Below are 54,649 nucleotides of genomic sequence, written 5' to 3'. Positions count from 1 at the left end.
GCGTTCACCACGACGGCGGCCCCGACGGGCGGCTGCACGGCCACGTACACGGTCGTCAGAGACTGGCAGGGCGCCTTCCAGGGCGAGGTCACCGTCAAGAACGAGGGCACCTCGACGATCACCGGCTGGACGGTGACCTGGAGGTTCCCCAACGGCCAGACGATCAGCCAGCTCTGGAGCGGCGCGCACACCCAGACGGGAGCGGACGTGTCGGTCAGGAACCTGGCCTGGAACGGCACGCTCGCCCCGAACGCCTCGACGTCCTTCGGCTTCACCGGGACCCAGAACGGCACCAACGGCGTCCCCACCCCGGTGGCCTGCACCACCGGCTGACCTCCCGGTCCCGCCGGCCCGCGCCACGGGCCGGCGGGGCGCTCCGACCCCCTCACCCCGCCGGTCCGCACCGCGAACCGGCACCTCGTTCCACGTTGTCCAGGCGTCCGCTCCTCCCCCGGATCCTCTGGATCCCCGGACGCCTCATCGCCCCGGCCGGGCGCGACGACCCCTCCGCCCGGCCGGGCACTCCCCCACCGAGGCAGGTCATGCGCATCAGACTCGCGCTGCTCGCGGCGCTCCTTTTCCCGTTCCTCCTCTCCATGCCGCCCGCCCACGCCGCCACCGGCCTCCACGTGAGCGGTACGCGGATCCTCGAGGCGAACGGCAACGCGTTCGTCATGCGGGGCACCAGCCACGCGCACACCTGGTACGCGACCCAGACCGGCTCGTTCGCGGACATCAAGTCGCTGGGCGCGAACACCGTCAGGGTGGTGCTCAGCGGCGGCCGGTGGACCGCCAACGGCGCGGCCGACGTGGCGAACGTCGTCTCGCTCTGCAAGCAGAACAAGCTCATCTGTGTCCTGGAAAATCATGACACCACCGGGTACGGCGAGCAGAGCGGCGCGTACACCCTCGACCAGGCCGTGGACTACTGGATCGGCGTCAAGAGCGCGATCGTCGGCCAGGAGGACTACGTCGTCCTCAACATCGGCAACGAGCCCTTCGGCAACAACGCGACCACCCCCGGCTGGACCCAGGCCACCTCGGCCGCGATCACCCGGCTGCGGAGCAACGGGTTCCAGCATCTGATCATGGTGGACGCGCCCAACTGGGGCCAGGACTGGAACTTCACCATGCGCGACAACGCGGCCACGGTCGCCGCCGCCGACCCGCAGCGCAACACGGTCTTCTCCGTCCACATGTACGGGGTGTTCGACACGGCCGCCGAGGTCACCTCCTACCTGCAGGCGTTCCAGACGGCGGGGCTGCCGCTGGTGATCGGCGAGTTCGGTTTCGACCACTCCGACGGCAACCCCGACGAGGACACGATCATGGCCCAGGCGCAGGCCAGGGGGGTCGGCTACCTCGGCTGGTCGTGGAGCGGCAACGGCGGCGGCGTCGAGTATCTCGACCAGGTGACCAACTTCGACGTCGCGAGCCTCACCACCTGGGGACAGCGCCTGTTCAACGGGGCGAACGGCATCGCGCAGACCTCCGTCGAGGCCACGATCTACGGCGGCACCGGCACCCCCGACACCGAGGCGCCGACCCGCCCCGGCACCCCCGCCGCCTCGGACATCACCTCGACCGGCGCCCGGCTGTCCTGGACCGCTTCCACCGACGACCGCGCGGTCACCGGCTACGACGTCTTCCGGGGGACCACCAAGCTCGGTTCGTCCGCGACCAACTCGATCACCCTGACCGGCCTCACCGCGCAGACCGCCTACACCGTCACCGTCGTCGCCCGCGACGCCGCGGGGAACACCTCGGCCGCCTCCGCGGCGACGACCTTCACGACCACCTCGACCCCGCCGAGCGGCTGCACCTCGACGTACCGCACGGCCAACCACTGGCAGGGCGGCTTCCAGGGCGAGGTCACCGTCAGCTGCACCGCGGCCGTCACCAACTGGAGAACGGTCCTCACCTATCCCTCGGGCGTGAACATCAGCCAGGCGTGGAGCTCCACCCTCTCCGCGACCCCTCCGGTCTTCACCTTCACCAACGCCGCCTGGAACGGATCCGTCCCCGCCGGGGGATCCATCACCTTCGGCTTCATCGGCACCTGGCCGGGTACCGGCGCCCCGCCCGCTCCCACCGTCTCCTAGACGTGACCCGGCGGCTCCCAGGACCCGCCCGACGTTCGAACCCTCAGAACCTCGGGGTTCGGAGCACCGTCGTGGCGGCCGGGCGGCCGGCGAACGCGGATGCCCGTCCCGGCAGGGGGCCGGGGAAGTTCAACCGAGCAGTTCGCGGGCGATCGCGGTCGCGGCCCGCACCACCGACGCTCGGTGGCGCTTCAGCCGCGCGGCGCTCTCCGGCCCCTTCGGCGTGCGGATGGGCATCGGAGTCGCGTTCCAGGCCTGTGCCAGCGCGAGGGTAAGCATCATCACGTCCGTGGCGACCTCGAGCCCGGCATCGTGACTCGTCGCGAGCTCCTGGGCCTTGAGGCCGCCGTCACCGGTGGTCTCGCCGCGGCCCCCGTGGCCGGTTCACACCGGCCACGGGGCTCCCCGCGCCGCGCCCGGATCAGGTCGCGAGCGTGCTCCGGCGATAGGGAGATCCGGTCAGTCGTCGAACCCGAAGCCGCCGCTGCGGTTTCTGTTCGACAGATAGTTGTTGTTGTGGTTGTGGTTGTTGATCCGCACCTTGACGCGGTGGCGGCCGCCTCCGCCGTGCCGTCCCCAGCCGCCCCAGCCGCCGCCGCAGCCGCGGCGGCAGCCGCCCCCGCCCCAGGTCGGGAAGGCCGCGGCGGTGACGGCGGTGGTCGTCGCGGCGGCGCTCGCGACGGTGGTCGCCGCGCCCACTCCGACAACCCCGCCGGTCAGCGCCACACTGAACGCGAGCCCTGCGATAACACTCTTGAACTTGGGCATTGCTTTTCCCCTCGAAAGGTTCAATTACCCCGATTGCCGACATTTCTGGATCAGTCGGAAATCATTAGCGATGGAGAGATATGACCCATCCCCGCTTGTCATACTTTCCTGCCGTCTGTACCCATAAACGATAATTCGATCCTTTTACACTACGATTGTCGGCTTATGAGGATCACAGAACACTTAAGGGTAGTTTTATGACGAAATGTCCCTTATGTGCTATCGAGGGGCGCGGTCCACGAAGAACGGGCCCGCGCCCTCAGGAGGGACGCGCCTCAATGCCGTGCCTCTGCAGCGTGGAGACCATCCAGCGCGAGAGGCGTACGTGGCCGGTGAGGGTCGGGTGGACGCCGTCGGGCAGGACCGCTCCGCGGCCCCAGCCCCGGCCGTGCGGGCCGAGGGGCTCGAACGGGTCGAGGAAGGGCACCTCCTGCCGGTCGGCGGCGAGCAGGACGGCCTCCCGCACGTCGTAGGCCCACCGGGGAGCCTTGGTCATCCAGATCGGGCCGACCAGCACGATCCTGGTGTGCGGCCATCGCCGCCTGACCAGTTCCAGCAGGCGGACGGCCGCGTTCTCGATCCTCGCGGCTTCGATCCGGCGGTCGTTGCGCCCGCCGGAGATGATCAGCATGTTGGGCTCGGGGCGCCAGGAGAGCTCCTTGACGAAGGAGTCCTGGAAGGTCCGGCCCACCCGGCCGGGATTGACGAAGCCCGTTCCCGCCGCGCCCGCGGTGATCAGCTGCCAGCCCAGCTCCCGCGCGACCTTGGCCGCGTAGCCGTCCCAGGCCCGTACGGGACCCGATCCGACTGTGAAGCTGTCGCCGACGATCATGACGAGCGGGGCCGGGAGCGATGAGGTGGGTGGAAGACCCGTGCCTGCGGCCGGCGGCGTGGTCGCGCCACCACCGAGGCTGCATCCCGAAATAAGGCAGGAAATCGCCACAAGAAACGCGACCGCGAGCGTCCACGGTCGTCTACGTACGGGCGCGCGCATGCCACCTCGGGAAACGTCGGACTCCCGACATGATTGCAGATGTCCGCCGCCGATCGCGGCGACTCGGCCCCATGAAAACGATCGGACCCATGGTTCCGGCCCGGCCGCCCCGGATCAGGGCGGCTCATCGAGCGCGACGGCATCGCCCGGGCCGCGGCGGCGTCGGAGTGGCGTCGGAGTGGCACCGCCGGGCCGTGACGGTCCGGGCTCCGTCCCACCGGGCCGAGGCGAGGCATGGGGTGAGGTGAGGAGGATGGTGGAGACGAGGGTGGGTCAGCTCACCTCGGAGGGGCCGACGGCCCAGGTGTTGCAGTAGGCGATCCTGGCGTACTTCCATCCCTGATGGAGCCAGGCGGCGTAGTGCTCGCCGCTGCCGTGGTCGCGCCGGGGGTTGCCGCTCTGGTCGTCGCCGCGCCCGAACTCCGTCTGCAGGACCTCCTGCCAGCGGGCGGCGGTGACGCCCATCGGCTCCCGTACGGTGCGGATGAAAGCCCCTGAGAGGCACTGCGCCTGGAGCTCGTGACGGCGGGAGTGGGAGTCCTGGGCGGCGCGGGACTTGTTGGAGACCTCCCACCACCAGGCTCCACCGATACCGGCCATGCTCTGCACGTGGTGGGCGTACTCATGGGCGAGGACGGCCATGTAGGGCACGTGGTTCCTGGCGGGGTCGCGGTCACCGCTCTGCTCGATCACATGGCTCAGGCCGATGTACATGCCCCGGTTGGACGGGCAGTAGTAGGCGGAGGCGGAGTCGTCGGGGTAGGTCCCGCAGGGGCCCCGGCCCGGACGGGACCAGTAGACCTTGCGCGCCGGAAGGAAGACCGCGCCGGCCTGGGAGAACTTCGCCGACCACGCCCGTTCCAGGCAGCCGGTGACGGCGTTGAGATAGGACAGCATGTCGCGGGGCTGGGTCGAGGGCCTCGGGGCGCGGCAGGTGGTCGGGCGCATCAGGCCCGTGCCGTACAGCGGGTTGCGCTTGAGCCGGGCCGTGGTGTCCGAGCGCCGCATGTAGCGGAGGTCGACGGCCATGCTCCGCGCCGCGGCGACCGGCGTGATCTCGGTGCCGCCCATCGAGCCGAGGTCCAGCTTCTCCGGCGGGGTGAAGTCCGGCGTGGTGATCTCGGTGTTCCCCGTCTGCCGAGGGGGTGCGTTTCCCGTCGCCACCGGTGCGGTCCCGGGACCGGCGGGAACCTCCGCCTTCTCCTCACCGGCCAGACCGGCGATCACCACGACCGTGGCGAACGCCAGGGCGAGAACACCGAGTACGCCGAAGGCCAGCGGGTTCGACCCCCGTGGGCGCATGCGACCGCCTCTCCAAAGAGTGGATCTCCGGGCGGCAATCTAGCGGATATATACACATATGGGTTTATGAGCGAGAAAAAATGGATACGCGGTGGGTCATCACGGGCCGGTGGATCTCGCTAAGCTCCCGACACATGGCGGCATCTTTCTCGCACCGAGCGGCTTCCTCGCGCCGAGCGACTGCCTTGCGCAGGACGGCTTCCTCGCGCAGGACGGCTTTCCCGCGCAGGACGGTTTTCTCCCGCCGAGCAGCCGGGAGCCTGGCCGCGACGGCCATCCTCGCGCTGACCCTCAGCGCGTCCCCTGCCCTCGCGTCCCCTGCTCTCGCATCCCCTGCCCTCGCGTCCCCGGCACCGGCGAACGGCCCGGGCGCGGAATCCTCCCGGCTCGCGCAGGCCGCACAGCAAGCGCAGGCCGGGCAGGCCGGGCAGGCCGCGCGGCACGCGCAGGCCGGCAAGGTGACGAGCACGACGGTCCAGCTGCAGCTCCGGCAGGACGGCGTGCTCCACGTCAAGGAGGAGGTCGCCTTCGAGGGTGACGCGCCGTCGCGCGACCTCGTCGACCGGACCCGCTACGACGACGGCAGCGACCGGCTCTACCGGGTCACCGGTCTCAAGGGTGACGCCACGCTGACCGGCGAGACCATCACCCTGAAGGGCACCGGAAGCGCCACCCTGGAGTACGACGTCCAGGGCACGGTCACGCCACTGGCCGACGCCCAGGAGCTGCGGTGGTACGCGGTGGGCGCCTGGTCCGTCCCCGTCGAGCAGGCCAAGGTCAGCGTGAGCGGGCCGGCCACGATGCAGAACCTGTCGTGCTTCGCCGGCCCCCTGAGCTCGGCGATCGCCTGCACCGAGGCCTCCATGGACCACACGGGCGTCACCGCCGAGTTCGGGCAGCAGGACCTCGGCGCCGGCGAGGTCCTCACCGTGGTCGTCGGCTACCCCACCGGTGCGACCAAGGGCGCGCCGATCCTGGAGCGCCGCTTCGAGCTGTCCAACGCCTTCACCCTGAACGCCGTCACCGGCGGCGCGCTGGCCGGTCTGCTGCTCCTGCTGCTCGGCGGCCTCGGCCTCCTCTACTGGACCCGGGGCCGCGACGCCCGCGTGGTCGGCCACGAGTCGGGCTCGCTCAGCGGCGTCGAGAACGGTCACTTCGCCCCGCCGGACGGCGTCCGCCCCGGCCAGATCGGCACCCTCATGGACGAGCAGGCCGACGTGATCGACGTGACCGCCACGATCGTCGACCTGGCCGTCCGGGGCTACCTCAGGATCGACGAGCAGCCCCGGCAGACGTACGAGACCCCCGACTGGAGGCTGGTACGGATACCCGCCGCCCAGGTCGCCTCGCTGATGCCCTACGAGCGGGAGCTCTACAACGCCATCTTCGACGGCCACGACGCGGTGCTGCTGTCAGAGCTCAAGGGATCGTTCGGGACCAAGCTGGGCAAGGTCCGCGAGGCGCTCTACCGCGACGTGGTCACGCAGGGCTGGTTCGCCCGCCGCCCCGACACCGTCCGCACCCGCTGGACGACCATCGGCGTGGTCCTCACCGGGCTCGGCGTCCTCGCCACCGTCGCGCTGGCCTGGTTCACCACGTACGGGGTGCTCGGCCTGGCTCTGATCATCGCCGGTGCCGCCCTGGCCGTGGGCGGCCAGTACATGCCCGCCAAGACCGCGAAGGGCGCGGGTGCCCTCGCCCACACCCTGGGCTTCAGGGAGTATCTGGCCGGTGCCGACATCGGCGGGGACGTCCCGGTGGCCCAGCGGGTGGAGCTGTTCTCCCGCTACCTGCCCTACGCCGTGATCTTCGACAGCGTCGACCGCTGGGCCCGCGTGGTCTCCTCGGTCACCGGCAACGGCCAGCAGGCCGACCACCTGTACTGGTATCACGGCCCGGCCGAGTGGGACCTGTCCAGGTTCGCCGACTCGATGCGGACCTTCACCATGACCACCTCGGGGGCGATCTCCACCACCCGCCAGTTCCGCTCCCTGTGAGAACCGCCGTACGCGAATCCGCGGCGGCTACCGAACGCGGATCTCGCCCACCGGGCGCCCCCCGCCGAGCAGGACCCCTGCGGCGAGTTCGTCGAGCCCGGGGGCCTCGAAGCCGAGAGCGGTCAGTGCCGCGACGGTGACCGGGACCCGGGCGCGCTGGCCGCCGTCCTCGATCTTGACGGTTCCCGAGCGGCCGTCGGTGAAGACGAAGGCGTCGAACGCCTCGGCTCCGGCCTTGACCAGCAACCCGGGGACCGCCCGCATCAGCCGGGCCTCGGGGCGGGCGGTCCCCGACGTCCACTCGGGGTGGGCGCGGAAGGCGTCGGCGACGCGGCGCTCCGGAGTGTCCGGGTCGGCCCGGACGAGGGCGCGGAACGCCCGCGTCACGCCCAGCATCGAGACGAAGAACAGCGGGGCGCCGCAACCGTCCACCCCGCCGGCGGCGACGCGCTCGCCGGTCAGCTCCTCGACCGTGGAGCGTACGGCCCGCTGCAGCGGATGCGCCGGATCGAGGTAGGTCTCCAGCGGCCAGCCGTTGACCACGCAGGTGGCGAGCATCGCCGCGTGCTTGCCCGAGCAGTTCATGTAGACCCTGGCCCGGCTCCCTCCGGAGCGCAGCACCTCGTCGCGGGAGGCGACGTCCTCCGGCAGGTCCTCCGGGCAGCCGAGCGCGCTCTCGTCCAGCCCGGCCCCGGCCAGGATCCTCCGTACCCCGTCCACGTGGAACGGCTCCCCCGCGTGACTCGCGCACGCCAGCGCGAGCAGTTCCCCCTCCAGGGGGAGGCCGGCGCGGACCATGGTGAGCGCCTGCAGGGGCTTCATGGACGAGCGCGGCGAGACCAGCGCGTCCACCTCCCCGTGGACCCGCACCAGCGACCCGTCGGCGGCCACCGCGAGCATCCGCGCCCGATGGGTGGACTCCACGAACCCCGAGCGGACGACCTCGACCAACAATGACTCAGCAGACACCTTTGTCTCCTTTCGCCCGAAGTCTAGAGATGCCCGGGAGCACGGGATGATGGGGGCATGCGTGCGGTCGTACAGCGGGTGAGTTCCGCGTCGGTGGTGGTGGACGGCGTGACGGTCGGGGCGATCGACGAGCCGGGGCTGCTGGTCCTGGTCGGCGTGACCCACACCGACACGCGCGCCGAGGCGGCCAGGCTCGCCGCCAAGCTCTGGGGCCTGCGGATCCTCTCCGGCGAGAAGTCCTGCTCCGACATCGGCGCGCCCCTGCTGGTGGTCAGCCAGTTCACCCTGTACGGCGACACCCGCAAGGGACGCCGTCCCACCTGGCAGGCCGCCGCCCCGGGTCCGGTCGCCGAACCGCTGGTGGAGGCGGTCTGCGCCGAGCTGCGCGGGCTGGGCGCCCGCGTGGAGACAGGGGTGTTCGGTGCCGACATGAAGGTCGGGCTGACCAACGACGGCCCGATCACCCTGGTCGTGGACATCTGACCGCCCCGGACCGCACGCGCGCGCCCTGGGCGGGCTGAGCGGCCCGGGAACGATGACGGCGGCATCCGGGAAGACCGGACAGCCGGGAACGATGACGGCGGCACCCGGGCAGGCCGGAAGCGGCCCGCCCGGGACGCGACGCCGTCAGGTGCGAGCCGTCAGCGGATGCGGCGGCGCAGACTCGGGTCGATCTGGACGTTGCGCCCGGCGTCCGGCGGCACGATGACCTCCTGGGACGCGGCCACTCCCGCGGCCTCCAGCGTGGTGTCCACCGGCACGGTCCGCTTGACCACGGCCAGCGCGACCGGACCGAGCTCGTGATGGCGCGCCGAGCTTCCCACGAAACCGATCTCCGCGCCGTCGAGGGTCACCGGGGCGCCGTGCTTGGGCAGTGTGTCGACGCTGCCGTCCAGGTGCAGGAAGACCAGCCGGCGGGGCGGGTGACCCAGGTTGTGCACGCGGGCCACGGTCTCCTGGCCCTTGTAGCAGCCCTTGTTGAGGTGGAGGGCCGTGCCGATCCAGCCCACCTCGTGCGGAATCGTCTTGTGGTCGGTCTCGAAGCCCAGGCGGGGGCGGTGCTCCTCGATCCGCAGCGCCTCGTACGCCCAGAGCCCGGCGAGCCTCAGCCCGAGATGCCCGGCCAGCAGGTCACGCGGGAGCAGGATGTCCCGCCCGACGGCGACGGCGCCCTCGGGCAGGTCGGGGCGCGCCTCCCCCGCCACGGAGACCACGGCGTAGCGATCCGTCACGTCGGCGACCTCGACCCTCAGCATGAACCGCATCTTGTCGAGGAACGCGGCCACCTCCGCTCCGGTGCCCGGCTCGACGTGGGCCCACACCGCCTCGCCGTCGTCGACGAGGACGAGGTGGTGCTCCACCCTGCCCTGGGCGTCCAGCAGCAGCGTCTCGGTGGGCCGGCCGGGTTGCAGGTCGTCGAGTTTCTGCGAGCTGAGGCTGTTGAGCCAGCTCAGACGGTCGGGGCCGGAGATCCGGACGACCTCGCGGTTGCTCCGGTCGACCATCGCCTCCCCGGCGAGCAGCGCGCGCTGCTCGGCGAACGGATCGCCGTAGTGTCCGGCGACGTCGGCGTCGGGGGTCTCAGCCGCGACCGCGCCGGGAGTGTCCAGCAGAGGGCTTCGCATGCACACAGCCTACGAGGCCTCGCCGAAGAGAGCGGCGGCGACTCTTCCCCCGGCGGGTCCGGGCCGTACGACGCACCTTGGCGGCTCGGCGGGACAGAGGCCGGAGCGCGTCCCCCGGCGGCTCGCTGACGTACCCCGGCACCGGTTCCCCGACGGCCCTGCGGCCCGCTTCCCCGGCAGCCCGGCGAACGCACTCCGGCGACGGCTTCCCCGGCGGCTCAGCGGCAGTTGCGGCAGCGGCCGAAGACCGTCAGGTGGTGCACGTCGGTGAGGAACCCGAGCTTCTGGTCGAGGTTGGCGACGAAGTTCTCCACCAGGTCGGGGCTGACCTCGCTGATCTCCCCGCAGCCGCGGCAGACCAGATGCACATGATCGGCCTCGGCCGTCAGGTGGTAGGTGGGGGCGCCGTGCCCGAGATGGGAGTGGGTGACCATGCCGAGCTCCTCAAGGAGCTCAAGGGTCCGGTAGACGGTCGATATGTTCACCCCGCGCGCGGTCTCCCGCACCCGGGTGCAGATCTCCTCGGGGGTGGCGTGCTCGCAGGCCTTGACCGCCTCAAGCACCAGCTGGCGTTGCGGAGTGACCCGGTAACCGCGCGCCCGCAGTTCCTCATGCCACGACGTCTCGGTCATACCGAGAGTCTATGAGCACCGGGGCTCTCTCCGTCGTCCTACGACCCGAGAGACCGGAGAACGACTCCGGCCTGAACCGGGGGGTGTTCACGTTCCCGGCATGGTGCCTCATCGGTGCCTCGTCGGTGCCTCGTCGGCTCCTCACCGGACCGCGTCGAAGCTGGTCAGAGGGCGGGCTCCGGGGGATGGTGGCGGGCGGGAAAATTCATTTGCCCTGGGGCCGCGGAGTTTCATAACGTACAGGCACGCCGAAAGGAGGTGGTCCGAACGATGGTTGATCATAGTTGGGCTAGCGAGGTGGCTGTCCGCTAGGACGCCGCGACCGGACTCTGTCCGGGCGTCTGGCGACGTTCGGCGAATCCACGACAATCACCGGAACCCCGGGCCGCCGGAGGCGGGCGATCCCGCCTGTAGTCCACCGGCCCTCCTGCCGAGCAGGGGGAAGTGGCCCGGGGTTCTTCCCTTTCCAGCGCTTTCCTTGTCGATCACCCTGCTTCCGCGAAGCCCCTTCCGGAGGCCGCCCCGCCGCTTCCGGAGGCCGCCCCGCCGCGCGACCGCCTCCCCCCTCACAGGACCGCGCCGCTTCACAGGCCTCACGGGGCACCACCTCCCCGTCGCGAGACCGGTCTCCCCCTCGCGGGACCGCTCGCCTCCGCGCGGCCGCCCCTCATCGCCGGGTCGCTCCGGCCCTCACTCCTGGAATCCGGGGTTGGCGCAGTGCAGCGGGCGCTCACCGCCGAGGACCCTGACGATGTCCTCGCAGATCATCCGGGTGTGGTTGATCTCGGTGTCGTAGGTTCCCGAGCCCAGATGCGGGGTCAGCACCACGTTGTCCATGTCGGCGAGCGGGTGGGCCGGGTCGAGCCACTCCCCGGTGAACCGATCGAGGGCCGCTCCGCCGAGATGGCCCGTCTTCAGAGCTCCGACGAGCGCGTCCATGTCATGCAGGGCCGCCTCCGCGGTGTTGACGAAGATCGATCCTGGCTTCATCGCGGCGAACTCCGCCGCCCCGACCAACGGGCCCGCGGACGCGGAGGCGTGCACGGAGACGACGTCGGCCTGGGCCAGCAGGACGTCGAGCCCGTACCGGTTCTCCGTCGCGTCGGGGTCGTGGATCATGACGCGCATGCCCAGCCCCTTCATCCGCCAGGCCAGCGCGCGGCCGACCACCCCGTAGCCGACCAGGCCGATGGTCCGGCCCGCGAGCTCCCACGCGCGGTACCGCCGGTAGGAGGCCAGACCTCGCCGGATCTCCCTGTCGCCGACCGCCACCCGGCGGGTCACCGCGAGGATCAGGGCGAGGGTGAGCTCGGCGACCGCGTCGGCGTCGCGTCCCGGGGCGCAGACGACGGGGATGCCCTTCGCCGTGGCGACCAGGAGGTCCACGTTCCCCGCCTCGCCGCGGGCACAGCCCACCACCAGCAGGGGAAGGTCCAGGACCGGACCGGCGACCTCGTCGGACTCGGTGATGAGGATGCGCGCGCCGGTGTCCACGAGCTGCCGGGCGAGCTCGGCCGCCGGGTGGGGACGGTGGTCGGCCGGGTCGTAGTGGACGTCGATCAGCTCTCTCAGGCGGTTCCACTCCTGACCTCGCATCGGCGCCAGTACGAGTGCTCGTGGTTTCACCGCGCCTCCTTTTTCAGGAAATTTTGGTATTTGGGAGCTTTCCACGAACGTCACGATCGGTCTCGACAGTGACCGGACCGTCATCAACCGGCCCACCTGCTCCTCCCGTTTCCCGTTTCCCGTTCGGGAGAAGGGTCCCTGGCGTACGCCGGCCGGACGGCACGGGCCATGCCGGATCACCGTCTCCACGCCACCGTCTCCACGCCATCGTCTCCACATCACCGCCTCCGCCGAATCCGGCCCGGCGCGCGGGCGGTACGAAGAGCGGAGGGAGAACGCGGATCCGCCGGTCAGTGCTCGCCGCGGGCGGGGACGCCGAGGGCGGCGCAGGCGTCCCGGTACAGGCGGACGACCTCCGTGCGTACCTGGGCGCGTTCGGTCAGCGTGGCGCTCCAGGGAACCCGGACCGTGACGTCCCGCCCGCCGACCACGGCGGCGAACTCGATCGCCTCGGCGTCGACACCGGTCGTCGTCGCGCCGGTGGCCTCGGGCTGCCCGCCGAGGCCCTTGCAGATCAGCAGCGCGTCATCGGCGTGGTCGTCGTTCATGTGGCGCTTGATCGCCTCGACCGCATCAGGGGTGAAGGGGGTGCTCATGCTCAGAGGGTAACCAGCGCCCCGCCTCACCCCGTCACGGACGGCGGGCGGAGGCCCGGGCCTCACCCGGCGTCGGGGAAGAACCCCACCTGGCCGCGGACCTCACACCTCGTCGGGGACGAAGTCACCGACCCGCTTGAGCTCGGCCGAGATGTGGGACTGGAGCGGCTGCCCCATGGAGGCCATGTCGTACGCCCACATCAGGTTGCCGTTGACCAGCCCGTAGAGGCGGTGGCCCGCCGTGTACTCCTTGGCGGTCGCGGTCCGGGCCACCACGTCGGTCTGGAGCTCGATCTTGTTGAAGACCACCTCGCCGACGTAGATCTCCACGATGCCCGTGGGGTGTGACAGGCACACCTCGAGCTGGCGGCCGGGGAGCTGGCGCCAGAAACCGGTCTCGGTGCCCAGCGGGCGGACCTTGCCGCCCGCCTCGTCGAGCAGCCAGGTGCGGCTGGTGTAGGTCAGGAACGGCTTGCCGTTGTGACCGAAGACGATCTCCTGGCCGAAGTTGAAACTCTCGATCGTCGGATATCCCCCGACCCCGGCGCCTTCCCATCGGCCCACGAGGAAGGCGATCGGCTCAAGATCGGGATGCAGTTCGGGAACGTCCATGAAACGAGCCTAGGGCCGCTCAGGTATGGTTCGCGCCGGTGACGCCGGGCCGCATAGGCTGCGAACATGGCACGATCACTGGTGATCAAGGTTACCGCAGGCGAAGACTCACCTGAGCGCTGCAATCAGGCGTTCACGGTGGCTGTGGCGGCATTGGCGAGCGGGGTCCCCGTCTCGCTCTGGCTGACGGGCGAATCCGCCTGGTTCGCCCTTCCCGGCCGGGCGAAGGAGTTCAGCCTTCCGCATGCGGCCCAGCTCGGCGACCTGCTCGACGCGGTGCTCGCGGGCGGCAAGGTGACGCTGTGCACGCAGTGCGCGGCCCGGCGGGACATCACGGTCGACGACGTGATCGACGGCATCCGCATCGCGGGCGCCCCCACCTTCGTGGAAGAGGTGCTGGGCGAGGGCGTCCAGGCCCTCGTCTACTGAGATCTACTGAGATCTACTGAGACCGCCGGAGCACCGCCCGTCCCGAGCCCGCGGCCGTCGACCGGCCGCCCGGCGAGGCCGGGCAGCCGGTCCCCCACGCCGGTGGGACGCCACCCTCAGCGAGACGACCCTGCCGGTGAGACACCACCCTCAGCGAGACGTCCCTGCCGACAGGGCGACACCGTCATGGAGACGATCCCGCCGGTGAGACACCTCCGTCGGCGAGGACGACGCCCGATCAGCGGGGCAGCACCGCGGCCAGACGCTCCTCGCGGAGCCGGTCGAACCAGGCGTCGTCGATCGGCGGCAGCTGGGCACCCACCGCCCAGGTGAGCAGCAGGTCGGCGAGGCCGGGGTTGCGGGCGAGCGCGGGGCCGTGCAGGTAGGTGCCGACGATCTTGCCGATGTAGCAGCCCTCGGTGCCGTCGCCGTTGCCCGTGCCGACCGCCGTACGCGCCAGCGGCCGGACCCCGGCCCCGAGCCGGGTGACGCCCATGTGGTTCTCGAAGCCGGTCAGCGTCGGGATGCCGAGCGCCGGGTCCGCCTCCCCCGCCAGCTCGCCGACGGCCCGGCCCTGGCCACGCCCGCTGGAGATGTCGATCAGGCCGATGCCGTCGACCGGCTGGCCCTCCTCGCCACCGAACGTGGTGCCGATGATCTGGTAGCCCGCGCACACGGCCAGCAGGGCCGCGCCCCGCTGGATGGCCCGGTGCAGGCCGCCGTCGCGCCGGAGCCGCTCGGAGGCAAGGATCTGCGGCCGGTCCTCACCGCCGCCGATCAGGTAGATGTCGCCGCCCTCCGGGACAGGATCGGCCGAGCGCACGTGCACGGTCTCGACCGGGATGCCCCGGCGCTTGGCGCGCTGCTCCAGGACCAGGACGTTGCCCTGGTCGCCGTACGTGCTCAGTAGGTCCGGATAGATCCAGACAAGGCGCAGGGCGCTGTCAGACTGCACGACCGAACTCCGATCGGATCTGCTGGAAGGCGGTGTAGTTGGCGATCACGTCGACCTTGCCCGGCGGTTGCGCGGCGAGCGCCTGCTCGAACGAGCCCGCCAGCTGGAACGGCACGTCCGCCACGTCCAGCCGGAGCGCGAGGTCGAGCCGCCGTTCACCGGCCACGAAGACCGGCCTGCCGCGCAGCACGCGGTAGTCGACGTCCCACAGCCACGAGGTGTCGCGGCCGTCGGGCCCCTGGGCGTTGACGGAGAGGATCACCGGAAGCGAGGAGTCGAGCACGTCGAACGCCTCCAGCCACCCGGCCGGGTTCTTGGCGAGCAGCAGCCGGGCGTGCCGGCCGTCGCGTTCCACCGTGGTGTACCGGCCGGCGACCGACCTGACCTCGCGCAGCCGGGGAAGCGCCCGCTCGACGGGCAGGCCGAACACCTCGGCGGTGGCCAGCGCGATCGCCGCGTTGGCCCGGTTGGCGCGCCCGGGAAGCTGGATGTCGAGCACCCAGCGCCGCCCGCGCGGGTCGATCACCGCGTCGTCGTCGAGGATCCAGGACGGCTCGGGCCGCCGGAAGGTGCACTCGCGGCAGGCCCAGTCGTTCTCCCCCGACTTCGAGGGGGCACCGGCGCCGACGCTGCCGGGCGGGACGTACTCCATGCCCTTGCGGTCGAGGGGGCCGCCGCACTCGGGGCAGCACCAGGAGTCCTCCTTCCACGGCTGGCCCGCCGACACCCAGGTGACCGAGGCGGCCGTGGAGGCGCCCCAGGTCACCAGCGGGTCGTCGGCGTTGGCGATCACATGGGTGTTCCTGCCGGCCAGCGCCCGCCGCCACTTCTGGGCGAGCAGCCAGATCTCGCCCGCCCGGTCCATCTGGTCGCGGCTGAGGTTCATCAGGCAGATGACCCCGGCACCGGTGGTGTCGATCACCTCGGGCAGGTATTTCTCGTCGACCTCCAGCACGCCGTACGGGGCGTGCTTGGCCGACGACAGCGCCGAGACGTGCCCGGCGGGCATGTTGGCGCCGAAGGCGTTGGTGGCGACGTCGCCGAGCTCCGACAGCGCGGAGGTGATCAGGCGGGTCGTCGTGGTCTTTCCGTTGGTCGCGCTCACCAGCGCGAGCTTGCGGTCGTGCGCGAGCTTGCGCAGCAGGTCGGGCTCCAGGACCAGGCTCACCCGGCCCCCGATCACCGACCCGTCTCCGCGCCCGGTGACCCGGGACAGGGTCGCGGCCGTCCGGCCGAGAGCGGTGGCGAGCTGCGCCCGCAGCGGAAGCTGAGTCATGCCGTCTCCTCGCTTGGCGACCCGTCGCGGGACGACCCGGCGGCCGACCGGCCCGGCCGCGGGACCGGAATCACCGAATCGTTCATGCCGCAGATCTTAGCCCTGCTTCGGCACCGTCACCCCCCGGCGGCACGTCACACGCACCCCCCGGTGACGGTGAGGTACGCAAGCCCTCGGACCCGGCCGGAGAACACCGGAAAAGACCCGGGCGGGGCTCATGGCGGAGTTCGGGGAAAAGCTCACGGCAAAGCTCACGGAGTGAACCTTCCGCACGCCGGGGACACCTTGGCCGAACCGCCCTCACTGCTCGACGAAGGCGAGCTCGGCGGGCTCCGGCGAGTCGGCGTCGAAGGGCAGCACGAACCGGTGCGGCCACGACAGCACGCTCTCCAGCCAGCTCGCCCCCATGGTCTGGGACACGTGCCGGAGCCGGTCCGCCGGGTCGACGCCGATGGTGACCGTGAGGATGTCGCGCTCCACGCTCTCGCGCTCGTCGTCGCCGAGGATCACCCGCCAAGCCAGCTCCCTGTTCCTGTCCACCTCCATGGACAGCGGGTGGTGGCGAAGCGCCTTGGCCCGGTGGCCGAGCAGCTCGGTGCCACCCGCGGGACGGTTGAACAGGGCGTACTCCATGACCGGTGCGGAGCCGCGCGGGTTGGGCGCGGGCTGGCCGTGCGGGAAGAGCCTGTCCACCTCGTGCAGCCACCGCACCTGCGGGATGACCCAGGCGGGCCCCGGCCGCTCGCCGGGGTCGCGGTCGGGACCGAGCAGCCTGGTCGCGATCGTGGCGACCTGCTCGGTCAGCTTGGCGGGGTCGCTGACGGTGCGCAGCGACCAGGCGCGGCGGCCCACGCAGCGTTCCACCGCCGTGGCCAGCAGGCACTCGCGCCGCCGCGGCGGGAGCTCCGCCCACAGGTCGGCCAGCGCCCTGGGCACCCCGGGCACCGGCCGGTTGGTGCAGAACGCCAGCACCAGCGTGTCGGTCCAGATCCGCAGCCAGGCCCATTCGGACGCCCCGGCGAGCAGGTCCGCCTCGCGCAGCTCGACCAGCGTGCACGCCCGGCCGGTGCGGCACTCCTGCCCGCAGGCCGCCGAGCGGCGTCCGCAGATGGGCGGCATGTGGCCGGGGACCGGGCGCTCGCGGTCCTCGCCCAGCGGCACCTGGATGCGCAGCGGCCGGTCCATGCCGTCGGCGAAGACCGCGGCGACGCCGGGCGGGAGCGAGACGACCTGCCGGGACTGCTCCTCGCTCAGGTTCGTCGCCGCGCCGACCAGCTGGCGGTCGTCCTCGGCGGGGAGGCGGTGGATGACCTTCAGCGCGGTGTTCTTCACCACGTCGGAGACCAGCTTCGTGGGGATCTGCTCGGCGACCACGATGCCCTCGCCGTACGCGCGGATCTCGGCGAGCATGCCCGCCAGGAGCTCGACGGCGTGCGTGCTGGCCCGCCCCGCGCCCCGGTCGCGCAGCAGCCGGTGCGCCTCCTCGATCACGATGACGTGCTTGAGCCCGCTGCTGCGCTCCTTCCTGGCCCGCATCCGCAGGTGCTCCACGATCCGGATGATCAAGGTGCCCATCAGGAACGCCTTGTCCTCGTCGTTGGCGACGTCCTCGATGGCGAGCACCACGTTGCGCTGGAGCAGGTCGCCGATGTCGGCGGGGTGCCCGCCCTCGAAGAACCGGCCCGCGGAGCCGACCCGCAGCGACCGCAGCCGCAGCGAGATGAAGCCCTCCACGTCGGCCTGGACCTCCCGGCCGTAGCCGATCTCCTTGATCACGTCCATCGCGTGCCGCTGGAGCTGTTCGAGGGTCGGTACGGCGGGCCTGACCGCGGCGCCCGGGGCGGCCCAGCCGGTGACCACGTCCCAGCCGTTGGCCTCGTACACCCGCTGCAGGGCGAGCGACATGATCTGCGGGAACGGCTCCTCGGCGTCGAAGGCCGCCATGAACAGCGCGCGGACCATGTCGATGTGGGCCTGCACCGGATAGCCGGGCTCGGGGGCGAGCGGGTTGACGCTGAACGGCACGCTCTCCGGGGCCGACGGGTTGATCACGGTCACCGGGGCGAGATGCTCGATCCGGCCGCCCATCGAGGCGTACTCGGACTTGGCGGGCTCGATGGCGAGCCACGGGATGCCCGCGCCGGTGAGCTGTTCCAGCAGGTGCCTGACGGTCTGCGACTTGCCGGAGCCGGTGGCGCCGGTGACGAAGGCGTGCCGGTTGAGGGTGGCCAGCGGGACCTTGAACGAGCCGACCGGCCTGTCCTGGCCGTCGAGGATCGATCCGAGCTCGACGGTGAGCGCGCCGGGCACGTTGTCCGCCTCGCTGGTCACGTCGAAGAAGCCGGCGTCGAGGACCCGTACCCCCGGCACCTCCCGGTGCGGCAGCCCGGCGAGCGCGGCGAGCGCCCCCGCGGTGGCCGCGAACGGGGAGGCCGCGCCGTCCGCCGGGTCCTGCAGGGTCGTGGCCAGCGCCTCGGCGAAGCCGTACACGGGACCGGACAGCGCGCTGCGCAGGCGGTAGGGGTGGTGGCTCATCTCGGCGGAGCCGACGAGCACCGGGGCGATCTGGCGCAGCTCCTCGGGCCCGGCGGCCCCGGCGAGCACCCGGACGTTCCACAGCCCGGCCTCGCGGAAGGCGTCCAGCTCCTGCATGCGCCGCTCGGCCCGCTCGGCGTCGTAGCGGGAGCGCTCGGAGGCGTCACCGTACTGCCGCAGCACGTTGAGCTGGGTGCGCAGGTGCGCGACCTCGGCGTCGAGCAGGTCGGTCTGCTCGGCCACCACCAGCCAGGCGAACGGCCGGGACATGAGCGTGACCAGCGTCGACTCGAAGAGCGTGGGCCGCCTGATCTCGTCGGCGTCCGGCTCGCGGCGCCCGCCCAGCGGCGGGGCCTGCCGTCCCGGGCAGACGGTCCAGGCGAGATCGGACAGGTCGCGGAGCCACTCGTCGCCGATCCGGACACCGCGGGCACCGCTGGGGAACAGCAGCGGCTCGGGACCGCCGGGGGCGTGCTCGGCCTCGGTGGCGGCCCTGCGGGGCGGGCGCGGCGGGGTGAGCGGCCCCGCGTTGGTGATCAGCTCCAGCGGGGCACCGGACCCGCGTGAGAGCCAGCCGACCACGAAGGGCCGGTTGCGCTGGGCCGTGGAGAGCACGGCGGGCAGGACGGTGACGAAGTCCCACTCGGCGGAGGAGCTGCGCGAGGGCGCCGTGATCGCCTGGATTCTGTACCAGGGACCGGTCAGGGCATTGGGCGGACGGGACACACTTGGCTGCATTTGGTCTCCACCCGGGGGACCCGGCTCCAGGCCGGAGGGTTGACGCTTCACGGATCGCTCCGTCGTACCGGCCGACGCATGATCGAGATCGAGGGTAGGTCACCCCCGCAACCACGGTCGAACCTGACTCGGGGCTCGCACCCCGGCATTGACCATCCCATTACGAGATACGGACGACTCGTTGACGCATCCGGTGAAAACGCCGCCGCCCGAGCGAACCTCACCCGAGCCTTCTTCCCCCTCCAGGCTCGCGTCACCCGAGCCTCCTTCGCCCGAGCCTCCCCCCTCCAGGTTCGCGTCACCCGGACCCGCACCGCCCGGGCCTCCGCCCTCCGGGCTCCCGTCGTCCGGGCTCCCGTCTGCCGGGCTCCCGTCGGCCTGGGCCGGGTTCTCATTGGCGGCGACGCCAGTCGAGCCTGGCCGGGGGCGGGCCGAGGTTGGGAGGCGCGTCCTCGAACGCGCTCGACGCGCGCGGCTCCGCCTTCTGCTCCTGGTGCACGTGGTCCAGCGCGGCTTCCCTGATCTCGTCGAACTCGCCCAGCGTCGTCTTGGGGAAGGTCAATATGGCCGGGTTGGCATCGGCGAGACGGACTCTGCGGCCCTCGGCGGTGGCGTCGGTGACGATCACCGAGGTGGTGGGAAGCTGCTGGAGCTGGTGGGGCTCGACGAGGAACTCCCTGGAGCGGTGCAGCACCCGCTCGGTCTCCCCCATCGCCTTGGTCGCGCGACGGCCCCACTCGGTGGACTCGGTGATGTCCTCCTTGAGGTCCGTGTGGCTCACGTCGCGCTCCTCGTCACCCTCCTCGGCCTGGCCGACCGTGGAGACGTAGCCGCCGTCCATCCCGGCTCCGGCGGCGCTGATCGTCTCGGTGAGCTGGGCGAGCTCCAGCCGGTGCTCGGTGCCGACGTGCTCGCTGGCGACCCGGGCGTCCTCGGCGTTGCCGAGCCGCATGAACGTCACCGCCGCGTGCCCGCGCCCGAGCCGCTCCCGCACGGTCGGGGTCAGCGCCCGGTAGGTGAGCACGAGGCCGGTCCTGGAGGTCTCGCAGGCGTCCATCAGCCGGTCGAGCACGTCACCGCGGAGCTTGTCCGCGCCCGCGACGATGATCGTGTGGTACCACGGCCGCTCGGAGGCGGGCGACTGGCGCAGGATGTGGGTGAGCGCGGTCGCCACGTACGTGCCCAGGACGCGGTTGCCGAACACGCCCGCCTGGCGGTCCATCGACACGACCCGCAGGCGCGCGGGCGGCAGGCGCACCGCCTCCGAGCCGAGGGTCTCCAGCTTGCGCAGCTGCGACTCCAGCGCCCACGCCCGTTCGATCACCACCCGGTCGCTGACGCCCCGGCCGAACAGCGTGCCGATCCGCTCCAGCTGGGTGGCGGTGATCAAGCCGAACCGCAGGTCCTCGCGGGGGTCGCCGACCTGGGCCAGGGCGCGCAGGGCGGCGGTGACCTGGTTGATCGTGGCGCTCTCGCCGAGGACCTCCAGGACCCGCTCCAGGATGGCGTTGTCGAACGACAGGTCCCTGGTCGAGCGGTGCTCCTCGCTGACGCTCACGACGTGGGCGAGGACGTCGGCGAAGGCCTCCGGGGCGAGCGTCGCGCCCAGGTCGAGCCGGGGCAGGTCGACCGGCAGCACCCAGACCAGCGGGTCGTCGCCGCCCCTGCGCGCGAGCTCGATCAGGTCCTTGGCGATCGCGCCCTCGGACAGGTCGAGCACGGTCAGGTGGCCGCCGCTGTAGAGGCGGGTCGCGCCGAGCAGGGTGATCAGCGCCGACCAGCCGGGCAGCGTGCCTCCGGCCACGTCGATCCGGTCGATCTCGTCGGGCACCGCCACGGCGTACCAGGTCAGCTGGCGGTCGTGGCGCTCCTTCTTCTCCGCCCACTCCCGGTAACGGGCGGCGTGCTCCTCCTGGGCGAGGAAGAGCTCCCTGTCGCGTTCCTCCCGCAGCCGGTCACCGGCCACCTCGCGCTCCCTGATGCGGTGGCGCACCGCCCGGTCGCCCTGGTGGACGGCGTAGCTGCAGAACGCCGCGATGCCACCGGCGGCGATCACCCCGACGGCGGCGAACGACCAGCTGAGCATCTCGGTGATGCCGAGGACGAGGATCAGGGTGGCGAGCGCGGCCATGAACCCTCGAACGATCTTGACCGGCCGGTTCAGGAGGTCCTCGTTGAGGCGTTCCCTGCGTACCCACTCGGGGTCGAGCGGCTCGGGGGGATTCTCGACGGGCGAGGGTCGCTTGGGAGCCGGACCCGGATCAGGGTGCAACAAGGCGTACTGCCAGCCCAGGTAGATCCGGTCCGCCTGGAGCTGCGCATGCTCTGGATGCACGTCCGCCACGGAACCTCCGCCATCGGGCTCATCGGAAGCCTCGGAGACAGCGTAAGAGTTCGACATCATATTCGGGCAGCGTTCCCGTCAATCCGCTGTATTTTCCCCAGGTTCGCCAGGACTTAAGGGGCAGATGAGTCGGATGAGACGGACGTCAGCGATTAACATCGTTTCTCATGACTCCGCCTTCCGAGGGTCCCACCAGACGGCGCCCCATCGCGGTTCCGCTCGTCGCCCTGGTGACGGCCGCCGGTCTGGGAGTCACCGCCGCCGTCGGCGGCTTCGCCACGGCCCCCGACAAGCCTCCCAAGCGGCTCGGCCAGGGCTCGACCGTGGACCAGGAGCAGTTCACGACCACGTTCGTCGGGTCCCGCACCCTGAGCGAGCCCGGCCTGTTCGGCGGCCCCGCCAAACGCTTCCTGGAGATCGAGCTCCGGGTCGTCAACAAGGGCGACGAGACCGCGATCACGGGACTGCTCTACGAGGGCACCCTGGCCGGCGGGTCCCTCGGCACGTCCCTGCTCAAGATAACCCCGGCGATCAAGGGCAAGTACGGCGCGTCGGTGTTCTCCCCCACCGGAGGCGGCGAGAGCACACAACTCCACCCGGCCCTGCCGACCAGCGTCGTGGTCAGGTACGAGCTGGAGGACAGGCAACGGGCTCCCAAGCAGCTGACGATCGACGTCGGCAAGTACGAGTGGCGTGAGGGGATCACCCTGGCGCCGGGCTGGTTCCTGGTCACGGAGAACGACGCGGGCAAGGAGAAGCCCGTGGTGACGGCCCAGGTCACGCTTCCCGTCGTGCCGAAGGGAACACGTTCGTGAACGCCTCTTCCCGTTCCCGGCCCGAGGCCCGTCCTGAGACTCATTCGCCGCCCGAGACCCGGCCCCGGCCCGAGACGCGTCCCCGGCCCGAGAACCACCCCCGGCCCGGCTCCCGCTCCGGATCGCCCGCCCGCCGCAGAACCACCGCGCCGCCGAGCCGGTGGCGCGCCGCCGGCGCCGTGCTGGCCGGGATCGCGCTGGCGGCCTCGGCCGTGGGACTGCAGGCCTTCGGCTCGGGGATCGCCGACCATGACGCGCCCCTCACCTCGACCGGCGACATCAACGAGGAGGTCACCGGCTCCCGGATCTCCGCACGGGTCAAGGCGGTGCACGCGGCCAAGGCCATCGCGACCGAGAAGGCCGGCGGCGAGCAGCAACGGGTGACCGCCAAGGGGATCTTCATCATCGTCGAGGTGGGCGCCACGGCGACCTGGGAGCCGCAGCAGCTGGGGCCTCCCCGGCTGCTGACGGGCGGCGGGCACCGTTACGTGGCCTCCGACAGGGTGGACCCGATGTCGACCATCACCCATCCCTACATCCAGCCGGGCTGGTGGACCGAGGGTGTGACGGTCTTCGAGATCCCGCCCGGGGAGCTCCCGGACTCGCGGATCCTGCTCGCCCCCTCATCCGGTTTCATCATCGAGCCGAACGGACCCGAGATCGAGATAGACCTGAGGCTGGACGAGGCGGCCGCGCGACGGCTGACCTCCACCGCGAAGGACGTCTACGAGTTGGCGAGCAGGAACTGATGGGGACGCCACACCGGGGAGGCCCCGAGGACGAGCAGGGCCGCGACTGGTTCGCCTCGCGGGAGGAGCGGCTCGCGCGGGAGGAGTCGCTCGCACGAGAGGAACGGTCCGCGCGGGAGGCACGGTCCGCGCGCGAGCCCCGGCCCGCGGAGGAGCACGGGCCGGCATGGGAGCACGGGCCCGTACGGCAGAACCGGCCCGACTCGGAGGATCGTTCCTCCCCGCCGTCTCGCGATCCCTACCGAGGCAGCCCCTGGCCCGCCACCCTCGGCACCTGGCCGGCGCCGCCCGGCACCCCCGGCACCCCTGGCGAGCATCCGACACCGCCCGGCCCGACACCGCCCGGACCGCCGCCTTCCGGACCGCCGCCTTCCGGCGCTGCCGGCGAGCGTCCGACGTCGCCAGGACCGATGTCTCCCGGCACTCCCGGCGCTCCGGGCGTTCCCGGCGTTCCGGGCGTTCCCGGCGTTCCCCTCAGGCACCCGGCACCGCCCGGTCTCGACGACGCGCCCACGCAACCTCGCGGACGTCACGCGGAACCTCCCGCGGCCCACCGGCCGCGTACCGGACAGAATCCGGAACGGCCCGCGCTTCCCCGGGCCCGGCGGCTGAACCCGCCCGAGCCCGGGAACCGCCATGCCGGGCAGGGGTTCCCCCCTCCGGCGCAACCGGCCCCCGCCCCCCGCCCCGCCGCCTCACCGGCGCCCCCCGCCCCGGCCCCCGGTCTTCCCGCCGTACCCCCCGCCCCGGCCCCGGGTCTCCCCGCCGTACCTCCCACCCCGGCCAGGAGCCGCCCCACCCCGCCCCGGCGCCGGCAACCTCCGGGCGGTGGTCAGTGGACGCCCGGCCCCATGCAGACGTTCCCGGACGAACAGGTCTGGCCCCCGAAGCCGCCCGTGGAAGAGCCGGCGGAAGAACCGGAGGGCGCCTCGACCCAGCCGTTCCCCTCCGTCACCGGGCCCCCGCTGCCCAGACCCTCCGCCACCGGAACCGGGACGGCGGCGGTGATGCCCGCCGCCGCCCCCACCGACGCGCCGCCCGGGGAACGCCCACCGCAGGAGACCGCGGCGGCCGCGGAAGAGACCTCACCGAGGAGGAGGCGCCGTACGGTGTTGCGGGTCGGCGCGGCGATCGTGGCCGTGGGACTCGGCATCGCGGTCTCCACGTGGAACGGTTACACCGTCTACAGGACCGGCAACCCCGCCGACAGGATCTACACCGTCGCCGCGGGGGGCGCCATGACGCTGATGCACGTGTCGTGGAAGTCCTCGGTCGAGCAGGTGGACAGCCTGCCCGGCCAGAAATCCCTCCCGGCCGACCGCCAGTGGCTGAAGATCAAGGTGACGCGGACCGCGCTGGACGCCGAGGGCATCAGCCGGCGCGGTGAACCCCAGGTCGAGGTAAGGCATTCCGACGGCCGCGTATGGAAGGTCCTCCCCGAGAGCGACGACGTCCCGGACGAGGCCAAGGACCACAGGGTCGGTACCGCGTACTCCTACAACATGGTCGCCGTGGTGCCCAGGAAGCTGGCGGGGCAGGTCGAGGTCCACGTCCGCCCCGCCACGTACGACGTCGTGGAGGACGAGTCCATGAAGGACATCTTCAAGAAGGCCGCGGAGCAGAAGGACCCTGTTCAGGACCAGGTGCTGCGCTTCCGGCGGTGAGCGTCTCCCCCGCCTCACGACTGCGGGTGGCCGCGATGTCGAACGTGGCCGCCAGCAGGCAGACGGTCAGCGTCAGCACCGCCATCTCCCTGACGAAGGACACCGGCCCGGCCAGCGCCAGCCAGACGAACGGGTCCTCGTTGCCGATCAGCATCCGCACGCCCCGGTCCGCGTAGTCGGTGACCACCCTGATCCCGACATAACCGAGGCAGAAGAGACCGAACAGCGCGGGACCGCCCCGGACGGCGAGCCGGAAGGCGTTCACCGGGGGGACCCAGCGCTCCTGGAACCCGGCCGTGGCACGGGTCATCGTGGTCTGGGTGAGGTTGTGCGTCCGCTCCATGCGGGTGGCCACGTTGTCGAGCCTGGTTCCCCGTACGACGGCCCGGGTGTCCTCGGCGAAGGCTCCGTAGACGAGCGAGGCGACCGTCAGCCAGGTGAGCGGGACGACCAGACCGTCGATCACATGGGGCCAGACGTCCCCGACCGCGTCCCAGAAGGTCTTCCACCACGGCATCGCCTCACCCGCCTGCTCGGCCCAGTCCCTGGCCGCCGCCACGACGACCCGGTGGTCCAGCCATTCCGCCCGCGCGTCGGCGAGGGCGAACAGGGCGTTGATGCTGTAGAAGGCGAAGGCCAGCTCGAAGAAGGTCGCGAACACGCCGCTGCCCCTGACCTTGCCGTTGACGTGCCACCAGCTGAACAGCGTCTTGAGCAGGTACGCGACCACGGCGACCCCCAGGGAGACCCGCACGTCCAGCGTGGAGAGCCCGGTGCCGCCCTCCACCTCCTGCCCCGCGAGACTCGCCGCGAAGTCCTGGTCGACCCGCCTGGCGGTGTCGACGGCGATGAACTCCCTGGCGTCGGCGTTCTGGAAGCTCCAGGCGAGGTAGATGGTGGCGAAGACCAGAGTGGCGCGGTTCAGCGCGCCGAACATGCTCTCGTCCGCCTCGCCGCCCTCCCGCCGCGCCTGGATCTCCCGCAGCGCCCCGCGCACCGAGTGCAGCATGCCGACCATGATCACAAGCTCGTTCAACACGATCAGCGTGAAGACGAACATCGTGATGACGAGCCGTACCTGCCGGTAGTCGCCGTGGGAGACCTCGCTGGCGGCCACCATCAGCAGTCCCCGGACCACCCTGCCCGCCGAGAACCACAGGATCAGCGACAGGGCACAGGCACCGAAGATCCTGAGCGTGTGCATGGGCAGCGAGGCCGCGGAAAGCGAGGCGGACCTCCGGCCGACCGCCGGCGACTGTGCGGGCATAACAGGCGTTTCAGGCACCCGACGCATGCTAACGACTCCCCTGACGGAGCGCAGCCCTACCGGCGAGGCCGGTGGAACACCGCGCTCCCGGCACCTCCCGCCGATCCCGGCGCCCCTCTCCGGCCGTCGTGAGCGCGTCCGGATCCTCGGCGGGTAAGCGTCCGGATCCCCGGCGGATAAGAAGGGCGCCGAGACGGTGACCGCCACAGGTTCCCACGCTCGTGACCTGCACCGGCCGAGACCGGAGGGCCCGCCGAATAAACGACCGGCCCCGTTTGTTGCAGCGGCAATGAAGCGCATGGAAGTCTGGGCCGACATGGCCTGCGCGTGGGCCTACATCGGCAGGCGGCGCCTGGAGCAGGCGGAACTCGGCGAGGACGTGGAGATCGTCTGGCGCCCGTATGTCATCGACCCGATGGCTCCGGTTCCGTCGGAGCCACTGGAGGAGGAGCTGCGCGACCAGGTCGCCGAGGGCGCCCTGCGAGCCCTCCACCCGACCCCGGCTGGGGAGCGGGCCGATGACGGCGGGCGGCCGCGGGGCGCCGTGTGGCGGGCGAACACGTTCGACGCCCACCGGGTGATCGCCCTCGCCCACCGGCGGGGCGGTGCGGCGCTCCAGGGCGCGGTCGTGGAGCGGATCCTGCGTGCCCACTTCGTCGAGGGCTCCGACATCGGGGACCGCGCCACCCTGGTCGCGCTCGCCGCCGAGGCCGGTCTGGACGGCATGGCCGAGGCGCTCGGCCGAGGCGACGGCGCGGACGAGGTCCGCTCCGAACTGCTGCGCGGCAAGGCCGAGGGCATCGTCACCTCGCCGACCTTCGCGGTCGGCGACACGACGGTCTCCGGCGCGCAGCCGGCCGAGGTCCTCGCCGGCCTGGTACGGGACGCCGCTCCCCGGCGGGAACTCCCCGACGAGGTCAGGTGGCTGCGCCAGGCCGAGGCGCTGCTGGACGCCCGGGATCCCCTCGGCGCCTTGTGGACGCTGCGTCCGCTGCTGGCCGATCACGGCGACGACCCCGCGGTCCGGCTGCTGGCGGCCCGCGCCTACTTCGGCTCGGCCCAGCTCGGCAGGGCGAGGGAGACCCTGGAGGCGCTTCTGGAGCGCACCCCCGGTGACCACTACGCCCGGTTCCTGCTCGGCCGGACCCTCGAACGCGCCAGCCGTCTCCCCGAGGCCCTGCCCCACCTGCGCCTGGCGGCGGCCATGTCCCCGGAGCCCGACTACGTCGATGCCCTCGATCGTGTCGAGAACCGTCTGGCGGACCGTCTCGCGGTCTGACGTGAGAGGGCGGAGACACCGTTCCGCCCTCTCATGAACGACGAGCTCCGAAACCGCGAACCGCGGGACGAACGAACCGCGGGACGAACGAACCTCCGGGACCGGCGGACTTTCAGAACCGGCGATTTTCCGGCGCGCCAGGCGCGCCAGGCGCGGCAGGTACGGCAGGCACAACGGAAAGGACCGGCCTCCCGAAGAAGAGCCGGTCCTCTCACCCTGCTGATTCGTGCTGTTCGTGCTGTTCGGTCGACGTGCTGGTTCGCCGTGGCGAGTCCGGCCCCGAGGGGTCAGACGGCCACGGCGAGCTGGGTGACCTCACCCAGGCGGGCCTGGGCCGGGATGTCCTTGGTGACCCCGCCGCCCGCGATGATGCGGACGGTCCAGTCACCGGGGGCGGCGAAGAAACGGAAGATGCCCTCGTCGGACACCACGACCTCACCGGTGAACTCTCCCGCGTGGTCGAGCAGGCGGGCGTATGCCGTGCCCGCGCCCGAGACCACGCCCTGGATGACGGCCTGGCTCGAAAGATCGATCCCGGCCGGAAGGGCAACCGTCTGTTCCGGAGCAGCGCATCCCTGAGTCATTATCGGGCCTCTCCCAGTTCGATCGGCACGCCGATGAGCGAGCCGTACTCGGTCCACGATCCGTCGTAGTTCTTGACGCTGGCCTGGTCGAGGATCTCGTGGAGGACGAACCACGAGTGCGCGGAGCGCTCCCCGATGCGGCAGTAGGCGATGGTGTCCTTGGAGAAGTCGACACCCTCACCCTCGTAGAGGGCCTTGAGGTCCTCGTCCGTCTTGAAGGTGCCGTCGTCGTTGGCGGTCTTCGACCAGGGGATGTTGCGGGCGGTGGGAACGTGGCCGCCGCGCTGCGCCGCCTCCTGCGGGAGGTGGGCGGGCGCGAGCAGCTTGCCGGTGAACTCGTCGGGCGAGCGCACGTCGACCAGGTTGAGCTTGCCGATCGCGGCGACGACGTCGTCACGGAAGGCGCGGATGGACAGGTCCTGGTCCTTGGCCTGGTAGCTCGTCTCGGGACGCGAGGGGACGTCCTTGACCAGCTCGCGGGAGTCGAGCTCCCACTTCTTGCGGCCACCGTCGAGAAGCTTGATGTTCTCGTGGCCGTAGAGCTTGAAGTACCAGTACGCGTAGGCGGCGAACCAGTTGTTGTTGCCGCCGTAGAGGACCACGGTGTCGTCGTTGGCGATGCCCCTGGACGACAGCAGCGCCTGGAAGCCCTCACGGTCGATGAAGTCGCGGCGGACCGGGTCCTGCAGGTCCTGCTTCCAGTCGACCTTCACGGCGCCACGGATGTGGCCCTTGTCGTATGCACTGGCGTCCTCGTCCACTTCAACGAGAACAACGCCGGGAGTGTCGAGGTTGGCCTCGACCCAGTCGGCGTCGACCAGGACGGCGGAGCGGCTCATTTTGATCCTCCAGGATCATCGTGCGGCGGGTAGTAAACGGCGAATGATCAAAAACATCTCGCAGCCGAGACAGAAACCAAAAGCGGCGTTGAGAAATGCGGCGAAAAGGGCCGCTGCGACGACACCGAGGGCCAGCGGCGTGATCTGTGTGACGTATCCGACCAAGCCCACCAGAGCGAAGGCGAGTCCGACCCCCTGCGCGAAACGCGGCGGGGCGGCGTCCTCCAACTCCTTCGGCGGGCTCTTCACCATCCCTTTGAAAATCATCCCGTACGGCGAGGTGCCGAGAACGCCCAGTGCGAACACGACGGCCTGCGCTGCCAGCAGCCACACGCTGCCCGTCACGAGGACGAGTGCGAGCACGACGGTGGTGACGGCCGCTGCGAAGCGGAGAGCTCGGGAATCAACCTGCATCGCCTGATGCTCCTGAAGGGTTGTGCAGATCGGTGCGGCTCGACGGCCGCTTGAGATCGCCCTTAGGAAACGCGACAGAGAGCGGTGGTCACGCGGCAGAAATCAACCGCGCGCCGCTTCGTGAGCAGCTCTGTCGTGGAGTTCATGTCCACGACATTACCCCGGCGTCCCGCCATCTGTCACATCCCTGTCCAATTTCTGAGACATGATCGTTCAATGGGCGATAGGGTGCCCCGCTCATTCGCCGACCGCCAGACCGAGGGCACCGATGACGTCGGCTTTCCTGGGTTGCCCGGAGGCGCGCCTCACGACCCGCCCGGACGCGTCGAGGACCAGGACGGTGGGGGTGCGCAGGATGTTCAGCGATCGGACCAGGTCGAGGCGGGACTCCGCGTCGATCTCCACGTGCGCGACGCCGGGCACCATCCCGGCCACCTCGCCGAGGATCCGCCGGGTCGCCCGGCACGGCTGGCAGAAGGAGGTGGAGAACTGCACGAGCGTGGCCCGCTCTCCCAGCTCCGCGTGGATGTCCCCGGACGTGAGCCGCTCCACGTCGCCCCTCACCTCTCGCGCCACGCCGTTCCGTCGCCGCAGCACCACGCCCACGAGCGTGGCGAGGGCGAGGGTGACGACCACCACCGTCAAACCGGTCACGGAACACGACAACAGGCGTGCGCCCCGCGCCATTCCCGCGCCGGGTTCCCGCGCCGGCCTCCGCGCTCGGGCCGTTTCCCCGGGACCGGGCGGACGGCTCTTCCCCGGACCGGGCGGACGACCCGGTGGAACGGGCGGACGACCCGGTGGAACGGCACAACGGACGGGTCAGGAGGCGGGGATCGTGAGCAGCACCCGCCCCCCGGCGGTGGTGATCTCGAACGACGTGATCCGCTCCGGCGGGATCGTCGTGGTGCCCTCGAAGTCGCCCGACTCGTCGTAGGCGGCCCGGTTGACGACCCAGTTGCCCGCCGTCTCCCTGAGCCCGCCCTCCCCGACCACCTCCAGCCGGCAGCGCGTGCCCTTGGCCACCCCGGTGAGCGTGACCTTGATCGTGGTCGCTCCCTCCCCCGCGGACGCGGTCACCACCGCGCGGACCGTGCCCGTGTCGTCCGCCCCCTTGAACCGCAGCTCACTCGGGGCGAGCAGGACCTCCGGCGCGGGGCTGGACGGCGGTGACCCGGAGGCGTCCGGTACGGGACCGGCCGTCGAGGACCCGGAGGTGTCCGGCGCGGAGCTGGCCGCCGGGGACCTGAAGGCCTCCCGGGGCGGTGACGTGGAGGACTGGACCTTGGCACTGGCCTTGGCGTCGGTGTCGGGCGCGACCGGATCCCCGAAGGACCGAGCGCTCTCCTGGCCGCCCTGCGCGGAGGTCGCCGGCCTGTCCGCCAGAGGCGCCGACGCCGTGCCGACCTCCCGGGAGCCCTGGGTGACGGTCCACAGGGTGCCGCCGCCGAGCCCGACCACCAGGACCGAGGCGGCCAGCGAGAGCATCAGGCGGTTCGTACGGCGCCGTTTGGCCTTGGCGCTGAGCAGCCGGTCGAGCACCGCCGTGGGCGGGCTCGCCACCTGCGCCACGTCGCCCTCGGACACCCTGCCGAGGAACGCCGTCACCCCGGCCAGCTCCTCCAGCTCGGCCCGGCACTCGGCGCACTCGGCGAGGTGGGCCTCGACGAGCACGCGCTCGTCCGGCTCCAGGGCACCGAGAACGTAGACCCCGAGCGACATCCGTACTTCGTCACAGGTCATCATCATGGCGCGAGCCCCCGCTCCTCCAGCGCCAGTTTGAGCGCCCGAAGCGCGTAATACGTGCGCGATTTAACCGTTCCTGCGGGGATGCCGAGCGACTCGGCGGCCTCCTTGACGGATTTCCCCTGGTAGTAGACCTCGGCCAGCACCTCGCGGTGCTCGGGCCGCAGCGCGGCCAGCGCCTCGGCGACCGCCCACGACTCGACGGCCCGCTCCAGCTCGTCGTCGGCGGGCACCACGGCGAGCGCCTCGTCACCCGTCTCCGGGGGTCGCGCCTTGCGCGCCCGGTGCTGGTCGACGACGAGGTTGCGGGCCACCGTGAACAGCCACGCGCGGATGGAGCGGCCGGCGAACGCGTCAGGATGGCGCCAGGCCCGCAGCAGCGTTTCCTGCACGACATCCTCCGCTCTCCCCGAGTCGCCCGTCAGCCGCAGCACGTAGCCGTAGAGTGGCCCGCCGTGCTCGTCGAAGAGCGCCCTGACGAGTTGCTCGTCGGCGGTTCCGGCTTGGCTCACATCCTCACGACGTACGGCGGGACGATCCGGTTCAGGCACGGGGCACGTTCAGCCTCGGAGGGGCACGTCGGAGGCCTCGCCCGAGATGCGCAGCCCCTCGGGAACGGCCTTGACCTCGGTCAGCTTGAGGTTGTACGGCAGCTTGCCGATCGGGATGCGGTAGTTGATGAACCGCTCGGGATCGGGCACGGGGATGCCTCCGCCCAGGGTCACCTTCCCGGGGACGAGCCGCAGGCCGCCCTCGACGATCTCGACCTTCAGCGCCGCCTTCACGGGCACCTTCTGCCCCAGCACGGTGATCTCCCCGCTGACGTTGAGCTCGTCGCCCACGACACTGACCTTGATCCCGCGAGGTGCCCGCTGGTTGAGCGTCTCCACCGGGACGACCACCGCCCCCTCCACGCGCTCGGCGCGCATGTCCACCTGCTGGGGACGGAGCACCAGGTCCTCCAGCGAGGCCGTGACGCCGCGCAGGGTGAAGTCGACGCTCGACAGCCGGATGCCCGAGACGGTCATCGCGCCCGCGGCGACCCTGACCTCCTCGTAACGCCCGGCGATCGCCTGCGTCAGGAAGGGGATGCCCTCGATCGTGACCTCCGGCGGGGTCGAGAGGTCGTACTTGGCCGTGGCCTGCGTGGCGATCTCGCGCTGGACCCCCGTGACGGCGACCCTGTCGAGGATCACCACGAGAACGAGAAGCAGGAGGAGAAAACCGATCAGCTTGCGCATCCGACTCCCTGTTCGTTCTCCGGCCCGAGGGGTGCCATTGGCGTGACCTCCCCCCGCAATCCTGTCCGAAACGCCGCGCCGTTGGTAGCGTCCACCCCGCTCAACCGCCCGCGAACGGCGGAAGCACCTCGACCGTCGCCCCGTCCGCCAGGATGATCGTCTCGTGGGCCCGCCTGCCCACCGGATCCCCGTCCACCAGGAACGACGACCGGCTCACCACGCGAGCCAGCCCTTCACGATTCGATGTGATTTTCGTCATCAACTCGGCAAGCGTCGCGGCCTCGGACCGCTCCTCCGCGATCCCCGCCGCCTCCTTCGCCGCGGCCCAATATCTGACAATGACCGTCGCCATCAGTGAATCAACTCCCCAAGCACACGTACGGTTACCGTGTCATTACGGTGAATCCACATGGAGAACGGGTGTTCACCAGGTGGACGTTCGCTGGACGCTGAACCCTTGTGGGTTATCCTCACCTACTACGGGACCTGGGCAACGTAGCCCCCGGGTCCTTACGTGTTTGTACGGCTCATTGCCGGCATGACGCGGGAAGGAGGCATCGTGAGCAATCTCCTGCTGCTCACCAACGCCCTTGAGCCCTCAACCGAGGTGCTTCCGGCGCTGGGGCTGCTACTGCACTCGGTACGGGTCGCGCCCGCGGAGGCATCCGCCCTGCTCGACGCCCCGCCCGCCGACGCGATCCTGGTGGACGCGCGCCGCGAGCTCGTCCAGGCCAAGAGCCTGTGCCGGCTGCTGCGCACCACGGGCGTCGCCTGTCCCCTGGTGGTGATCGTCACAGAGGGCGGTCTCGCCGGGCTGACCGCGGAGTGGGGCGCCGACGACGTCATCCTCGACACCGCCGGGCCCGCCGAGGTCGAGGCGCGGCTCAGGATGGCCGTCGGCAAGCTCCACCTGTCCGCCGCCGAGGAGGTGCCGGACGAGATCCGCAACGGTGACCTGTCGATCGACGAGGCCACCTACACCGCCAGGCTCCGCGGGCGCGCGCTGGACCTGACCTTCAAGGAGTTCGAGCTCCTGAAGTACCTGGCGCAGCACCCCGGCAGGGTCTTCACCCGCGCCCAGCTCCTCCAGGAGGTCTGGGGGTACGACTACTTCGGCGGTACCCGCACCGTGGACGTCCACGTCCGGCGGCTCCGCGCCAAGCTCGGCGCCGAGTACGAGGCGCTGATCGGCACGGTCCGCAACGTCGGTTACCGGTTCGTCCCCGAGCGCGGCAACGAGCCCGTCGAGGAGCGCGAGCCCGCGCGCCACTAGGTCCTGTCCTCAATGTGATCTTCTTCCGCGATCGTGTTCGGCGTGACCCGCCGGACGGGCCGACCGATGAGGAACGGGAGAAGCCGCAGCCGTTTTTCCCATCTGGGCTGATGGGCCGTCCGCGAGACGACGACCGCCGCGTGCTCAACGGCATCGTGCGGGAGATCCGTTCCGGGGCGGCCCGGCGGGATGTCACTGCCGGGTACGGGTCCCGGCAGAGCATCTGCACCCGCTTTCGCCGACCGCTGCGACAAGGCCGCCACCTCGTACACCGCTGTCGTCACCATCGCCGCGATTCTCCTGTGGCTCCAACCACTTCGAGGACACGGCCTGGAGGGATGATCCGGTTTCCGGCGGCCGATCTCGCCAGGACCTGGCACACCTTCCGGTTCTCAAGCGTCCGCTGCGTGCCGGGGAGCACCGCTCCGGCACGATGATCGCGCGAGGCCGCGGGTCACGGCCGTACTCCAGCCGGTGTACCCCTATGCCGTTCGGCGAAGGGCGAGGTGACCGCCCGGGGACGATGTCCGGAGGCCGGCCGGCACGTAGCGTCGTGCCATTCCCGCCCCCCTCGGAAGGGCACGACATGACACCGCCCGCTTCTCCCGCGATGAGGTTGCCCGTACTGGCCGGGCTCGGCCTCTGCACGGTGGCCTTCACGGTCTCCGATGTGGTCAACCGGGAGATGAGCCCGGTCGCCGAGACCATGAGCCGGTTCGTCAACACGCACGCCGGCTGGCTGGTCACCGTCGGCATGTACGGCCTCGCGCTCGCCTCGGCGCTCTTCACGGTGACCTTGGCCCGGACCCGGACGAGCCGTACCGCGTCCTGGCTGTTCGGGATCTGGTCCGCCGGGCTCCTCCTGGCCGCGATCTTCCCCGCCGATCCGCCCGGCCGGTGGGATGACCCCTCGGTGTCGGAGACCCTCCACGGTCTGGCAGCCTGCGGCGCGCTGCTCGCCTTCCTGGCCGGCGCGGTGCTCCTGGCCCGCCGGTGGCGGCGCGACCCGAGCGTGCCCGGCGCGCTGAGTGCCGTCACCGTCGCCGTGGTCCTCGGGATGATCCTGTTCGTGCTCACTCTGGTCGATGTCATGGGCGCCCGCGCCCTGCCCTCCGTCGTCGGCGTGGCCGAGCGTGTCGTGATCGCCGCCGACGTGGCCTGGCTCGCGGTCGCCACGATCGGCCTGACCCGCCCGGGCGCGGTCCGCCGGTGACCGCGGCGTCCGGACCCGCCGGTGACGCGGCGCGGGAGGCGGAGGCAGGGGCCGTCCGTCTCGCCCTCACCCTCGTGCCCGCCGCGCTGACGACCGTCGCCGTCCTGATCGGCCTGGCGGCGGTCGGGGCCCCGATCGGCCGGGGCGGCGCGGTCGCGCTGGCGATCTTCCTCGGCGGTGTGCTGCTGTTCCGGCGGCGCCGGCCGGTGGGCGTGCTCCTGGTCTCGGCGACCGCGCTGGTCGCCTACCAGGCGGCGGGCCTGTTCGAGGGCGGGTGGATCTGGCCGCTGACCGTCGCCTGCTACACGGCCGCCGCCGCGGGCCGGACCCGCTGGGCCGCCGGCGTCGGCCTGCTGCTGCTGGCCTACGCCCTCGCCTGGGACTGGACGACCGGCGACCCGCCCGCCCGCGCCCTGGCCTCCGGAGGAGCCGAGACGCTGTGGCTGGCCCTGGTGCTCGCCCTCGGCAACGCCCGCCACAGCCGGCTGTTGTGGCGGGCCGAGCACGCCGCCCGCCTCACCGAACTGGAGAGGGCGCGGGAGCTGGACGCCCGCCGCGGCCTGGCCGAGCAGCGGCTGGAGATCTCCCGGGAGCTGCACGACATCGTCGCCCACACCCTGGCCGTCGTCGGCGTCCACCTCAACGTCGCCGCCGACGCCCTCGACGAGTCCCCCGAGGAGGTCCGTGACGCCCTGCGTACCGCGATGGAGGTCCGCGCCACGGCGATGGCCGATCTGCGCTCCCTCATCGGCGTCCTGCGCGACGAGCCCGGCGGTGACCAGACCCCGCAGCCCGGCCTGGCCACCGTCGCCGGCCTGGTCGCCCGTGCCCGTGCGACCGGCCTCGACGTGACTTTCGAGGAGCTGGGTGACCCCGCCCGCGTGCCCGCCGTACCCGCCGTGGCCGCCTGCCGGATCGTTCAGGAGGCCCTGACCAACACCATCAGGCACGCCGCCGCCGGTGCGGTGACGGTACGGCTGCACTACACCCCGCGGGCGGTGACGGTCGAGGTCCACGACGACGGCGGCGCCACCGGGCCGTTCGTCGAGGGCCACGGCCTGACAGGCATGCGCGAACGGGTCGCGGCCCTCGGCGGCACCCTGACGATCGGCCCGGCCAGGCCGGAGAGCCCCGCCGCACCCGGGGAGGGTGTCCTCCCCCTGGCCGCCGGGCGCTCGCCGGGCGGCGGCCTGGCCGTGCGGGCGACCATCCCGGTCGGAGACGCCGGCGGTGTGGCAGGCTCCGGCACATGACGATCACTGTGCTGCTCGCCGATGACCAGGCCCTCGTCCGCGCGGGGTTCCGCAGCCTGCTCGGCCGCTCCAGGGAGATCACGGTGGTCGGCGAGGCCGCCACCGGCGACGAGGCCGTACGGCTGGCGCGCGCGACCCGCCCCGACGTGATCCTGATGGACATCCGCATGCCCGGCCTGGACGGCATCGAGGCCACCCGGCGCATCCTGGCCGAGCTGCCCGGCACCCGCGTCGTCATCCTCACCACCTTCGACACCGACGAGCACATCTTCGCGGCCCTGCGCGCCGGGGCCAGCGGTTTCCTCACCAAGGAGGTCGAACCCGCCGAGCTGCGGCGCGCGGTCGCGGTGGTCGCCGCCGGCGAGGCGCTGCTGTCCTCGGGTGTCACCCGCCGGGTCGTCGAACGGTTCGCCCACCGGCCCGCCCCCCTCGCCGGGGACGGCCTCGCGGTCCTGACGCCCCGCGAGCGCGAGGTGGTCCGCCTCGTCGCCGAGGGCCTGTCCAACGGACAGATCGCCGACACGCTCGTGATCAGCCCGCTGACCGCCAAGACCCACGTCACCCGCGCGCTCGCCAAACTCGGCGTCCGCGACCGCGTCCAGCTGGTCATCCTCGCCTACGAGAGCGGCCTGGTACGGCCCGGCGCCACACCGTGACCTCCCCACCGTCCCGACACCGGCGAGTGCCGCCAGGTGTTTTCCCCTCGGGGAAACATGCGGGACGTGCGTGCCCTTCAGGCGCGTCCACCGGACGTCGAGCCGGGTGTGCCCGGCGCGCCAGGCGTCCCGAACGCCCTGGGAGCTCCGGACGCTCCGGACGTTCCAGTCGTTCTCGAAGCTCCGGGCGTGACCAGCCCCGACTCGTAGGCGAGGACGACGAGCTGTGCCCGGTCGCGCGCCCCCAGCTTGGTCATCGACCGGCTGACGTGGGTCTTGACGGTGGCGTGGCTGATGGCCAGGTGCCCCGCCATCTCCGCGTTGGACATGCCCGTGGCGACCAGTGCCAGGATCTCCAGCTCTCGGCCGGTCAGGCGTTCCAGGCCGGGCCCCGCGACGGGCCTGGGCGGGGTGGACACGTACTCCTCGATCAACCGCCGGGTCACGGAGGGCGAGAGCAGCGCGTCACCGGCGGCGGCCACCCGGACCGACCTCAGCAGCTCGGCGGGTTCGATGTCCTTGAGCAGGAACCCCCCGGCCCCGGCGCGCAGCGCGGCGAAGACGTACTCGTCGAGGGCGTAGTTGGTCAGGATCACCACGCGCACCGCGTCGAGCTCGGGGTCGGCGCCGATCCTCCTGGTCGCCTGGATGCCGTCCAGCAGCGGCATCCTGACGTCCAGCAGCGCCACGTCCGGCCGTAGCGCGCGGGACATCTCGACGGCCTCGACGCCGTTGCCCGCCTCGCCGACGACGGTGATGTCGCCGGCCATGTCGAGCAGTGCCCGGAAGCCCGCGCGGATCAGCGCCTGGTCGTCGGCGAGCAGCACCCTGATCACGGCCACCCCGCCGGCACCTGGTCGCCGGCCGGCGACGCCCCGGTCACGACCGCCCCGCCAGGGGCAGCTCGGCACGGACGGCGAACCCGCCCTGCGGACGCGGGCCCGCGGTGAGCGACCCTCCGGCGGCGACGGCGCGCTCGCGCATCCCGATCAGCCCCATTCCGTATCTCGTGACCTCCGCGGCGGACTCCCCGTCGTCCTCGACGCGCAGCACGATCGTTCCCGGCCGGTACTCGGTCGTCAGCGTGATCGACGCGGGCCCGGCATGCCGGAGCACGTTGGTGAACGCCTCCTGCGCGATGCGGTAGGCCGCCCGGTCGACGTCCGGGGGCAGGTCCAGGCGCTCTCCGACGACGAGGACCCTGACCGGCAGCCCCACCGCCTCCGCCCTGGCGACCAGCCGGGGCAGCGCGGCCAGCCCCGCCTCGGGGCCGTCGGGATCGGCCTGCCTCAGCACGCCCAGCGTGGCGCGGAGCTCCCGCATCGCCTCCCGCCCCGACTCCTTGATCACGGCCAGTGCCTCGCGGGACCGCGCGGGGTCCTGGTCGAGCAGGTGCATGGCGACGGAGGTCTGGACGTTGATGACCGAGATGCTGTGGGTGAGGGTGTCGTGCAGCTCCTGGGCGATCCACAGACGCTCCTCGTCGGCCCGGCGCAGCGCCGCCTCCTCGCGGGTGCGCTCGGCCTCGATCGCCCGCCCCTCGACCTCGTTCAGGTACGCGCGGCGGTTCCTGGCCGTCTCCCCGAGGACCACCATCGCCACCAGCCAGCCGCTGAGGAGGGTGAAACCGCCGTCGGGGGCGGGGTCGACGTCGGACAGCGCGATGGGGCCGTAGATCCCCACGGCCGTCGCGACGGCCAGCCAGACCGCGAGACGACGCCGTCCGAGGACCGCCGCCGTGTAGATCGACATCAGGGCGGGCGCGGCGGCGAAGATCCCCGGGTACCGCCAGGCGTGGTAGGCGACGACGCAGGCCACGGTGATCGTTCCCACCTGCAGCGGCGCGCTCCGCCGGAATGCCAGCGCCAGCGACGACACCGTGATCAGCGCCAGGCCGAGCGTGTCCAGCGGGCGTTCGGGGAAACCCGAGCTGGACAGCCCGCCGTAGGTGCCCCCGACGATCCCCGCCAGCACCCCGGCCGCGACCAGCGCGTCGGTTCTCCGGGTCCTCACCCCTGACACGGTAGGTCACCGTGCCCACTGTGCCGACCCTCGGAAGGGGGAGGTCACCCGTACATCCCCGGCCGTACGCGGGCCCCGGCCGGGCCGCGGATACCACTCACGGCGTACGGCCCCCGGCGCGTGACGGCCCCGGCGGCCCTCCTGCCCCGCGGCGGGACCACCGGTGCGCCTCGCGGCGTACGGCCCTGCCGAATGCCGCCGGCACCACGTGCGAGAGGCCCACCGGACGCATCCGATGGGCCTCTCGCGCGTGTCACGTCTTCACGGTGTGCCGCGCCTCACGACGTACCGCGATCCTCGCGGCGTGCCGCGTCTTTCGCCCGGGTTACGGAACGACCGTGATGTGGTTGGGCACCGGAGGCGTGATGGACGGGTTCGCCGCGAAGTGGGCGGCGAAGGCGTCGATGTCCAGCGGGCCGCTCCACAGGTCCGTGCCGTCCCTGAAGGCGAGGAACGCGTCGCCGCCGCCGACCAGGAAGTTGTTGGCCGCGACCCTGATCGTCTGCGTGTCCGTCACGGCGACACCGTCGATCTTCATGTCGGAGACCTTCGCCCCCCACGGCGCGCTCGCGCTGTAGGTGTAGGTGAAGTTCGACGACGGCTGCAGGATCTTGGTGAACGCCTGGGCGTTGGGACCGCCGACGAACTGCTGCTCGAGAACGGTCTTGAGCTGCGCCCCGGTGAGCGTGACCACCTGCATGAGGTTGTTGAACGGCTGGACCGTGAACGCCTCTCCGTACGTCACCACACCGTCTCCCTCACCGGCGGGCGAGCCCGCGTAGGTGAGGCTCGCCCGCACGCCGCCCGGGTTCATCAGGGCGATCTGGGCGTTGCCGCCGGTCCTGGTCGCGGCGAGCTGGCCGTCGGCGATGAGGTTGCCCAGAGGGGACTCCCCGGAGGCCACGGCGGTGTTGGTGATGTCCGCGGTGATCCGGCCGATCGGCTGGTTGGCCACCGTCGCGACGCGGTCCTTCCACGTCTGGACGAACGTGGCGATCTCCGGGTCGGGGGTGACGGTCCTGGTCACGACCTGGTTGTCGGCCACGACCGAGGAGCGCACGACGTCGCGGGTCCTGACGTCCACCTGGAAGTCGACCTTGGTGATGACCCGGCCGAAGGAGCCGCCCTGGCTGTAGAGGCGGGTGGCGCCCTCGGGGTCGGCCACCTGGCACAGGTACGCCTGGTGGGAGTGCCCGCTGAGGATCATGTCGATCTCGGCGTCGACCTGGGTGGCGATCCGGTTGCCCGCGCCCGGCTGGGCGGCGCACGCGTCGGGCGACTGGCCCGCGGTGACCTGGTCGCCCTCGTGCACGAGCACGACCTGGGCCTTGACGCCGACGATCTTGAGGAGCTTGGACGCGACGTTCGCGGCCTTCACCTCGTCGATGAACTCGAGGTCCTTGACGCCCTCGGAGGTGACGATGTTCGGGGTGGTCTGGGTGACCAGGCCGATGAAGCCGATCGGCACGCCGTTCATCCAGCGGATCGCGACCGGGGGCAGCGCGGGGATGCCGTAGTCCTTGAGGAGATTGCGCAGCGAGCTGCTGTTCGTCCCGCCCAGAGCCTCCAGCGCCTGCTTCTCCGCGCCCCGCTCCGGCCGCTTGAAGATGACGTTCGCGCCGAGGTAGCTGTACTTCGCGCCCTTCCACGTGCCGGCGGGCGAGCAGCCGTCCACCGGGTGGCAGCCGCCGTTCATGATCCGCTTGAGCTCGGCGTACCCCTCGTCGAACTCGTGGTTGCCCACGGCGGAGGCGGTGACGCCGACCTTGCCGAGGAACTCTACCGAGGGCTCGTCGTGGTAGGCCGCGGAGATCAGGGGGGTGGCGCCGATCAGGTCGCCCTGGGCGACCTTCAGCGTGTTCTTGTCGGAGAGCTGCTTGAGGTGGGTGGCGGCGAACGCGGCGCCACCCGCGTCGACGGTGGCGCCGGTCTCGTCGACCATGCGGCCGGACGAGCCGGTCGGCGGCTCGAGGTGGCCGTGGAAGTCGTTGAGGGAGAGCAGGCGGACCGGCACCGTCTTGGCGGGCTTGGCGGCGGGCTTGGCGGACCTGTCGCCCGCCTGCGCCGGTCCCATCGCGAGCACGAGACCGGCCCCGGCGAGCACGCCCGCCATGGCCAGCCGCTGGAAGGAACGAGACATCATGAACCACGACACTAAGGGGACTGTCTGTGCAAGGAATGACCGAGAGGTAACGATTCACCCGGCGGGTGCATGGCGCCTTTTGCCAGTCCCCCGGTGGGCTCGGGAAACATGTGCCCGCTTAGAGTCCACACCATGAACGCGCGTGTGGAGTACCGGGGGTCGCTCGGTGAGCAAGAGGTGTCCGAGGTCCTCGCGGTGGTGGAGGCGGCCACGGAGGCCGACGGGGTCAGGCCGCTCAACGAACATGTGATGCTGCACCTGCGCTACGGCGGCGACGAACGGGCCGGAGCCGTGCTGCTGTACGCCGGGGACGACCTCGCGGGCTACGCCCACGTCGACCCGACCGACCCCGTCGAGGGGCCCAGCGGGGAGCTGGTCGTCCACCCGGCGTTCCGCCGGAGGGGATACGGGCGGCGACTGCTGGAGGCGGTGCTCGACCGCACCGGCGGGCACCTGCGCCTGTGGGCGCACGGCGGGCATCCGGCCGCCGAGGCCCTCGCCCGGTCGGCGGGATTCGACAAGATCAGGTCCCTGTGGCGGATGCGCCGCTCCCTGTCCGCCGACATCCCCGGCTTCGAGCTTCCCGAAGGGGTACGGCTGCGCACGTTCGAGCCCGGCACCTCCGACCGGGAGGCGTGGGTGGCGCTCAACGCCAAGGCCTTCGCCCGGCATCCCGAGCAGGGGGCGTGGACGATCGAGGACCTGGAACGGCGCGAGCGGGAGCCCTGGTTCGACCCGGCCGGATTCTTCCTCGCCGTACGACCGGACGGTCCCGGGGACGGCGACCGGCTGGTGGGCTTCCACTGGACCAAGGTCCACGGTGACGGCGACCACGCGCACGACCCCCTCGGCGAGGTGTACGTCGTCGGCGTCGACCCCGCCGAGCAGGGCGGCGGCCTGGGCAGGTCGCTCACCCTCGCGGGCCTGACGTACCTGCGGTCGCGGGGCCTGAGCCAGGTGATGCTGTACGTGGACGAGGACAACCCCGCGGCGCTCCGCCTGTACGAGAGGCTGGGCTTCACCCGGTGGGACGTCGACGTGATGTACCGGAAGTAGGGACGTCCCCCGCGTGACGTCCCGGGCGTCCTCGGCCGACGTCCCGAGCGCCCTCGGCCGACGTTCCAGGCGTCCTCCGCCAGCGTCCCGGATGCCCTCCGCCGGCGTCCCGGATGCCGTCTGCCTGACGTGCCGGGTGCAGGGACGCACCCTGAAAGCAGGGCGCGCCGGGCCGGGTTCACCCCCGGCCCGGCGCGGTCACCCGAGGACTACTCGACCATCCAGTGGAGCGCGAAGTAGGACAGCGCGGCGACGAACGCGGCGGCCGGGATCGTGAGGACCCAGGCGGTCACGATGTTGCCCGCGACGCCCCAGCGCACGGCCGACAGGCGCTTGGTGGCGCCGACGCCCATGATCGCGCTGGTGATCGTGTGGGTGGTGGAGATGGGGGCGCCGAAGCCGATGGCCGCGGTGTAGAGCACGGTCGCCGCGGCCGTCTCCGCGGCGAATCCCTGCGGAGGGTCGAGCGCGATGATCCGGCGCCCGAGCGTCCGCATGATCCGCCAGCCGCCCGCGTACGTGCCGAGCGAGATGGCCGTGGCGGCGGAGAGGATGACCCACTGGGGGATCGGGTCACCGTCGTTCTGGTAGCCGCCGACCACGAGGGCCAGGAAGATGACCCCCATGGTCTTCTGCGCGTCCTGAAGGCCGTGGCCCAGCGCCATCGCCGCCGCGGACACGGTCTGCGCGTGGCGGAAGCCCCGGTTGGTCTTCGAGGGCTGGGAGCGCCGGAACCCCCACAGGATTCCGATCATGATCAGCCCGGCGAGGCTGAAGCCGATCAGCGGAGACAGGATCATCGGGATGACGACCTTCTCCAGCACCCCGTCCCAGTGAACGGTGCTCGCCGAGGCGAGCGCGGAGCCGACCAGGCCGCCGATCAGCGCGTGACTGCTCGAGGAGGGAAGGCCGAAGTACCACGTGACGAGGTTCCAGGTGATCGCGCCGACCAGGCCCGAGCCGACGATGACGAGGCCGTGGCTTCCCTGCGGGGCGTCGATGATGCCCTTGCCGACGGTCGCCGCCACCTGCGTACCGAGATGCGCACCCAGGAAGTTCATGGCCGCGGCCATGAACAGCGCGGCCCTCGGCGTCAGCGCGCGCGTCGAGACGGAGGTCGCGATCGCGTTCGCGGCGTCGTGGAAGCCGTTGGTGTAGTCGAACACCAGCGCCACGACCACCACGCCGATGACGAGTGCGAGCGTGAGATCCACTTAGCTTTCCTTGACCGCGATCGACTCGATCGTGTTGGCCACGTGCTCGAAGGCGTCGGCGGCCATCTCGAGCTGATCGATGACCTCCTTCATCTTGAGGACGGTCAACGCGTCGTACTCCCCGCCGAAGAGCTTGGCGAGAAGGCGGCGGTAGACCTGGTCGGCCTGGTTCTCCAGCCGGTTGATCTCGATCCAGTACTCGTTGAGGTTCTTCATCGAGCGCAGCCGGGGCATGGCCTCGGCGGTGAGCTCGGCGGCGCGCTCCAGGACCTCGACCTGCCGGACGACCTCCTTGGGGAGGTGGTCGATCTGGTACAGGACGATCAGGTCGGCCGCCGCCTCCATGTAGTCCATGACGTCGTCGAGGTTCGAGGCGAGGCGGTAGATGTCCTCGCGGTCGAAGGGGGTGATGAAGCTCTCGTTGAGCCGATTCATGATCGCGTGAGTGCGCTCGTCGCCGGCGTGCTCACATGCGCGCATCTTCTCGGCCAGGGCTTCCCGGTCCGATCCGTCACTGATGATCTCTACCAGCAGACGGGACGCTGTGACGAGGTTGTTCGCCGAGTCGGCGAACAAGTCGTAGTAGCTGTCCTCACTAGGTGTGAGACGCAGGCGCACGTCGTTCTCCAGATGTGCGGGGATGGTCCGCAGAGAAGGGTACGGGTTACCAGCGGAAATGCGAACTTCACCTGCCAGACACGCACTCTTCGTGATGTCGTTACCCGGCGGGTACCCGGCGACACACGGCTTGAGGCAGTCTTGCGAGCATCTTTCCGGTGACCGTTTTTGCTAGTTTTCGGCCACATTATGCCGAAGCCAGGTCACGTATGGGACTCTCTCCCCCGGATCGCCGTCCGGCGCGTCGCCCGCGCTCCTCCCCGAAGCCCCCGCTTCCACGACGTTTCCCCGAGATCCACCATGGTCGGACAGACCGGCGGCCTTCGCGAACATTCAGGGTGATTTCCATCACGGCCCCCCACTAAACCGCGTTCGGGCCCCTCACGAGGGTCCGCGCCCTCCCCCGTCGAGGATCATGGAAATCAGATGGGGGTCCGGTGGAAGTTGAGGTACGAACGGCTCGGCGTCGGCCCTCGCTGCCCCTGGTAGCGCGATCCGTACTTCTCCGAACCGTAGGGATACTCCGCCGGGGAGCTGAGCCCGAACATGCAGAGCTGACCGATCTTCATACCGGGCCAGAGCTTGATCGGCAGCGTCGCGACGTTGGAGAGCTCCAGCGTGACGTGCCCGCTGAACCCGGGGTCGATGAACCCGGCCGTCGAGTGCGTCAGCAGCCCGAGCCTGCCCAGCGAGCTCTTGCCCTCCAGCCGCGAGGCGATGTCGTCCGGCAGCGTGACGACCTCGTACGTGCTCGCCAGCACGAACTCCCCCGGATGCAGGATGAACGGCTCATCCTTGTCCGGCTCGACCATCCGCGTCAGATCGGGCTGCTCGACCGCCGGATCGATGTGGGGGTACCGGTGGTTCTCGAAGACTCTGAAGTAGCGGTCCAGGCGTACATCAACGCTGGACGGCTGGATCATCTCCGGCTGGAAGGGGTCGATCCTGACCCTTCCGGCCTCGATCTGAGCGGCGATGTCACGATCGGAAAGCAGCACGTGTGGAACCTACCAACGGCGGAGCCGTGAAGCTCGCCTCCAGGAGGGGAACCCGGCAACGGCGGAGCCGTGAAACCCGCCTTCGGAGGGAACGTATGAATCTTGCTCCCGGGAGGGACGAGAGTCGCCCAACTTTCCGCTAGAGTGGTGACTCGCGGCACGCCGCACGCGGGTGTAGTTCAATGGCAGAACATCAGCTTCCCAAGCTGACAGCGCGGGTTCGATTCCCGTCACCCGCTCCAAGAGCGAAGGCCCAGGTCAGGATGCGAATCCGAACCGGGGCCTTAGTTGTTTCCGGAGCGCTTTCGATCTTCCGTGCCCGTTACGTGCCCGATGCCGGTGGATCTTCTTTCTTGAGAGCGGCCTCGGCGAGCTTTCCCATGCCGTCGGCGATCATCTGATCCCGCCCGTTCTCGGTGCGCAGATAGATCAGCGCGGCCCGCGTGGTCGAGTGCCCCATCCGGTTCATCAGCTCCCGCAGCGTCGCACCCGACTGCGAGGCGAACGTGTTGCCCGTATGACGAAGATCGTGGAAGTGGACGCCGGAGAGGTTCGCCTGCTTCAGAGCCTTGGCCCAGATCCGGCTGAAGGCCGGCCGCCGCAGCATCGCGCCCTTCGCGCCGAGGAAAGGGCAGGTCCGGCATGAGGGCCGGCGGAGCGGGCTGGACCGGGGAGAGGATCTTGACGGCCACGGTCTTCTGTCCGGGCTTGACGGTCGGGTCGGCGTCCATGACCGCGACCTGCCAGATGAGTTCTCCAGTGGTCTTGTCGCGGGACTGGACGAACCGGCCGTTGGTGGAAGCGTCGAAATCCTTGACCGCCTCGACCTCCCCGACCACGTAGCAGCCGTGCGGGAAGACCTGGGCGAAGGTGACGGGGATGGGTCCTTGCAGGGCCATGATGACACTACCGCTGTCAACTGACATTCACTTAACCTATTAAGTGTCTTGAAAACAAAAGAGCACGCTTGGTAGGTCAAGCGCCTAAGGGTGTTCGTCTTGGAAGGCGGCCACGAAGCGGCAACGACTCGATGTCACTTGGCTACCGCGCTCATGCTCATCTCGTGGATCCGAGCGAGAATCCAGATCATGGAGTCAGAGGCCCCGAAGTCGCGAGCCTGGAGCGGCACCCTCTTGGTCGTCCTGGCCCTGGTCTGGTTACTGGGCCCTCCGTACCTGTTCGCCAAGGGGATCGCAGCCGCTTGGGACCGCCCCTTCATCGACCACGAACGAGTCGCAGGATTAATGACAGCTGCCGGAATCGTGATGGTAGGGGCACCCGTGGCAGCGAGTGTTGTCGCATGGCAGACCAACCGAAAAAACGCCCCCTGGCTGTTCGGCTTCGGGGCGATTCTCTCCCTGATGATCGTCTTGCTGTTCATCGGGAGCAGTTAGAGCGGCCCGACTCCACCGTCCTGCACGCCGGCACCGTCCGCTTACTGCATTGAGCACAGCAGCGGACGGCGGGACCGTCGGAGGCACTTTCGGGACCGGTCAGGTACGCCTGTCCGGGGCGGGGCTGTTCCATCGAGGTCATTGCCGGACGACCGCGCACGAAGCGGCCCTTGCCCTGCTGGGAGTCGATCCAGTCCTGTTCGCGTAACACGCGCAGTGCGGCGACGACGGTAGGCCGGGAGACACCGAACTCGTTGATGAGCTGGTTCTCACTGGGCAGGAGTGAACCCGGAGGGTAGTCCCCCGACTCGATGCGCCGTTGAAGTGCCTGAACAAGCTGGGCGTACTTCGGAGGCACGGACTCCAGGGCCATTACGACCGTCCATCACCCGACAAGTTGTTTGACCAAGTCAGAGCGTGACCTGGCCTCCCCCGCCTGTCACGTCACCGGAAGGCAAGGGGAACGAGAGCAGAAAGGTCCCGGCAGGCGGAGAAAGGGAAGAAGGGCGCCGCGGTTACACGGGTGGGGCCGCGCACGCCGACTCTGCTGCCTGCCGGGACGTGATCAGGCGCGACGGGACGGCGGTAACGCTCTTCGGTGCCCTCCGCACCGAAGAACACCACCCCGCCGCGCCCGCCTATCGACCGACGTAGTCGGCCAGAACTTGGGCAGCGCCCGCCACGTCGCTGATCGGGTGGCGCTTCTCGGCCGACTGCCAGGAGTAGAAGGCACCGCCGTAGCCGACGAACACCCACACCGGCAGGCCGACCTGTGGACGGGGGATCATCAGCGCACTGTCGTTGTCACGCAGTTCGGCCCGCACGTCGAGCCGCAGCAACGCGTTCCGCAGCCGGGTGAGGGCATGCGCCTCGTTCTGCTGGCGTTCCTGCTGAAGGCAGGCCGCAGCGGTCTGCATGATCGGATTCATCTCACGTTCCTTTCGACCCGGCCGGTTGCGAGGCAGTCGAGACATTCCTGTTCTCCCTGCGTCTCGGGATCACCACCGCTCTCGCCGACGCGAAGGGCACGGCGCGAGCTGCGCAGCTTGGTTCCATGTCCCCGGCATATGGGGCAGGGGCGTGTCTAGCTGGTCTCCTCTGGCCGGGTCACCGTCGCCATCTCCTCGAATTTGATCCGCGTTCCCTGCGGCGGAAAGCGGGCTGACGTACCGTGTTGCTTGATCGCAAGTCCACCGGCAATTCGAGAACGGCAGGACCCCCAAACGGCCCCCTGAATCCCCCTCTTGAGCCCCCAGCCGGGAGGAAGGCCCCAGATGCCCGACAACATCCCCAACGTCCAACTCCGGGCTTGGCGCAACGAGCACCGCCTGACGCGTGCCGAACTGGCCCACCGGATCAACACGACACCTGTCGGCGTCAAGGAGTCCCTGGCGTGCGATGAGGAGCGCATTCGACGTTGGGAGGCCGGAGAGGTCAGGTGGCCCCATTCTCCGTACCGGCTCGCCATCACCCAGTTGACCGGACTTCAACCCGAAGACCTGGGATTCCGGCCGAACAGACGTGGGGCCGGCCAGCTCATCGAGGCCACCAGCATCATCCCCATGGACGCGCTGCGAGCCGAAGCCGACCTGTACGGCACCATGGAACTCGCCCAGCAGCTCCAGGCGTCCGACGTCGGAACCGGCACGCTCGAAGCACTCGCCGAGGCCGTCGATCTGCTCTGCCGCGCCTACCCCGTCGTCTCAGCCGCCACGTTGCGCGACCGGACCCAGAAGCGTCTCGCTCAGGTCAACGGTCTACTCGGTGGACGAATCACCCTCGCCCAGCACCGCGAACTCCTCGTCATCACCGGATGGCTGACGGCCTTACTCGGGTGCGTTCACTACGACCTGGGAGAGCGCGAGGAGGCCGAGACCGCCCGCCGCGCCGCTTACGAGATGGGCCGCCAGGTCGGACACGGCGAACTCATGGGTTGGGCACACGAGATGTCCGCGTGGTTCGCTCTGGTCGAGGGCCGCTACGAGGATGTCGTCACCTCCGCCCGCATGGGTCAGGCCGTCGCCGGCCAATCCAGCGCTCAGGTTCAGCTCACCCTGCAAGAGGCCCGCGGACTGGCCCGCATCGGCGACCGCCGCGAAGCGGACAAGGCCCTCACCCGAGGAGCCGACGCGCTCGCCAAGCTTCCCCTACCCGGAAATCCTGACCATCACTTCGTGTTCGACAACGCCAAGTGGGTCTTCTACGCCGCCACGGCATACACCTGGCTCGAAGATAACGACCGCGCCGAAGAACACGCTCTGGAGACGATCCAAATGCACACCCGCCCCGACGGCACCTCCAACGCACCTATGCGCGTCGCCGACGCACACATCGACCTCGGCATCATTCATGCCCGACGCGGCGATCTCGACGCCGCCGTAGAGCAGGGAATGACAGCGTTCGACATCGACCGCAAATCTCTCACCGACCTCGTCAACCGCGCCTCAGATCTGGACCGCGTCATCCGACAGCGCTATCGTCGCGAAGCTCTCGCCGAGGAGTTCCACGAACGTTATATGACCGCCCGCCGCGCCCTAACCGCTCGCCGTCCCGAGCTCCTTGGTTGACTGCTTCAGAGCGACCACCAGCGACACCTGTCAAGCATGGCCCGGAGCAGGACATATAACGACGCATCCCGCTGGATGGAAATTCTCCATGTCACCAAGCCACCGCCCGATAGGCGGCGTGCAGCCTCTCCAGGCCGATCCCGCCCGGCCACTCCGCCGCCGCAGCGAACGTGAGCTTGGGACGTCTAAGGTCGATAAGGCAGAGTTTGAGATGGATCACCTGTAGATGGCAAGAACTTCGATCATGACTGCAGGGCCCTCTAGGTACTGGTCTTCTTGGCCTGCTTCTGGACGCGTCCGCTCCAGCACGCGGCGCTGATTTCGGGGGAGGAGAGAGCTTCCCGGGAGGGCCAGAAGAGGTTTCCACTTCTCCGCCTCCCACTTCTTCATTATCTTTCCTATTATTATGACTCGCCCCTCGATATCTGAATCCCGGATGTGAGACGGATCTAGTTGTCCGGCAATGCGCCACTCTGAGTCGTCAAGCTCACCGACTACGACAAGCTTTCCCCCGAGCAGTTGAGAGACGCCCTTCACGGCATCGATTTCTTTCTTCGAGGGCATCCCAGATACATCAAGCTCGAATGTCTCGGCGTATGGAAGAAAGGCTTCCACCTGACCTAATGCCTCGGCTAGTCCCCCCTGGGGAGTTAAAGCCTTGATAATGTCTGGTACATATGCGTCGCATTCGACGCTTATCATGGCACCGAAGCCAGCATCCTTAAGACCTTCTTCTGCATCTAGGATTTCAATCCAGCCACTTGCGTCAGGGGCGGCAGTGGCGAGCTCCAGGAGACGCTCGAAACGTGCGTGAGAAGTATCCGTAAGTGAGACCGTCTCCTCACTCTGCTCGGAATGCTCAATGCTACCCCTCGCGACCTTAGCGTCGATGCCAGCGTCTTTCTTTCCGCCCCGCACACTTTTAAGCTCACGAGAATTGCGGAGCCCTCCTTCTAGGGCGCTTACGTAATCAGCTAGTTTGGGTTCATCCAGGTAAAGGAATCGTTTGAGCATGACATCATTCTATTCCTTTGATCTTGAGGCTGCGCCCTGTGTTGGCTCAGACCGTGACGATCGCTCACTTCGGCACCGGCTTCTCCGGCCGGGCGCTCGGCTGCCATGGACCACTTCGTCGGCCCTTGCCACCCAATGAGATGGCTGACCAGCGCGTTGGCTTCCGATCCCCGCTTATTGGAAGCGCATATGCTGTGCCCACTCCGGAAGCGCGATGCTGCTCAGCCACTTCTCGAAGTCACGTAGCCCCATCTCTAGCAGCAGGACGGTAATCCAATCGCGAGCCATGGCGTCAAGATCTGCGACGCTGCGGCCTCGTGGCCGTGCGGGTGGGAACCAGCCGCCGATCGGTTGCTCGGTCCCGTCCCTGGGGTAGTCGTTGATGTTAAGGACGCTTGGTACACGCAAGTCGCTCTGAGGCTGAAGCCAGCCCTCCCATGCCTGCAGTTCGCTCGGCTCCGCCGCACCGATCGCGGTTGACACAGCGTCACACGCGCTCGAAATGGACAGCAACTCGGCCAGTACACACTGGTAGAGGTCTTGCAGGCCGAGCGGAATAACCTCGTGCTGCTTCAGATAGCAGCGCATCCCCAGAATGATTGACAAGGTTCGGCCGGCAAGGCTCAAGAACGCGGACGCACTCGCCGGCATCTCGCTCGCGCTCTTAACGGTTCCCTGAAGAGGAGCACGCATCTTGAACGACGTCGCCCTGGCCTCCGTGATCTGCCATGCTGAGGATTGCAGTTGCTGCGGCGGCGGCGCCATTCCCCAGACCTTGTCGGGGATGGGGGAACGGTTTAGAGCATCGAGGGCCGCTTCCTTGGCAACACTTCCCAGCCAGGGGCGTTCGAGGATTCGTTGTGGCAGCAGAACTTCTCCCTTGAAACGAACGGTCACCAGGGTGGTGTGTTCGTCCGGCCACAGCGGGAAGTCGGACGCGCTTCCCGCGAGAGGAGGTGGAAACCTGATTGCTCCAGCCGGTATCTGCGTCCCCACAAGTCCTGTTTGATCACGCGCGACTAGATCAAGCACGCGTTGCCGGTCAGCCGGAACATTGTGACCTGGGATCCTGTAGAGGGTTGTCCCCTTGACCAGAACCGGATGAAGAACAGCGTCCGCATCGATACGGAGCACTGCGACGAGTTTGTCCGTGTACGGAATCCGTACTGGGATTGCCTCCGGCAGAGCCCGCGGCACGAGGTCACGCAGGTGAGCCATAAGTCCTTCGAAGTCCCGCTGGCTGATGCCCTTGAATCGAGCCTCGCCCGTCTCCTCTTCAGAGACTCCCACGAGCACTAGACCACCGTCGGTGTTGCTGAGAGCCGCAACTGCCTCGGCCACGTTGTTGCCGCTGCGCTTCTGCTTGAGCTCCAGAGTGGTCGACTCGGTAAGGAGGTCGGCTTGCTCGGCAGCCAGCAAGAAGTCCCGGACCGCCCGATAGTCGATCTGTGCAGCGGGTAGGTCGTACAAGCTATTAGTCGCCAGCATAGGGGCCACGGTAGTCGGTGGCACCGTACTCCGACGGCAAACAACTCCTCGATCAGCGCCGTGACTCGCGTCAGCGCCCACCGCTGATCTTCAGCCCTGGCCCGGCGTCCAACGTGTGCTCTAGGCGTGTTGCCTGTTCCTTGTTCAACCGGCAGGGCGACCCGCTCGGTCCCTTCGACCGCAACGCCTGCAGCTCGCCGGCCCGCCGGGCGTGATACCAAGCTTCCATGCACCACTCCCTGGACGCCTTCGTCGCTCACACCGGCCTGATCGGCACCATGAAATCCATTCAACCTCTGTAGATGTTTGCGCAGCTCATACAAGCGTCACCAGCTGAACGAGTCACTCGCCCAAAGAGGCGCTGAGCAACGGCAAGGCACTCGCATCCATAAAGACTCGACAGAATACACATAAGGAGTATACTGACTGTATTTTTATCGCAGCCACCTATAGCAACTTACGGCGAAAGGTCTCAAATCCCTGTGCTTCAGTTCCCCGTGCCAGATGATCAACTTCGTAAGCTTAAAGCTACGCAGCAAGGAAGAAAGTCAAGCGGAGGATTCGACTACCAAATGGCATATGCGGTTGCCCGTTTGGCTAGCTTGGAAGCTGATCGTCCGGTTTTAGGCATAAGTGATGTACCTCGCATACTGAGGTATGACTGGGCTGAGGATGTCGATGAGCTGTGCGATGACGATACAGCGCTATTTACGCAGTGCAAGCACACTTCTTTAACGGACAAGGACAAGCTGGCCAAAGTTGTCATTTCATTCATTCCAAAATTGCTGTGGGCTGATCAACAAAAAGCTTCCAGTGTTCGATTTCGAGTAGTAACCAGTGACGCCTATTTTGCAAGGCATAAAAATTTCGATTCCCTGGAGAGGGACTTAGTTGACAAAGTTATCCGCAAGGCACAGGAAGAAATTGAGGCGGATTCGTCGCCACAGAGCGACCGGACGTTATGGAAGGACCAATGTATTGATTACGGAGTCGAGAAAATTGTTCGGGAGCTAATTGGTCGAACGCAGCTGCTATACGTACCAGGCGAGCAAGTAGATTCATCCTTTTCTGGTAGGCTTTATTTTGCTGAGCGTAGAGGTTTAGACTTGCTCCTTGCAGAACGGTTGGTAGATCCCCTTAGGCAAGCGGAGGCTATTAGCGCACTGCGCGGCCTACTTCGGGAAAATACTTTTGCCAAAGATTTTTACGCTGTAATAGAGCAAGCCGATACTCGAATCGCTCTACTTACTCACGCGCCACTCGGGGAAGCGAAATTCCCCTTCAGAGTGATAAATCAAGCTTTTCTCGAAGAGCAGAGAAATAAACCGAAACGTATTTATGTTGCCCGTCCACCAACATGGGGGGACGTAGTACATGGGCCAGACCGTGACATCAAGTATATAGAGCGTGAGCAGTTAGGTGAACTAATCGATCGCATCGATCAGAGCCTACTTAAACCTCTCCAGCATGGAAACGATTCTGGCATACGTGGACTATTTGTTGTCGGCGCACCCGGGGATGGAAAGAGCACACTTGTTCGCCGAGCAGTGAGCATTTTGGTTGGTTCAGGAAAATCTTTAGCTGTCGATTTTGGCCTGAACCAAGGAGCCGTTAGCGAACGCAATGTTGAGCACTACGTGAAGTACATGGATCATTTGTCACGAACAGGCAAGCCAGTTCTATTAGTGATGGACGATCCCTTTTTCTCGGGTTCTGGGTGGGGAAAGTTTCTGGAAGAAATTGGACAACCCGTTTATAGCAACATTGCCGTCGTTGGCGCCTCACCAACGTATCTCTATGACACATATGCCACGAAGATATCCGGTAAACGTGTCCACTTAGAAAGCTTTTCGTTGAATCCACTTACTACAGCGGAGCGCGCATCAATAAAAACCGCCTACGATCAACCTGGAAATTCCTGCGAAGAAGCGAGCACAGAAGAGGCCGAGTTCTTGGTTCTCGCAATGGAGAAGGCGGCGGGGAAACCATTCGATGAGATAATCAAGCGCATATGGCTAACACTCAACGATGGTGAGAAAATATCTAACAAGGTTCGCTCTAGCGAGGTGCGGTGGCCTTTTCGAGCGTTTCTTATCTGCTCGTTCCTTCATCGGCACGATATAGCGTGCCCGGAGTCACTTTTACACGATGCACTCGTCGAAGCAGGCCCAGAGTCGTCCCGAAATGACTACGCGGAGGAACTGGCGCAACTTAAATGGGCAGAAGGATGGAATCTCTTTCAGTTGCTGTCCACTGGTACCGGCGATTCTTCGGAAAAAGGGATCGCTACTCTGCATTCACGATTGGCGCAGCTCGCATGGGAGTCACGCCCAGCAAGGGGCATCTCGCCTGGGAGCTGGATACTCCCCGTGTCATACAAGCCAGCCCATGCCGCCGAAATCTTCGCGCAATTTATTCTATCCGCAAGAGCGCGCTCGACCGATTTAGAAGATCATAAGTTCGCATCAGACCTAATAAAGCTCTGGACGTCTTCTGAAATTCCTACACCCGTTCTCTGCCGGCTCACAGCGGAACTTATAAACCAACCGGATGTGGTTCAAAAGTTTCGACAGTCTCTGAGAAACCGACTAAAATCAGGTGATTCACACGCATGGCTCGCGGCGATACAATTGATGCGGATGGCACGCCGCGGTAGCCAGGAGGCGGAGCATCTCACCAAGGTCGACATTCCAGTTCTTATCCGGAAGGCAGACCTTTCAAGCGACCCATTGGCAGCAATGGAATTGCTGAGAACGAAGAGTCACCGACATGCCGTCGTGGAAAGGCTATGGACTAGCTTAGACGGCGATACATCATGGTCCATGCCGGGATGTCTAATGACATGGCTATTAGACAATCACGTGAATGAAATCAAGCTTCGGTTAGAGCGGATGCTTGAATGGATGGACAATGATGAGTCATCATCTGAGGCGCGGTTAGCGCTCATTCGTTGGTATAGACTCCAAGCGCGATCCCTAACGGAGCAGGAACATCGCTCAGTAGTCGACCGAGTTGATGATTGGATCCGGCGAGGTACTGATAATGGGGATATTATAGCGGGATTTATTGCGATTCTTCCACGCTTGACGGGCATCTCCTCCGGCCAGTTCAGGACTACGGGAAGTCTAATTTCTGACATCATCGATGAATGGTTTGCGTCTCATCCAGAAGAGACCGCCATTCGGTCACTGGTTTTAGACAATCTTCCCAAAATTCGTAGATTGCCGAACCTGAGAGGAGATGAACATTTTATTAATGTGTTCACCTGGCTCCGCAATGACTTCGGTAACGAATATATGTGGGCAAGCCTGCTATCGGTGGTTAAGCGCATAGGTTTTGCGCCTGGAGTGCCCATGCTTGACGTCGTAGGCTCGAGTGTGGAGTGGCTGGAGAACCACCCAGACTCCGAACACGTCCGGGCCGCCTTGTTGAGCCTTGTCCGCCGCTTTGGCCTAGAGCCAGGGTGGCCCACTGAAGCGGTCTCCGCCAGTGTGGAGTGGCTGGAGAACCACCCAGACTCCGAACACGTCCGGGCCGCCTTGTTGGGCCTTGTCCGCCGCTTTGGCCTAGAGCCAGGGTGGCCCACTGAAGCGGTCTCCGCCAGTGTGGAGTGGCTGGAGAACCACCCAGACTCCGAACACG

53 protein-coding genes and 1 tRNA gene are annotated in these 54,649 nt (G+C 69.0%); 19 read left to right on the top strand and 35 right to left on the bottom strand.

Going from position 1 to position 54,649, the window contains the following annotated elements; genetic code table 11:
- Positions 1 to 333, top strand: a 333-nt coding sequence (locus tag AB0F88_RS06705; RefSeq protein WP_362678223.1) for a cellulose binding domain-containing protein, incomplete at its 5' end; no start/stop codon positions are given.
- A 209-nt stretch (positions 334 to 542) separates the two neighbouring features.
- Positions 543 to 2,102, top strand: coding sequence for a cellulase family glycosylhydrolase (locus AB0F88_RS06700; protein WP_362678221.1), 1,560 nt, complete (start codon positions 543 to 545; stop codon positions 2,100 to 2,102).
- A 129-nt stretch (positions 2,103 to 2,231) separates the two neighbouring features.
- Here the strand turns inward: AB0F88_RS06700 and AB0F88_RS06695 are convergent, their stop codons facing one another.
- The 4 genes from AB0F88_RS06695 to AB0F88_RS06680 form a co-directional block, all read right to left on the bottom strand.
- Entirely contained in the window at positions 2,232 to 2,387 is a 156-nt protein-coding gene (locus tag AB0F88_RS06695) for a hypothetical protein (RefSeq protein ID WP_362678219.1), read from the bottom strand.
- Between the two features lie 174 nt (positions 2,388 to 2,561).
- Positions 2,562 to 2,870, bottom strand: coding sequence for a hypothetical protein (locus AB0F88_RS06690; RefSeq protein ID WP_362678217.1), 309 nt, complete (start codon positions 2,868 to 2,870; stop codon positions 2,562 to 2,564).
- A gap of 259 nt (positions 2,871 to 3,129) precedes the next feature.
- Complete coding sequence (locus tag AB0F88_RS06685) at positions 3,130 to 3,702, bottom strand: SGNH/GDSL hydrolase family protein (RefSeq protein ID WP_362678215.1); 573 nt, start codon at positions 3,700 to 3,702, stop codon at positions 3,130 to 3,132.
- A gap of 435 nt (positions 3,703 to 4,137) precedes the next feature.
- Positions 4,138 to 5,166: a neutral zinc metallopeptidase gene (locus AB0F88_RS06680; protein WP_362678213.1), complete on the bottom strand. Its 1,029-nt coding sequence runs from the start codon at positions 5,164 to 5,166 to the stop codon at positions 4,138 to 4,140.
- A gap of 185 nt (positions 5,167 to 5,351) precedes the next feature.
- On the opposite strand from AB0F88_RS06680, the gene AB0F88_RS06675 reads away from it, so the two are divergent.
- Positions 5,352 to 7,163: a DUF2207 domain-containing protein gene (locus AB0F88_RS06675; protein WP_362678211.1), complete on the top strand. Its 1,812-nt coding sequence runs from the start codon at positions 5,352 to 5,354 to the stop codon at positions 7,161 to 7,163.
- A 27-nt stretch (positions 7,164 to 7,190) separates the two neighbouring features.
- Here the strand turns inward: AB0F88_RS06675 and AB0F88_RS06670 are convergent, their stop codons facing one another.
- Positions 7,191 to 8,132, bottom strand: coding sequence for an asparaginase (locus AB0F88_RS06670; protein WP_362678209.1), 942 nt, complete (start codon positions 8,130 to 8,132; stop codon positions 7,191 to 7,193).
- A gap of 57 nt (positions 8,133 to 8,189) precedes the next feature.
- Here AB0F88_RS06670 and dtd point away from each other — a divergent pair, with 57 nt between their 5' ends.
- Positions 8,190 to 8,615, top strand: coding sequence for a D-aminoacyl-tRNA deacylase (gene dtd / locus AB0F88_RS06665; RefSeq protein ID WP_362678207.1), 426 nt, complete (start codon positions 8,190 to 8,192; stop codon positions 8,613 to 8,615).
- A gap of 158 nt (positions 8,616 to 8,773) precedes the next feature.
- On the opposite strand, the gene AB0F88_RS06660 is transcribed toward dtd, so the two are convergent.
- The 5 genes from AB0F88_RS06660 to AB0F88_RS06640 all read right to left on the bottom strand — a co-directional run bounded on the left by AB0F88_RS06660 (position 8,774) and on the right by AB0F88_RS06640 (position 13,223).
- On the bottom strand, positions 8,774 to 9,757 hold the full coding sequence (locus AB0F88_RS06660) for a glycine cleavage T C-terminal barrel domain-containing protein (RefSeq protein WP_362678205.1): 984 nt from the start codon (positions 9,755 to 9,757) through the stop codon (positions 8,774 to 8,776).
- Positions 9,758 to 9,975: 218 nt separating this feature from the next.
- On the bottom strand, positions 9,976 to 10,389 hold the full coding sequence (locus AB0F88_RS06655) for a Fur family transcriptional regulator (protein ID WP_350969247.1): 414 nt from the start codon (positions 10,387 to 10,389) through the stop codon (positions 9,976 to 9,978).
- 690 nt (positions 10,390 to 11,079) lie between these two features.
- On the bottom strand, positions 11,080 to 12,015 hold the full coding sequence (locus AB0F88_RS06650; protein ID WP_362678202.1) for an NAD(P)-dependent oxidoreductase: 936 nt from the start codon (positions 12,013 to 12,015) through the stop codon (positions 11,080 to 11,082).
- Positions 12,016 to 12,305: 290 nt separating this feature from the next.
- Complete coding sequence (locus AB0F88_RS06645) at positions 12,306 to 12,611, bottom strand: DUF2470 domain-containing protein (RefSeq protein WP_362678200.1); 306 nt, start codon at positions 12,609 to 12,611, stop codon at positions 12,306 to 12,308.
- 102 nt (positions 12,612 to 12,713) lie between these two features.
- Positions 12,714 to 13,223: an FABP family protein gene (locus AB0F88_RS06640; RefSeq protein ID WP_362678198.1), complete on the bottom strand. Its 510-nt coding sequence runs from the start codon at positions 13,221 to 13,223 to the stop codon at positions 12,714 to 12,716.
- Positions 13,224 to 13,289: 66 nt separating this feature from the next.
- On the opposite strand from AB0F88_RS06640, the gene AB0F88_RS06635 reads away from it, so the two are divergent.
- Positions 13,290 to 13,652 carry a DsrE family protein gene (locus tag AB0F88_RS06635; protein WP_362678196.1) on the top strand — a complete coding sequence of 121 codons (363 nt, stop codon included), beginning with the start codon at positions 13,290 to 13,292 and terminating at the stop codon, positions 13,650 to 13,652.
- A gap of 238 nt (positions 13,653 to 13,890) precedes the next feature.
- On the opposite strand, the gene AB0F88_RS06630 is transcribed toward AB0F88_RS06635, so the two are convergent.
- The 4 genes from AB0F88_RS06630 to AB0F88_RS06615 form a co-directional block, all read right to left on the bottom strand.
- Positions 13,891 to 14,607: a glutamine amidotransferase gene (locus AB0F88_RS06630; RefSeq protein WP_362678194.1), complete on the bottom strand. Its 717-nt coding sequence runs from the start codon at positions 14,605 to 14,607 to the stop codon at positions 13,891 to 13,893.
- Positions 14,597 to 15,883, bottom strand: a complete 1,287-nt coding sequence (locus AB0F88_RS06625) for a MurT ligase domain-containing protein (protein ID WP_362678192.1) — start codon at positions 15,881 to 15,883, stop codon at positions 14,597 to 14,599. The genes AB0F88_RS06630 and AB0F88_RS06625 overlap by 11 nt, the downstream gene beginning before the upstream one ends.
- A gap of 300 nt (positions 15,884 to 16,183) precedes the next feature.
- Positions 16,184 to 19,156 carry an ATP-binding protein gene (locus AB0F88_RS06620; protein ID WP_362678190.1) on the bottom strand — a complete coding sequence of 991 codons (2,973 nt, stop codon included), beginning with the start codon at positions 19,154 to 19,156 and terminating at the stop codon, positions 16,184 to 16,186.
- A 391-nt stretch (positions 19,157 to 19,547) separates the two neighbouring features.
- On the bottom strand, positions 19,548 to 21,491 hold the full coding sequence (locus tag AB0F88_RS06615) for a hypothetical protein (RefSeq protein ID WP_362678188.1): 1,944 nt from the start codon (positions 21,489 to 21,491) through the stop codon (positions 19,548 to 19,550).
- A 176-nt stretch (positions 21,492 to 21,667) separates the two neighbouring features.
- Here AB0F88_RS06615 and AB0F88_RS06610 point away from each other — a divergent pair, with 176 nt between their 5' ends.
- The 3 genes from AB0F88_RS06610 (at position 21,668) to AB0F88_RS06600 (ending at position 24,728) form a co-directional block, all read left to right on the top strand.
- Positions 21,668 to 22,315: a hypothetical protein gene (locus AB0F88_RS06610; RefSeq protein ID WP_362678186.1), complete on the top strand. Its 648-nt coding sequence runs from the start codon at positions 21,668 to 21,670 to the stop codon at positions 22,313 to 22,315.
- A complete protein-coding gene (locus AB0F88_RS06605; RefSeq protein WP_362678184.1) occupies positions 22,312 to 23,064 on the top strand; it encodes a hypothetical protein in 753 nt (250 codons plus the stop codon). The genes AB0F88_RS06610 and AB0F88_RS06605 overlap by 4 nt, the downstream gene beginning before the upstream one ends.
- Before the next feature lie 851 nt (positions 23,065 to 23,915).
- Positions 23,916 to 24,728, top strand: a complete 813-nt coding sequence (locus AB0F88_RS06600) for a hypothetical protein (RefSeq protein WP_362678182.1) — start codon at positions 23,916 to 23,918, stop codon at positions 24,726 to 24,728.
- On the opposite strand, the gene AB0F88_RS06595 is transcribed toward AB0F88_RS06600, so the two are convergent.
- Positions 24,667 to 26,013 carry a hypothetical protein gene (locus tag AB0F88_RS06595; RefSeq protein ID WP_362678180.1) on the bottom strand — a complete coding sequence of 449 codons (1,347 nt, stop codon included), beginning with the start codon at positions 26,011 to 26,013 and terminating at the stop codon, positions 24,667 to 24,669. The two genes, AB0F88_RS06600 and AB0F88_RS06595, sit on opposite strands and share 62 nt — an antisense overlap.
- Before the next feature lie 280 nt (positions 26,014 to 26,293).
- Between AB0F88_RS06595 and AB0F88_RS06590 the strand changes: the two genes are divergently transcribed.
- Entirely contained in the window at positions 26,294 to 27,274 is a 981-nt protein-coding gene (locus AB0F88_RS06590; protein WP_362678177.1) for a DsbA family protein, read from the top strand.
- A 287-nt stretch (positions 27,275 to 27,561) separates the two neighbouring features.
- On the opposite strand, the gene AB0F88_RS06585 is transcribed toward AB0F88_RS06590, so the two are convergent.
- The 9 genes from AB0F88_RS06585 to AB0F88_RS06545 all read right to left on the bottom strand — a co-directional run bounded on the left by AB0F88_RS06585 (position 27,562) and on the right by AB0F88_RS06545 (position 32,450).
- A complete protein-coding gene (locus tag AB0F88_RS06585) occupies positions 27,562 to 27,858 on the bottom strand; it encodes a DUF1416 domain-containing protein (RefSeq protein ID WP_329089613.1) in 297 nt (98 codons plus the stop codon).
- The gene (locus tag AB0F88_RS06580) at positions 27,858 to 28,697 is read right to left on the bottom strand and encodes a sulfurtransferase (RefSeq protein ID WP_362678175.1); all 840 of its coding nucleotides are present in this window, start codon (positions 28,695 to 28,697) and stop codon (positions 27,858 to 27,860) included. The genes AB0F88_RS06585 and AB0F88_RS06580 overlap by 1 nt, the downstream gene beginning before the upstream one ends.
- 15 nt (positions 28,698 to 28,712) lie before the next feature.
- The gene (locus AB0F88_RS06575) at positions 28,713 to 29,111 is read right to left on the bottom strand and encodes a DUF4395 domain-containing protein (protein WP_362678173.1); all 399 of its coding nucleotides are present in this window, start codon (positions 29,109 to 29,111) and stop codon (positions 28,713 to 28,715) included.
- 62 nt (positions 29,112 to 29,173) lie between these two features.
- Positions 29,174 to 29,257 carry a putative leader peptide gene (locus AB0F88_RS06570; protein WP_350969279.1) on the bottom strand — a complete coding sequence of 28 codons (84 nt, stop codon included), beginning with the start codon at positions 29,255 to 29,257 and terminating at the stop codon, positions 29,174 to 29,176.
- Between the two features lie 91 nt (positions 29,258 to 29,348).
- Positions 29,349 to 29,687, bottom strand: a complete 339-nt coding sequence (locus tag AB0F88_RS06565; RefSeq protein ID WP_362680553.1) for a thioredoxin family protein — start codon at positions 29,685 to 29,687, stop codon at positions 29,349 to 29,351.
- Positions 29,688 to 29,933: 246 nt separating this feature from the next.
- Positions 29,934 to 30,860 carry a zf-HC2 domain-containing protein gene (locus AB0F88_RS06560; protein ID WP_362678171.1) on the bottom strand — a complete coding sequence of 309 codons (927 nt, stop codon included), beginning with the start codon at positions 30,858 to 30,860 and terminating at the stop codon, positions 29,934 to 29,936.
- Positions 30,857 to 31,369 (bottom strand): sigma-70 family RNA polymerase sigma factor, encoded by a 513-nt coding sequence (locus tag AB0F88_RS06555; RefSeq protein ID WP_350969222.1) that lies wholly within the window; start codon positions 31,367 to 31,369, stop codon positions 30,857 to 30,859. The genes AB0F88_RS06560 and AB0F88_RS06555 overlap by 4 nt, the downstream gene beginning before the upstream one ends.
- A 48-nt stretch (positions 31,370 to 31,417) precedes the next feature.
- On the bottom strand, positions 31,418 to 32,098 hold the full coding sequence (locus AB0F88_RS06550) for a DUF2993 domain-containing protein (protein ID WP_362678169.1): 681 nt from the start codon (positions 32,096 to 32,098) through the stop codon (positions 31,418 to 31,420).
- Positions 32,099 to 32,198: 100 nt separating this feature from the next.
- Positions 32,199 to 32,450 (bottom strand): MoaD/ThiS family protein, encoded by a 252-nt coding sequence (locus AB0F88_RS06545; RefSeq protein ID WP_362678167.1) that lies wholly within the window; start codon positions 32,448 to 32,450, stop codon positions 32,199 to 32,201.
- Positions 32,451 to 32,657: 207 nt separating this feature from the next.
- On the opposite strand from AB0F88_RS06545, the gene AB0F88_RS06540 reads away from it, so the two are divergent.
- The 5 genes from AB0F88_RS06540 (at position 32,658) to AB0F88_RS06520 (ending at position 36,493) form a co-directional block, all read left to right on the top strand.
- Positions 32,658 to 33,371 carry a response regulator transcription factor gene (locus AB0F88_RS06540; protein ID WP_362678165.1) on the top strand — a complete coding sequence of 238 codons (714 nt, stop codon included), beginning with the start codon at positions 32,658 to 32,660 and terminating at the stop codon, positions 33,369 to 33,371.
- A 14-nt stretch (positions 33,372 to 33,385) separates the two neighbouring features.
- Positions 33,386 to 33,808 carry a transposase gene (locus tag AB0F88_RS06535; protein ID WP_362678163.1) on the top strand — a complete coding sequence of 141 codons (423 nt, stop codon included), beginning with the start codon at positions 33,386 to 33,388 and terminating at the stop codon, positions 33,806 to 33,808.
- Positions 33,809 to 33,981: 173 nt separating this feature from the next.
- On the top strand, positions 33,982 to 34,584 hold the full coding sequence (locus AB0F88_RS06530; RefSeq protein WP_362678161.1) for a DUF998 domain-containing protein: 603 nt from the start codon (positions 33,982 to 33,984) through the stop codon (positions 34,582 to 34,584).
- Positions 34,581 to 35,837 carry a sensor histidine kinase gene (locus AB0F88_RS06525; RefSeq protein ID WP_362678159.1) on the top strand — a complete coding sequence of 419 codons (1,257 nt, stop codon included), beginning with the start codon at positions 34,581 to 34,583 and terminating at the stop codon, positions 35,835 to 35,837. The genes AB0F88_RS06530 and AB0F88_RS06525 overlap by 4 nt, the downstream gene beginning before the upstream one ends.
- Positions 35,834 to 36,493 carry a response regulator transcription factor gene (locus AB0F88_RS06520; RefSeq protein WP_362678157.1) on the top strand — a complete coding sequence of 220 codons (660 nt, stop codon included), beginning with the start codon at positions 35,834 to 35,836 and terminating at the stop codon, positions 36,491 to 36,493. The genes AB0F88_RS06525 and AB0F88_RS06520 overlap by 4 nt, the downstream gene beginning before the upstream one ends.
- Before the next feature lie 77 nt (positions 36,494 to 36,570).
- Here AB0F88_RS06520 and AB0F88_RS06515 read toward each other — a convergent pair whose 3' ends face one another.
- From AB0F88_RS06515 to AB0F88_RS06505, 3 genes are all read right to left on the bottom strand, one after another.
- Positions 36,571 to 37,329 carry a response regulator transcription factor gene (locus AB0F88_RS06515; protein WP_362680550.1) on the bottom strand — a complete coding sequence of 253 codons (759 nt, stop codon included), beginning with the start codon at positions 37,327 to 37,329 and terminating at the stop codon, positions 36,571 to 36,573.
- A 43-nt stretch (positions 37,330 to 37,372) separates the two neighbouring features.
- Positions 37,373 to 38,506: a sensor histidine kinase gene (locus tag AB0F88_RS06510; RefSeq protein ID WP_362678155.1), complete on the bottom strand. Its 1,134-nt coding sequence runs from the start codon at positions 38,504 to 38,506 to the stop codon at positions 37,373 to 37,375.
- A 334-nt stretch (positions 38,507 to 38,840) separates the two neighbouring features.
- Entirely contained in the window at positions 38,841 to 40,658 is a 1,818-nt protein-coding gene (locus tag AB0F88_RS06505; RefSeq protein WP_362678153.1) for a bifunctional metallophosphatase/5'-nucleotidase, read from the bottom strand.
- A 132-nt stretch (positions 40,659 to 40,790) separates the two neighbouring features.
- Here AB0F88_RS06505 and mshD point away from each other — a divergent pair, with 132 nt between their 5' ends.
- Positions 40,791 to 41,714 (top strand): mycothiol synthase, encoded by a 924-nt coding sequence (mshD, locus tag AB0F88_RS06500; protein ID WP_362678151.1) that lies wholly within the window; start codon positions 40,791 to 40,793, stop codon positions 41,712 to 41,714.
- Positions 41,715 to 41,923: 209 nt separating this feature from the next.
- Here the strand turns inward: mshD and AB0F88_RS06495 are convergent, their stop codons facing one another.
- The 3 genes from AB0F88_RS06495 to dcd form a co-directional block, all read right to left on the bottom strand.
- Positions 41,924 to 42,928, bottom strand: coding sequence for an inorganic phosphate transporter (locus tag AB0F88_RS06495; protein ID WP_362678149.1), 1,005 nt, complete (start codon positions 42,926 to 42,928; stop codon positions 41,924 to 41,926).
- On the bottom strand, positions 42,929 to 43,546 hold the full coding sequence (locus AB0F88_RS06490; protein ID WP_030924556.1) for a DUF47 family protein: 618 nt from the start codon (positions 43,544 to 43,546) through the stop codon (positions 42,929 to 42,931).
- Positions 43,547 to 43,968: 422 nt separating this feature from the next.
- Positions 43,969 to 44,544 (bottom strand): dCTP deaminase, encoded by a 576-nt coding sequence (dcd, locus tag AB0F88_RS06485; protein WP_362678147.1) that lies wholly within the window; start codon positions 44,542 to 44,544, stop codon positions 43,969 to 43,971.
- Between the two features lie 168 nt (positions 44,545 to 44,712).
- Between dcd and AB0F88_RS06480 the strand changes: the two genes are divergently transcribed.
- Positions 44,713 to 44,786: transfer RNA gene (locus AB0F88_RS06480), tRNA-Gly, on the top strand.
- Between the two features lie 80 nt (positions 44,787 to 44,866).
- On the opposite strand, the gene AB0F88_RS06475 is transcribed toward AB0F88_RS06480, so the two are convergent.
- Complete coding sequence (locus AB0F88_RS06475) at positions 44,867 to 45,151, bottom strand: tyrosine-type recombinase/integrase (RefSeq protein ID WP_362678145.1); 285 nt, start codon at positions 45,149 to 45,151, stop codon at positions 44,867 to 44,869.
- Positions 45,152 to 45,632: 481 nt separating this feature from the next.
- Here AB0F88_RS06475 and AB0F88_RS06470 point away from each other — a divergent pair, with 481 nt between their 5' ends.
- Positions 45,633 to 45,938 (top strand): hypothetical protein, encoded by a 306-nt coding sequence (locus AB0F88_RS06470; protein ID WP_362678143.1) that lies wholly within the window; start codon positions 45,633 to 45,635, stop codon positions 45,936 to 45,938.
- On the opposite strand, the gene AB0F88_RS06465 is transcribed toward AB0F88_RS06470, so the two are convergent.
- Both AB0F88_RS06465 and AB0F88_RS06460 read right to left on the bottom strand, forming a co-directional pair.
- Positions 45,922 to 46,311 carry a winged helix-turn-helix domain-containing protein gene (locus AB0F88_RS06465; RefSeq protein ID WP_362678141.1) on the bottom strand — a complete coding sequence of 130 codons (390 nt, stop codon included), beginning with the start codon at positions 46,309 to 46,311 and terminating at the stop codon, positions 45,922 to 45,924. The two genes, AB0F88_RS06470 and AB0F88_RS06465, sit on opposite strands and share 17 nt — an antisense overlap.
- Positions 46,312 to 46,576: 265 nt before the next feature.
- Entirely contained in the window at positions 46,577 to 46,867 is a 291-nt protein-coding gene (locus AB0F88_RS06460; RefSeq protein WP_362678139.1) for a hypothetical protein, read from the bottom strand.
- A gap of 345 nt (positions 46,868 to 47,212) precedes the next feature.
- Between AB0F88_RS06460 and AB0F88_RS06455 the strand changes: the two genes are divergently transcribed.
- Positions 47,213 to 48,505: a hypothetical protein gene (locus AB0F88_RS06455; protein ID WP_362678137.1), complete on the top strand. Its 1,293-nt coding sequence runs from the start codon at positions 47,213 to 47,215 to the stop codon at positions 48,503 to 48,505.
- Positions 48,506 to 48,721: 216 nt separating this feature from the next.
- Here the strand turns inward: AB0F88_RS06455 and AB0F88_RS06450 are convergent, their stop codons facing one another.
- Both AB0F88_RS06450 and AB0F88_RS06445 read right to left on the bottom strand, forming a co-directional pair.
- Positions 48,722 to 49,519: a hypothetical protein gene (locus AB0F88_RS06450; protein WP_362678135.1), complete on the bottom strand. Its 798-nt coding sequence runs from the start codon at positions 49,517 to 49,519 to the stop codon at positions 48,722 to 48,724.
- A 174-nt stretch (positions 49,520 to 49,693) separates the two neighbouring features.
- Positions 49,694 to 51,007: an ATP-binding protein gene (locus tag AB0F88_RS06445; protein WP_362678133.1), complete on the bottom strand. Its 1,314-nt coding sequence runs from the start codon at positions 51,005 to 51,007 to the stop codon at positions 49,694 to 49,696.
- A 482-nt stretch (positions 51,008 to 51,489) separates the two neighbouring features.
- On the opposite strand from AB0F88_RS06445, the gene AB0F88_RS06440 reads away from it, so the two are divergent.
- Positions 51,490 to 54,649 (top strand): hypothetical protein (locus AB0F88_RS06440; RefSeq protein ID WP_362678131.1); only part of this gene is annotated, 3,160 nt, incomplete at its 3' end.

It is taken from the genome of Streptosporangium sp. NPDC023963, from assembly GCF_040639135.1.
Taxonomy (GTDB): domain Bacteria; phylum Actinomycetota; class Actinomycetes; order Streptosporangiales; family Streptosporangiaceae; genus Streptosporangium.
Note: the sequence above shows the minus strand (reverse complement) of the source record. Positions and strands in the feature narration are given on the sequence as shown.

What these genes read in the sequence shown, in the direction of transcription:
- AB0F88_RS06455 (WP_362678137.1), top strand. Translation starts at nt 47,213, where the DNA reads ATGCCCGACAACATCCCCAACGTCCAACTCCGGGCTTGGCGCAACGAG.
- AB0F88_RS06655 (WP_350969247.1), bottom strand. Translation starts at nt 10,389, where the DNA reads ATGACCGAGACGTCGTGGCATGAGGAACTGCGGGCGCGCGGTTACCGG.
- AB0F88_RS06520 (WP_362678157.1), top strand. Translation starts at nt 35,834, where the DNA reads ATGACGATCACTGTGCTGCTCGCCGATGACCAGGCCCTCGTCCGCGCG.
- AB0F88_RS06560 (WP_362678171.1), bottom strand. Translation starts at nt 30,860, where the DNA reads ATGATGATGACCTGTGACGAAGTACGGATGTCGCTCGGGGTCTACGTT.
- AB0F88_RS06570 (WP_350969279.1), bottom strand. Translation starts at nt 29,257, where the DNA reads ATGAACTCCACGACAGAGCTGCTCACGAAGCGGCGCGCGGTTGATTTC.
- AB0F88_RS06585 (WP_329089613.1), bottom strand. Translation starts at nt 27,858, where the DNA reads ATGACTCAGGGATGCGCTGCTCCGGAACAGACGGTTGCCCTTCCGGCC.
- dtd (WP_362678207.1), top strand. Translation starts at nt 8,190, where the DNA reads ATGCGTGCGGTCGTACAGCGGGTGAGTTCCGCGTCGGTGGTGGTGGAC.
- AB0F88_RS06450 (WP_362678135.1), bottom strand. Translation starts at nt 49,519, where the DNA reads ATGCTCAAACGATTCCTTTACCTGGATGAACCCAAACTAGCTGATTAC.
- AB0F88_RS06680 (WP_362678213.1), bottom strand. Translation starts at nt 5,166, where the DNA reads ATGCGCCCACGGGGGTCGAACCCGCTGGCCTTCGGCGTACTCGGTGTT.
- AB0F88_RS06545 (WP_362678167.1), bottom strand. Translation starts at nt 32,450, where the DNA reads ATGGCGACGGTCATTGTCAGATATTGGGCCGCGGCGAAGGAGGCGGCG.
- AB0F88_RS06465 (WP_362678141.1), bottom strand. Translation starts at nt 46,311, where the DNA reads ATGGCCCTGGAGTCCGTGCCTCCGAAGTACGCCCAGCTTGTTCAGGCA.
- AB0F88_RS06580 (WP_362678175.1), bottom strand. Translation starts at nt 28,697, where the DNA reads ATGAGCCGCTCCGCCGTCCTGGTCGACGCCGACTGGGTCGAGGCCAAC.
- AB0F88_RS06550 (WP_362678169.1), bottom strand. Translation starts at nt 32,098, where the DNA reads ATGCGCAAGCTGATCGGTTTTCTCCTCCTGCTTCTCGTTCTCGTGGTG.
- AB0F88_RS06625 (WP_362678192.1), bottom strand. Translation starts at nt 15,883, where the DNA reads ATGACTCAGCTTCCGCTGCGGGCGCAGCTCGCCACCGCTCTCGGCCGG.
- AB0F88_RS06645 (WP_362678200.1), bottom strand. Translation starts at nt 12,611, where the DNA reads ATGAGCACCCCCTTCACCCCTGATGCGGTCGAGGCGATCAAGCGCCAC.
- AB0F88_RS06470 (WP_362678143.1), top strand. Translation starts at nt 45,633, where the DNA reads ATGGAGTCAGAGGCCCCGAAGTCGCGAGCCTGGAGCGGCACCCTCTTG.
- AB0F88_RS06445 (WP_362678133.1), bottom strand. Translation starts at nt 51,007, where the DNA reads ATGCTGGCGACTAATAGCTTGTACGACCTACCCGCTGCACAGATCGAC.
- AB0F88_RS06530 (WP_362678161.1), top strand. Translation starts at nt 33,982, where the DNA reads ATGAGGTTGCCCGTACTGGCCGGGCTCGGCCTCTGCACGGTGGCCTTC.
- AB0F88_RS06590 (WP_362678177.1), top strand. Translation starts at nt 26,294, where the DNA reads ATGGAAGTCTGGGCCGACATGGCCTGCGCGTGGGCCTACATCGGCAGG.
- mshD (WP_362678151.1), top strand. Translation starts at nt 40,791, where the DNA reads ATGAACGCGCGTGTGGAGTACCGGGGGTCGCTCGGTGAGCAAGAGGTG.
- AB0F88_RS06460 (WP_362678139.1), bottom strand. Translation starts at nt 46,867, where the DNA reads ATGAATCCGATCATGCAGACCGCTGCGGCCTGCCTTCAGCAGGAACGC.
- AB0F88_RS06575 (WP_362678173.1), bottom strand. Translation starts at nt 29,111, where the DNA reads ATGCAGGTTGATTCCCGAGCTCTCCGCTTCGCAGCGGCCGTCACCACC.
- AB0F88_RS06640 (WP_362678198.1), bottom strand. Translation starts at nt 13,223, where the DNA reads ATGGACGTTCCCGAACTGCATCCCGATCTTGAGCCGATCGCCTTCCTC.
- AB0F88_RS06620 (WP_362678190.1), bottom strand. Translation starts at nt 19,156, where the DNA reads ATGCAGCCAAGTGTGTCCCGTCCGCCCAATGCCCTGACCGGTCCCTGG.
- AB0F88_RS06475 (WP_362678145.1), bottom strand. Translation starts at nt 45,151, where the DNA reads ATGCTGCGGCGGCCGGCCTTCAGCCGGATCTGGGCCAAGGCTCTGAAG.
- AB0F88_RS06690 (WP_362678217.1), bottom strand. Translation starts at nt 2,870, where the DNA reads ATGCCCAAGTTCAAGAGTGTTATCGCAGGGCTCGCGTTCAGTGTGGCG.
- AB0F88_RS06700 (WP_362678221.1), top strand. Translation starts at nt 543, where the DNA reads ATGCGCATCAGACTCGCGCTGCTCGCGGCGCTCCTTTTCCCGTTCCTC.
- AB0F88_RS06600 (WP_362678182.1), top strand. Translation starts at nt 23,916, where the DNA reads ATGCAGACGTTCCCGGACGAACAGGTCTGGCCCCCGAAGCCGCCCGTG.
- AB0F88_RS06660 (WP_362678205.1), bottom strand. Translation starts at nt 9,757, where the DNA reads ATGCGAAGCCCTCTGCTGGACACTCCCGGCGCGGTCGCGGCTGAGACC.
- AB0F88_RS06685 (WP_362678215.1), bottom strand. Translation starts at nt 3,702, where the DNA reads ATGATCGTCGGCGACAGCTTCACAGTCGGATCGGGTCCCGTACGGGCC.
- AB0F88_RS06610 (WP_362678186.1), top strand. Translation starts at nt 21,668, where the DNA reads ATGACTCCGCCTTCCGAGGGTCCCACCAGACGGCGCCCCATCGCGGTT.
- AB0F88_RS06635 (WP_362678196.1), top strand. Translation starts at nt 13,290, where the DNA reads ATGGCACGATCACTGGTGATCAAGGTTACCGCAGGCGAAGACTCACCT.
- AB0F88_RS06505 (WP_362678153.1), bottom strand. Translation starts at nt 40,658, where the DNA reads ATGATGTCTCGTTCCTTCCAGCGGCTGGCCATGGCGGGCGTGCTCGCC.